This window comes from Hymenobacter psychrophilus (genome assembly GCF_900107135.1).
Taxonomy (GTDB): Bacteria; Bacteroidota; Bacteroidia; order Cytophagales; family Hymenobacteraceae; genus Hymenobacter; species Hymenobacter psychrophilus.
This window is the reverse complement of record NZ_FNOV01000013.1, coordinates 1-56,901: the sequence shown is the minus strand read 5'-3', so window position 1 is coordinate 56,901 and position 56,901 is coordinate 1. Positions and strand designations below refer to the sequence as shown.

Annotated in this window: 49 protein-coding genes and 1 tRNA gene (1 of these 50 only partly in view); 20 read left to right on the top strand and 30 right to left on the bottom strand. The window is 61.3% G+C overall.

Features of this window, described 5'->3' with window-relative positions:
* From BLW21_RS17715 to BLW21_RS17680, 8 genes are all read right to left on the bottom strand, one after another.
* Positions 1 to 844: the 5' portion of a DUF6089 family protein gene (locus BLW21_RS17715; protein WP_092742805.1), read on the bottom strand. Its footprint begins 56 nt before the window's first position; only the first 844 of its 900 coding nucleotides appear in the window; its start codon is at positions 842 to 844; the stop codon falls past the left edge of the window.
* 125 nt (positions 845 to 969) lie between these two features.
* The gene (locus BLW21_RS17710) at positions 970 to 1,863 is read right to left on the bottom strand and encodes an NAD kinase (protein ID WP_092742802.1); all 894 of its coding nucleotides are present in this window, start codon (positions 1,861 to 1,863) and stop codon (positions 970 to 972) included.
* Positions 1,864 to 1,900: 37 nt separating this feature from the next.
* Positions 1,901 to 3,289, bottom strand: a complete 1,389-nt coding sequence (locus BLW21_RS17705) for a POTRA domain-containing protein (protein ID WP_092742798.1) — start codon at positions 3,287 to 3,289, stop codon at positions 1,901 to 1,903.
* A gap of 113 nt (positions 3,290 to 3,402) precedes the next feature.
* On the bottom strand, positions 3,403 to 4,089 hold the full coding sequence (locus BLW21_RS17700) for a CBS domain-containing protein (RefSeq protein WP_092742795.1): 687 nt from the start codon (positions 4,087 to 4,089) through the stop codon (positions 3,403 to 3,405).
* 170 nt (positions 4,090 to 4,259) lie between these two features.
* Positions 4,260 to 5,033, bottom strand: a complete 774-nt coding sequence (locus BLW21_RS17695) for an alpha/beta fold hydrolase (RefSeq protein WP_092742792.1) — start codon at positions 5,031 to 5,033, stop codon at positions 4,260 to 4,262.
* A gap of 5 nt (positions 5,034 to 5,038) precedes the next feature.
* Positions 5,039 to 5,653: an anthranilate synthase component II gene (locus BLW21_RS17690; RefSeq protein WP_092742789.1), complete on the bottom strand. Its 615-nt coding sequence runs from the start codon at positions 5,651 to 5,653 to the stop codon at positions 5,039 to 5,041.
* 109 nt (positions 5,654 to 5,762) lie between these two features.
* The gene (locus BLW21_RS17685) at positions 5,763 to 6,284 is read right to left on the bottom strand and encodes a CvpA family protein (protein WP_092742786.1); all 522 of its coding nucleotides are present in this window, start codon (positions 6,282 to 6,284) and stop codon (positions 5,763 to 5,765) included.
* A gap of 148 nt (positions 6,285 to 6,432) precedes the next feature.
* Complete coding sequence (locus BLW21_RS17680; RefSeq protein ID WP_092742783.1) at positions 6,433 to 6,897, bottom strand: GatB/YqeY domain-containing protein; 465 nt, start codon at positions 6,895 to 6,897, stop codon at positions 6,433 to 6,435.
* A gap of 142 nt (positions 6,898 to 7,039) precedes the next feature.
* Here BLW21_RS17680 and BLW21_RS17675 point away from each other — a divergent pair, with 142 nt between their 5' ends.
* The 7 genes from BLW21_RS17675 to BLW21_RS17645 all read left to right on the top strand — a co-directional run bounded on the left by BLW21_RS17675 (position 7,040) and on the right by BLW21_RS17645 (position 14,439).
* Positions 7,040 to 7,765: a pyridoxine 5'-phosphate synthase gene (locus BLW21_RS17675; protein WP_092742780.1), complete on the top strand. Its 726-nt coding sequence runs from the start codon at positions 7,040 to 7,042 to the stop codon at positions 7,763 to 7,765.
* Between the two features lie 105 nt (positions 7,766 to 7,870).
* Positions 7,871 to 8,902, top strand: a complete 1,032-nt coding sequence (mnmH, locus tag BLW21_RS17670; RefSeq protein ID WP_092742777.1) for a tRNA 2-selenouridine(34) synthase MnmH — start codon at positions 7,871 to 7,873, stop codon at positions 8,900 to 8,902.
* Positions 8,903 to 8,947: 45 nt separating this feature from the next.
* Entirely contained in the window at positions 8,948 to 9,994 is a 1,047-nt protein-coding gene (gene selD, locus BLW21_RS17665; RefSeq protein ID WP_092742946.1) for a selenide, water dikinase SelD, read from the top strand.
* Between the two features lie 116 nt (positions 9,995 to 10,110).
* The gene (locus BLW21_RS17660) at positions 10,111 to 10,704 is read left to right on the top strand and encodes a PH domain-containing protein (protein ID WP_092742774.1); all 594 of its coding nucleotides are present in this window, start codon (positions 10,111 to 10,113) and stop codon (positions 10,702 to 10,704) included.
* 250 nt (positions 10,705 to 10,954) lie between these two features.
* Positions 10,955 to 12,871, top strand: a complete 1,917-nt coding sequence (locus BLW21_RS17655; protein WP_092742771.1) for an ATP-binding protein — start codon at positions 10,955 to 10,957, stop codon at positions 12,869 to 12,871.
* Positions 12,872 to 12,919: 48 nt separating this feature from the next.
* On the top strand, positions 12,920 to 13,699 hold the full coding sequence (locus BLW21_RS17650; RefSeq protein WP_092742768.1) for an alpha/beta fold hydrolase: 780 nt from the start codon (positions 12,920 to 12,922) through the stop codon (positions 13,697 to 13,699).
* 32 nt (positions 13,700 to 13,731) lie between these two features.
* Positions 13,732 to 14,439, top strand: coding sequence for an SAM-dependent methyltransferase (locus tag BLW21_RS17645; RefSeq protein WP_092742765.1), 708 nt, complete (start codon positions 13,732 to 13,734; stop codon positions 14,437 to 14,439).
* A 48-nt stretch (positions 14,440 to 14,487) separates the two neighbouring features.
* Here the strand turns inward: BLW21_RS17645 and feoB are convergent, their stop codons facing one another.
* Entirely contained in the window at positions 14,488 to 16,674 is a 2,187-nt protein-coding gene (feoB, locus tag BLW21_RS17640; RefSeq protein ID WP_092742762.1) for a ferrous iron transport protein B, read from the bottom strand.
* Between the two features lie 10 nt (positions 16,675 to 16,684).
* A complete protein-coding gene (locus BLW21_RS17635) occupies positions 16,685 to 16,951 on the bottom strand; it encodes a FeoA family protein (RefSeq protein WP_245711950.1) in 267 nt (88 codons plus the stop codon).
* A 254-nt stretch (positions 16,952 to 17,205) separates the two neighbouring features.
* Between BLW21_RS17635 and BLW21_RS17630 the strand changes: the two genes are divergently transcribed.
* On the top strand, positions 17,206 to 18,069 hold the full coding sequence (locus BLW21_RS17630; protein ID WP_175471031.1) for a carboxypeptidase-like regulatory domain-containing protein: 864 nt from the start codon (positions 17,206 to 17,208) through the stop codon (positions 18,067 to 18,069).
* A 172-nt stretch (positions 18,070 to 18,241) separates the two neighbouring features.
* Here the strand turns inward: BLW21_RS17630 and BLW21_RS17625 are convergent, their stop codons facing one another.
* From BLW21_RS17625 to BLW21_RS17600, 6 genes are all read right to left on the bottom strand, one after another.
* A complete protein-coding gene (locus BLW21_RS17625) occupies positions 18,242 to 18,874 on the bottom strand; it encodes an OmpA family protein (RefSeq protein ID WP_092742755.1) in 633 nt (210 codons plus the stop codon).
* Positions 18,875 to 18,946: 72 nt separating this feature from the next.
* Entirely contained in the window at positions 18,947 to 19,186 is a 240-nt protein-coding gene (locus BLW21_RS17620) for a hypothetical protein (protein ID WP_092742752.1), read from the bottom strand.
* Between the two features lie 34 nt (positions 19,187 to 19,220).
* Entirely contained in the window at positions 19,221 to 19,871 is a 651-nt protein-coding gene (locus tag BLW21_RS17615) for an alpha/beta hydrolase family protein (RefSeq protein ID WP_092742749.1), read from the bottom strand.
* Positions 19,872 to 19,889: 18 nt separating this feature from the next.
* Positions 19,890 to 20,249, bottom strand: coding sequence for a hypothetical protein (locus tag BLW21_RS17610; RefSeq protein ID WP_092742746.1), 360 nt, complete (start codon positions 20,247 to 20,249; stop codon positions 19,890 to 19,892).
* Between the two features lie 53 nt (positions 20,250 to 20,302).
* On the bottom strand, positions 20,303 to 21,103 hold the full coding sequence (locus BLW21_RS17605) for a TonB-dependent receptor domain-containing protein (protein WP_092742744.1): 801 nt from the start codon (positions 21,101 to 21,103) through the stop codon (positions 20,303 to 20,305).
* 222 nt (positions 21,104 to 21,325) lie between these two features.
* Entirely contained in the window at positions 21,326 to 23,827 is a 2,502-nt protein-coding gene (locus BLW21_RS17600) for a bifunctional UDP-N-acetylmuramoyl-tripeptide:D-alanyl-D-alanine ligase/alanine racemase (protein WP_092742741.1), read from the bottom strand.
* Positions 23,828 to 24,117: 290 nt separating this feature from the next.
* On the opposite strand from BLW21_RS17600, the gene BLW21_RS17595 reads away from it, so the two are divergent.
* Both BLW21_RS17595 and BLW21_RS17590 read left to right on the top strand, forming a co-directional pair.
* Positions 24,118 to 26,736, top strand: a complete 2,619-nt coding sequence (locus BLW21_RS17595; protein WP_092742738.1) for a YfhO family protein — start codon at positions 24,118 to 24,120, stop codon at positions 26,734 to 26,736.
* 122 nt (positions 26,737 to 26,858) lie between these two features.
* Positions 26,859 to 27,764: a 1-aminocyclopropane-1-carboxylate deaminase/D-cysteine desulfhydrase gene (locus BLW21_RS17590; protein WP_092742735.1), complete on the top strand. Its 906-nt coding sequence runs from the start codon at positions 26,859 to 26,861 to the stop codon at positions 27,762 to 27,764.
* A 9-nt stretch (positions 27,765 to 27,773) separates the two neighbouring features.
* Here the strand turns inward: BLW21_RS17590 and BLW21_RS17585 are convergent, their stop codons facing one another.
* Entirely contained in the window at positions 27,774 to 28,979 is a 1,206-nt protein-coding gene (locus BLW21_RS17585; protein WP_092742732.1) for a hypothetical protein, read from the bottom strand.
* Positions 28,980 to 29,108: 129 nt separating this feature from the next.
* On the opposite strand from BLW21_RS17585, the gene BLW21_RS17580 reads away from it, so the two are divergent.
* Positions 29,109 to 29,738 carry a DUF4230 domain-containing protein gene (locus BLW21_RS17580; protein WP_092742728.1) on the top strand — a complete coding sequence of 210 codons (630 nt, stop codon included), beginning with the start codon at positions 29,109 to 29,111 and terminating at the stop codon, positions 29,736 to 29,738.
* Between the two features lie 41 nt (positions 29,739 to 29,779).
* Here the strand turns inward: BLW21_RS17580 and BLW21_RS17575 are convergent, their stop codons facing one another.
* On the bottom strand, positions 29,780 to 30,283 hold the full coding sequence (locus BLW21_RS17575; protein WP_092742725.1) for a regulatory protein RecX: 504 nt from the start codon (positions 30,281 to 30,283) through the stop codon (positions 29,780 to 29,782).
* Positions 30,284 to 30,477: 194 nt separating this feature from the next.
* Between BLW21_RS17575 and BLW21_RS17570 the strand changes: the two genes are divergently transcribed.
* Positions 30,478 to 33,117 (top strand): DUF5686 and carboxypeptidase regulatory-like domain-containing protein, encoded by a 2,640-nt coding sequence (locus BLW21_RS17570; protein WP_092742722.1) that lies wholly within the window; start codon positions 30,478 to 30,480, stop codon positions 33,115 to 33,117.
* A gap of 138 nt (positions 33,118 to 33,255) precedes the next feature.
* Here the strand turns inward: BLW21_RS17570 and BLW21_RS17565 are convergent, their stop codons facing one another.
* Together BLW21_RS17565 and BLW21_RS17560 are read right to left on the bottom strand one after the other, a co-directional pair.
* The gene (locus BLW21_RS17565; protein WP_092742719.1) at positions 33,256 to 33,537 is read right to left on the bottom strand and encodes a DUF4834 family protein; all 282 of its coding nucleotides are present in this window, start codon (positions 33,535 to 33,537) and stop codon (positions 33,256 to 33,258) included.
* Positions 33,538 to 33,563: 26 nt separating this feature from the next.
* Entirely contained in the window at positions 33,564 to 34,316 is a 753-nt protein-coding gene (locus BLW21_RS17560) for an FkbM family methyltransferase (RefSeq protein ID WP_092742716.1), read from the bottom strand.
* 134 nt (positions 34,317 to 34,450) lie between these two features.
* Here BLW21_RS17560 and BLW21_RS17555 point away from each other — a divergent pair.
* Positions 34,451 to 34,526, top strand: a tRNA-Thr gene (locus tag BLW21_RS17555).
* 713 nt (positions 34,527 to 35,239) lie between these two features.
* Complete coding sequence (locus BLW21_RS21280; RefSeq protein WP_139255293.1) at positions 35,240 to 35,698, top strand: peroxiredoxin family protein; 459 nt, start codon at positions 35,240 to 35,242, stop codon at positions 35,696 to 35,698.
* Between the two features lie 74 nt (positions 35,699 to 35,772).
* Here BLW21_RS21280 and lpdA read toward each other — a convergent pair whose 3' ends face one another.
* Positions 35,773 to 37,179 carry a dihydrolipoyl dehydrogenase gene (gene lpdA / locus BLW21_RS17550; protein ID WP_092742713.1) on the bottom strand — a complete coding sequence of 469 codons (1,407 nt, stop codon included), beginning with the start codon at positions 37,177 to 37,179 and terminating at the stop codon, positions 35,773 to 35,775.
* A gap of 303 nt (positions 37,180 to 37,482) precedes the next feature.
* Entirely contained in the window at positions 37,483 to 39,162 is a 1,680-nt protein-coding gene (locus BLW21_RS17545; RefSeq protein WP_245711949.1) for a M1 family metallopeptidase, read from the bottom strand.
* A 117-nt stretch (positions 39,163 to 39,279) separates the two neighbouring features.
* Here BLW21_RS17545 and BLW21_RS17540 point away from each other — a divergent pair, with 117 nt between their 5' ends.
* Together BLW21_RS17540 and BLW21_RS17535 are read left to right on the top strand one after the other, a co-directional pair.
* Entirely contained in the window at positions 39,280 to 40,218 is a 939-nt protein-coding gene (locus tag BLW21_RS17540) for an EamA family transporter (RefSeq protein WP_092742710.1), read from the top strand.
* A gap of 225 nt (positions 40,219 to 40,443) precedes the next feature.
* Entirely contained in the window at positions 40,444 to 40,833 is a 390-nt protein-coding gene (locus tag BLW21_RS17535) for a group III truncated hemoglobin (RefSeq protein WP_092742707.1), read from the top strand.
* Between the two features lie 176 nt (positions 40,834 to 41,009).
* Here the strand turns inward: BLW21_RS17535 and odhB are convergent, their stop codons facing one another.
* From odhB to BLW21_RS17515, 4 genes are all read right to left on the bottom strand, one after another.
* Positions 41,010 to 42,665, bottom strand: coding sequence for a 2-oxoglutarate dehydrogenase complex dihydrolipoyllysine-residue succinyltransferase (gene odhB, locus BLW21_RS17530; RefSeq protein WP_092742703.1), 1,656 nt, complete (start codon positions 42,663 to 42,665; stop codon positions 41,010 to 41,012).
* Between the two features lie 103 nt (positions 42,666 to 42,768).
* Entirely contained in the window at positions 42,769 to 45,618 is a 2,850-nt protein-coding gene (locus BLW21_RS17525) for a 2-oxoglutarate dehydrogenase E1 component (protein WP_092742700.1), read from the bottom strand.
* Positions 45,619 to 45,893: 275 nt separating this feature from the next.
* Positions 45,894 to 47,129, bottom strand: coding sequence for a chromate efflux transporter (chrA, locus tag BLW21_RS17520; RefSeq protein WP_092742697.1), 1,236 nt, complete (start codon positions 47,127 to 47,129; stop codon positions 45,894 to 45,896).
* 186 nt (positions 47,130 to 47,315) lie between these two features.
* Positions 47,316 to 48,293, bottom strand: coding sequence for an isopenicillin N synthase family dioxygenase (locus BLW21_RS17515; RefSeq protein ID WP_092742694.1), 978 nt, complete (start codon positions 48,291 to 48,293; stop codon positions 47,316 to 47,318).
* A 421-nt stretch (positions 48,294 to 48,714) separates the two neighbouring features.
* On the opposite strand from BLW21_RS17515, the gene BLW21_RS17510 reads away from it, so the two are divergent.
* Positions 48,715 to 50,760 carry an OmpA family protein gene (locus tag BLW21_RS17510; protein WP_092742691.1) on the top strand — a complete coding sequence of 682 codons (2,046 nt, stop codon included), beginning with the start codon at positions 48,715 to 48,717 and terminating at the stop codon, positions 50,758 to 50,760.
* A gap of 183 nt (positions 50,761 to 50,943) precedes the next feature.
* Here BLW21_RS17510 and floA read toward each other — a convergent pair whose 3' ends face one another.
* Positions 50,944 to 51,948, bottom strand: a complete 1,005-nt coding sequence (gene floA / locus BLW21_RS17505) for a flotillin-like protein FloA (RefSeq protein ID WP_092742685.1) — start codon at positions 51,946 to 51,948, stop codon at positions 50,944 to 50,946.
* Between the two features lie 71 nt (positions 51,949 to 52,019).
* The gene (locus BLW21_RS17500) at positions 52,020 to 52,487 is read right to left on the bottom strand and encodes an NfeD family protein (RefSeq protein ID WP_175471030.1); all 468 of its coding nucleotides are present in this window, start codon (positions 52,485 to 52,487) and stop codon (positions 52,020 to 52,022) included.
* 103 nt (positions 52,488 to 52,590) lie between these two features.
* Here BLW21_RS17500 and BLW21_RS17495 point away from each other — a divergent pair, with 103 nt between their 5' ends.
* A complete protein-coding gene (locus tag BLW21_RS17495; protein WP_092742683.1) occupies positions 52,591 to 53,103 on the top strand; it encodes a GreA/GreB family elongation factor in 513 nt (170 codons plus the stop codon).
* 128 nt (positions 53,104 to 53,231) lie between these two features.
* Here BLW21_RS17495 and proS read toward each other — a convergent pair whose 3' ends face one another.
* Positions 53,232 to 54,707 carry a proline--tRNA ligase gene (gene proS / locus BLW21_RS17490; RefSeq protein WP_092742679.1) on the bottom strand — a complete coding sequence of 492 codons (1,476 nt, stop codon included), beginning with the start codon at positions 54,705 to 54,707 and terminating at the stop codon, positions 53,232 to 53,234.
* Positions 54,708 to 54,897: 190 nt separating this feature from the next.
* Here proS and BLW21_RS17485 point away from each other — a divergent pair, with 190 nt between their 5' ends.
* Positions 54,898 to 56,244, top strand: a complete 1,347-nt coding sequence (locus BLW21_RS17485; RefSeq protein WP_092742678.1) for a hypothetical protein — start codon at positions 54,898 to 54,900, stop codon at positions 56,242 to 56,244.
* Between the two features lie 101 nt (positions 56,245 to 56,345).
* On the top strand, positions 56,346 to 56,654 hold the full coding sequence (locus BLW21_RS21275) for a hypothetical protein (RefSeq protein WP_139255291.1): 309 nt from the start codon (positions 56,346 to 56,348) through the stop codon (positions 56,652 to 56,654).
* Here the strand turns inward: BLW21_RS21275 and BLW21_RS17480 are convergent.
* The coding region (locus tag BLW21_RS17480; RefSeq protein WP_175470827.1) for a transposase at positions 56,591 to 56,901 on the bottom strand (311 nt) is incomplete at its 5' end. The genes BLW21_RS21275 and BLW21_RS17480 overlap by 64 nt on opposite strands.

Genomic DNA, 56,901 nt, shown 5'->3' with positions numbered 1-56,901 from the left:
CTAACGTGGTGTACCAGTCTTTCTCATTGCTCTTACCACGCTGTCCTCCACCCTGTTGAGCTTCAGTATATGTACCCTGAAGTTCCTTGGTTGCATACCAACCGAAGTACTGAGCATTGGACCCGTTGAGCTGATTTACATTCGCGACGTAGTTCGTACTTACATCGTCGAGGTAGTCAGTGAACGTTTTCCGGAAGCCCAGTTCCAAACCAATATCGAAGCTCTTGTTAAGCTTGTAACGAGCACCGGCACCAAATGGAATAACAAACTGAGTCAAGGCATACCCACTAGACTGACCCTCCGTTTTTAGCGGTTGCAAGGCTACGATAGCGCCTGCGTTAGGATTGCTAGAATCTGTGATTTCACCTTTCGGGTTATGGTGAATAACACCCACCCCACCGAACAGATAAGGAACAAAATCAGGGCGTTTGATATAGTTGTTGCGATTCTCTACTAAGTCAAAAATACCTACAGCCGCGAACTCCAAGATATCATTTCGGAAGTTCATGTTCCGGTTATAACGATATTTGGCATCTTGGTCGTTTTGATCAGCCGCCTTTTCATCGCTGCCTGTAATGCGACCGTACGAGAGCGAAGCGCGAGCCGAAACCCGGGGCAGAAAACGGCGGGTGAAAGTAAGCCCGATGTTGGGGCGGGTTGCGCCGGCACGGAAGCTAGGAATGCTAGGCTTTGGCGTAATATCGCCAAAGTAGTTCATGGCATTCAGTGATACACCAACCGAATTGTACTGCTTGCGCTTGCTGAATTGCTGCGCATCAGCCTCCGACGCCAGTAGCGTAAGGGCCAACAGCGGGGCGGCGGTAAGGGCGAAAAACTGCTTCATACTCAGGCGTTATTTAAAAATAGCGGTTCCGGGGAGAGAGCTGAAAACTGTATAAATCACAGTCTTAGCCGAAGACAAAAGTAGGGCTTCGTAGGAACTAAAAAAAGAAATGTTCAAAAAAAGGCTTAAACTGATAGTTCGACAGGATTTCTCCGATCCAGACCCCAGTTCAATTTGCTACGCAAGGTACTCAGGAAGTTAACCTGATTGAGTTTCACTAGCCGAACGTTGAAGTTTTCCCGGCGAACGGCAACCTGAATACCGGCTTCCACGGTGCGGGAGCGAGAATCGAGCGACAACAAAAAGTTGTTGCTCCTTCCCTCAATTTCGAATGAAATCACACTCCGATCAGGCACAATCAAAGGCCGTACGTTCAGATTGTGAGGGCATACGGGAGCAATAACAAAATTGTTCGTCTGGGGTAGCATTACCGGTCCGCCACAGCTAAGTGAGTAGCCTGTTGAGCCAGTAGGAGTAGCAACAATCAGACCATCGGCCCAGTAGGAGTTCAGATATTCGCCATCGATGTAGGTATGCACGACAATCATCGACGAGGTATCACGCTTCAGAATGCTGAATTCGTTAAGGCCAAAATTGATGTCGCCAAACGTGTCGGGGTCGGTATCGACCCGGATGAGGCTCCGGTCTTCGATGACAAAGTGCCCCTTAAACAGGGCGTCAATGGCCGGCAATATGGTTTCGGGTGAGATGGTAGCCAGAAAACCCAACCGGCCGGTGTTGATACCCAAAATTGGAATTTGCAGTGCTCCCACATAGGTAACGGTATCGAGCAGCGTACCGTCGCCACCGATGCTGAGCACGAAGCGGCAGCCGGCCAGCGAATCGACACGACCAAAACGGCTGATGCCTTCGGGTATGGTTACATGCTGGCCGAGGTAATCATAGAAGCTGTGCTCGATGCGAACTTCGGCCTGCCGACGTACCAAGTCGTCGAGCAGGGCCTGCAGAACGGGAGCCTGCTGCTCAGCAAACGGCTTGCCCAGAATGGCTATTTTCATACTTACAAGGTAACGTGAGCAGTTTCAACCACTGTCATCAGATGGGAAACTGGGTGCGAAAGAAAACCCCGCCCCGCTGCTCGCGGGTGCGGGCATACTCGAGCGTGAATACCCAGTCGTAATAGGTAACCAAGTGCAGCCCGATGCCGGCTGAAGCCAGCAGGCGGTTGGGCAGTTGGTTGCTGGCCAGCACGGACCGTTGTCCGACGTAGCCCACATCGGTAAAGGTATTTAAATAAAATGCCAGCGGAATATTGTTGAAACGGCTGCTGGGCACCCCATTGAGCCGAACCCGCCCCAGGTCGAGCAGGCGGAGCGACAGGCCCTGCTGCAGCAAACCCAGCTGGCGGCCTTCTACTGCGTACGCATCATAGCCCCGTACAAGCAGGTCGTAGCCCAAGGCGCGGTTGTCGGGATAAGCCAGGGCCCGGGCCACCCGCAGCTGGCCGGTGGCACCCACAGCATAATAGAAAGGACCGCCCAGGGCCACATAACGGGCGTAGCGGCCGCGTACAGTAAGGCTGCCGGGCGTATGGCCGTCCAGGAATGCACGGTAGCCAATCTGCAGTTGGCCATATTGGCCGCTGAGCGGGTAGGCGAAGGTGTTGCGGCGGTTGAGTGTGGTGGTGAGGTTGAACTCGAGGTACTCGCGCCGGGGGCCGTTGAGAAAATAGCGGGGATTGTAATAGAGAACCGAGTCGGAAACTCGCTCGCGGTGGTAGGAGACATCGAGGGAAGCCAGCAGTTGTACGGTGCGCCGCCAGCGTAGGCCTACGGTAGCATACTGGCGCTCGATCGGGAAATCTACATTCTGGCGCAGGTTGCGCAGCCGGTCGCCGGTAGTGGCGTAGTCGAGGGCGTGGCTGCGGTAGTAGGAGTAGCCGGCCCCGAAGCCTACCCGGCGGCGGCGGCCGTAGCCGGGCGCCTCATAGAACAGTTCGTATTTGCGATTGAAGCCCAGTTGCAGGTTGCCCAACAGCTGCTCGTTGCGCCCCCGGAAGTTGCGGCGTACCAAGTGAACCCCGTAATCAACCCGCCGCCAACGGTCGGGCCGCTCGCGCCACGAGGCAAAGTTGCGGTCGGCGAGCGAGAAAATGGGGATTGGGAACAGATACCAGCGCTCCTGAAAACTGTAGAGTACAGTCAGGTTGCCCTCTCGGCACACCGCCTGCACCAGCACCTGATGAAATAACTGCAGATTGAAAAGCCGGCGCCGATTGAGCTCGAGGCGGCGGGCCAGAGTGGCGGCACTCAGTGTGTCGCCCTCGACAAAGTCAAGCTCGGCCCGCAACACCACTTCTTTGGTTACCTGATTGCCCACGAAAAGCACCTGGCCCACCCGCAACTGGGCGTAGCCCGGGCATTGGGCCTGCACAAGGCTGTCGGGGCCCGCACGGCGCAATGTATCGGGGAACGGGATGGCCATGAGAAGCCGCCGGGCGACCGGAACAGAACCTATTTGAACGCCTGGGGCCGCCGGGCTGGGCAACCAGTTCAGGACTAACAGCAGTAGCGTAACCAGCACCCGTATCAGTTGACTCAAACGTTCAGGTAGCGCAACAGGGCATCGTAGCGCTGCTGTTCGTCCTCGTCGGGCTCCCCGGCTCCGCTGAACTGGGCCGTGATGGAATAGCTGAACCGCTCCAAAGTGGCCACGATACGCGCCAGATTGGGGGTATTGATTTTAAGCGTAAGTCGGATACGGTAGGGGTCGTGCTCGTCCTGGGCCACGTGGGCACTCAGGATTTTAGCATCGTTTTCTTCTACATAGCGGCTGATTTGGGTGAGCGAGTAGTCGCGCTCCTCCATCGAAAGCACCAGAATACCAATTTGCCCGCTCGACACCGGCACCTTGCCGAAAGCGGCCAGCGTGTCGCTGACGGTTACTACGCCCAGGTATTCGCGCTGGTCGTCGAGCACGGGCACGAGCTGGATATTGTTCTGCACGGCCAGCTCGATGATGTTATAAAAGTGCTGATCGTGCTGTACATGCACATCGGCGTACTGCAATTGCAGGGAACCCAACAGACGCTCCTCACCATCCTCGCTTTCCTGGTCAAGCAGGTCCGATTCGGTGACAAGGCCCCGGTAGAGGCGGTCGTCGAGCACCGGTAGCTGGCCCACGTGGAATTCCTCCAGCCAGCGGGCGGCCTTCTCCGTGGTGTCCGTCACCTTGAGCGGCGGCACCAGCGGGTTCAGTAGTTCTTCGGCGAGGATGGAGTTCATGAGCAGAGCAGAAAAGCAGGGCAGACGCCGGCGGCCGTATAAGTCCGGGGCCCGGCCGAAGGTTTGCGCGGCCTCGCCAGGGCTTACGCTAGATAAAACACTTCCTTATCAAAAACAAAAGAGCCGACTAGCCGCCAAGGGGTTGCATTACCCAACGGCCAGCTAAAAAGCTACGAAGCCAGGCTGGCGGTGGTTTGCAGAAAGTGCGTGAGCAGCCGGTTGAACTCGGCGGGGCGCTCCATCATGGGGGCATGGCCGCAATGGTCGAGGAAGCGCAGCGCGGAATTGGGCAGCAGTCGGTGAAACTCGTGGGCTACTACAGGAGGTGTAATGGTATCATTAAGGCCCCAGACGAGCAGTGTAGGCGCTTTTATGCGGCTCAACTCCTTGGACAGGTTGTGCCGCTGAGCCGAACGGGCAATGCTGATAATGCGCAGGCACTTGGCGTTGGAATTGGTCACGCTGAATACCTCATCGACCAATTCCTGTGTGGCCACGATGGGGTCGTAGAAGGTGTAGGCCACTTTTTCCTGCACGTAAGCGTAATTGCCGCGCTTAGGAAACGAGCCGCCCATGCCGTCTTCGAACAGGCCGCTGCTGCCGGTGAGCACCAACCGGGCCACGCGGGCCGGGTTTTGCAGCGCGTACACCAGCGCAATGTGGCCACCCAACGAGTTGCCTAGCACGGTACAGGGCTCCAGCAGGTTGATTTCGGCCAGAAACTCTTCCACAAAACTTACCAAGCCTGGCACGCCGGCTTTCAGCAGGGGCATATCGTAGATGGGCAGCAGCGGAATGACAACGCGGTAGCGGGTGCTGAACTCGGCAATAACTTCTTCCCAGTTGCTGAGTGCCCCGAACAGGCCATGCAACAGCAGCAGCACCTCGCCGGTGCCTTCATCTACGTACCGAAACTCGTTTTTCTCCTGAATCCGCAACGTCATCTTCGCTATCCAAATAAACCGGCCGGCGGGGCCGGGGCGGTAGTTGCAATAATACAACTCTGCACCCAATTGCCGAGCATTTCCAGCCCGTAGGTGGTGAGCAGGGCTTCGGGATGAAACTGTACGCCGTGCAAAGGTAAGCTACGATGACGGAGGGCCATGATTTCGGCGCTGTCGTCGGTGGTAACGGCCAGCGCCTCCAGCACCGGCGGCAGCCCGCGCACGGCCAGCGAATGGTAGCGCGTAACGGCCATGCGGGCGGGCAACCCCTCCCAAAGCACGTCGGGCACAGTCCAGGCAATGTCCGAAACCTTGCCGTGCATGGGCCGCGCGCCCCGAACCACTTCGCCCCCAAAGAACTGGCCCAGCGCCTGATGGCCCAGGCATACGCCCAGCATCGGCAGGCGCTGGTGAAACGCCTCGATAACGGCCAGCAGGTTGCCCGCCCCCGCCGGCGTGCCCGGCCCCGGCGACAGCACAACGGCCGCGGGCGCCAGGGCTAGCAACTCGGCCAGCGGCACATTATTGCGGCGCACCAGCACTTCGCATCCCAGCTGCTGAAAATAGTCGAGCAGGTTGTAGGTGAAGGAGTCGAAGTTATCCAGCAGCAGCAGGCGCATATGTTTAGTCAGAGCTTAGTGCTTGGCTTTGGGAGCTTAGTCAGATGATTTTCCGGGCGGGCTTTCTCGCACGACCTGAGCACTACCAACGAAGCACCAGGCGCTAAATCTAAAATACTTCCCGCAGGCGGCTGAGCAACGTGCTGGCAAAGGGCAGCACGAAACCCACTATTTGCAGGGCGACGGGCGTGGCCTCGCGCACGAAGGGCAGCACCTGCGAATCGGCGGCCAGCTGGGGCGAGATGAGCGGCAGGCCGGCCGACTCTACGCCATAGAGCAGCAAACTCAGGCCCAGCACCCACTTGAGCATCCCGCCCACAGCTCCGCCCACGTTATCGAGAAACCCCAACGGCGTGAGGTGTACGGCCGTTTTAAGCAAGCCGCTCAGCAGATGCACGCCCCAGCCGATGGCGGCAAACACGAGCACGAACGATACCAGCGGCAGCAGCCCAAACGCCTCGCCCACGTACTCCCGCACCAGCGGAATAGCATCGTTGAGCAGGGCCAGCCCGCCTACCAGCCCCAGGATCAAAGCCAGCAATGTGGCCACTTCCAGCACCAAACCGCGCCGGTAGCCCTGCACCGCCCCAATCCCCAGCGGAATCAGCAGGAAAATATCGAAGGTAGACATGGTTTGGGGCGTGGGATTCGGGGGCCCTGCTAATGGAACGGTGCAGGACACAGAGCTTGCCCCCGCCCGCCATTAAACGTTTCAATTACAGACCGTTCAACGGCGAGTGGGAGCCAGTCGCGTGCGCTGCACTATTCCTGCAAATTTGCTAGAAGTTGGTGTTGTTGAGCAGGTTGCTGACGGTTTGGGAGATAAGACGGCCATCGGCCAGGCCGGCCAGCTCGCGGGCAGCTACGCCCATTACCTTACCCAGGTCGGAGGGGCCAGTGGCGCCCACGCGCTGGATGATGTGCACCAGTTTCTCCACCAATTCGGCTTCCGAAAGCTGCTGGGGCAGGTACTCCTCGATGATGGCCAGCTCGTTGAGCTCGACTTCTTCCAGGTCGGAGCGGAACTGCTCGTTGTAAGTTTGCGCGGCCTCGCGGCGCTGCTTGGCCTGCTTGGTGAGCAGCTTCATTTCGGCATCAGAAGTGAGGGCCGCCCCGTGCTGGCCCTCGGCCGTTTCGGCCAGCAGTATCTGCGACTTGATGCTGCGCAGCGTCGTCAGGCGCAGCTTGTCTTTGGCCAGCATGGCTTTTTTGATGTCGGCGTCGATGGTTTCTTTCAGGGACATAGTTCAGGGGATAAGGAGGAGGTAAAATTACGGCTTAATCCTGGATGCGGGGCTACGGGTGCCGGCTTCAACCAAAACACGCCCGGGCTGTTGGGGCTACGTATCTTTACGGCCCTTACTTTTCCTTCAGCCTGCCCCCGGTATGACGAAGCTTAGCGTAAACATAAATAAAATAGCCACCCTGCGGAATGCCCGCGGCCATAACCGCCCCGATTTGCTGCAGGCAGCCCGCGACATGGAGCGGTTCGGAGCTGAAGGCATTACGGTGCACCCGCGCCCCGATGAGCGCCACGTTCGTTACCAGGATGTGCGCGACCTGAAGGCCGTAGTAAAAACCGAGCTGAACGTGGAGGGCAACCCGACGCCCGATTTCCTGGATTTGGTGCGCGAAGTGCGGCCCGAGCAGGTGACGCTGGTGCCCGATGCGCCCGATGCTATTACCTCCAACGCCGGTTGGAACACGATAGAGCATCAGGATTACCTGCGCGACATCGTGACTGAGCTGAAAGGCCTGGGCTGCCGGGTGAGCATCTTCCTCGACCCCGTGCCCGAGTTGGTGCGCGCCGCCGCTACCACCGGCACCGACCGCATCGAGCTCTATACCGAAGACTACGCCAGCCGCTACCACGCCGACCGCGAAGCTGCCCTAGCCCCCTACCGCGAAGCCGCCCAGCTGGCCCAGCAGCTCGGCCTAGGCCTCAACGCCGGTCACGACCTCGACCTCGACAACCTCGCTTACATGGCCCATAACCTGCCCGGCCTGGCCGAGGTAAGCATCGGCCACGCGTTGGTGTGCGATGCGCTGTACCTGGGGCTGGAAAACACGGTGCAGCTGTATAAGCGCTGCCTGACTTCAATTAAAAACTAAAAGCAAGAAATTGAAAATGGACGCTCTCCTGCGCACCTCGCTTGCGTTTTAGTTGTCCTGGAAACTCGTTTTTAACTTTTAATTCTCAATTCCTAATTCAAAGAAATGCCCCGTCTCACCCTGCCCGATTTTCTGCAAACTGACGCCAACGGGCCCATTCTGGATGTGCGGGCGCCGGTCGAGTACGCGCAGGGGCACATTCCGGGGGCCCTGAGCTTTCCGTTGTTTACCGACGACGAGCGGGCTCGCATCGGTACTACCTATAAGCAGCAGAGCCAAGACAAGGCCGTACTGCTGGGTCTCGATTTGTTCGGGCCCCGCATGAGCCAGTTGGTGAAGCAGGCCGGCAAGCTGGCCTCGAACAAACAGGTGCGCGTGCATTGCTGGCGCGGCGGCATGCGCTCGGGAGCTGTGCAGTGGCTGCTGGAGCTGGCCGGTTTTAAGGTGCAGCTACTCGATAAGGGCTACAAGGATTACCGCCACTGGGCGCTGGCCGAGTTCGAGCTGCCCCGGGCTATGTGGGTGCTGGGTGGCCTCACGGGCTCGGGCAAAACCGACGTGCTGCACGCGCTGGCCGCTCAACAGCAGCCCATGCTCGACCTCGAAGGGCTGGCGTCGCACAAGGGCTCAGCCTTCGGCAGCATTGGCCAGCCCGAGCAGCCTACGCAGGAGCAGTTCGAGAACGACCTGGCCGCCCGACTGGCCGCCTTGCCCGCCGAGGCCCCGTTTTGGGTCGAGGATGAAAGCCGCGGCATCGGGCGCGTTGCGGTGCCGGGTGGTCTGTTCGAGCAGTTGCGCATGGCCCCGCTGGTGGTGCTGGAAATTCCGCGCGAAGTGCGGGTGGCCAAGCTGGCCGAAGAGTACGGCCGCCAGGACCCAGCCGCGCTGGCCGCTTCCATCCTGCGCATCCGTAAGCGCCTGGGCGGACTGGCTACCAAGGAAGCCCTGTCGGCCATCGGCGAAAACGACATGCCCAAAATGGTGAGCCTCGTGCTCGACTACTACGACAAAACCTACTCGCACGGCCTCGACGGCCGCCCCTTCATCACCGTCCCCTCCGACACCTGCGACCCGGTGACAAACGCCGACCTAGTGCTACGGGCGGCACAACAAGCCTTTTCTACGATGGCGCGCTAAACAGGTATGCGCCCCGCCGGGGCAAACCCAATTACAACGAACGACATGACTGAAACCGATAAAATCCGCCTGACCCAATACAGCCACGGTGCGGGATGCGGCTGCAAAATTGCGCCCAAGGTGCTCGACCAGATTCTGCACACCAGCCTGCCCCAGCCCACCCACGATAAGCTACTGGTGGGCAATGCCTCGCGCGACGATGCGGCCGTGTACGACATCGGGGGTGGGCAGGCCGTTATCAGCACCACCGACTTCTTTATGCCCATCGTCGATGACGCCTACGATTTCGGGCGCATTGCCTCGGCCAACGCTATTTCGGACGTGTACGCCATGGGCGGGCGGCCCATTATGGCCATTGCCGTGCTGGGTTGGCCCATTGATAAGCTGCCGCCCGAAGTGGCCCGCCGCGTAATCGAGGGCAGCCGCAGCATCTGTGCCGAGGCTGGCATTCCGCTGGCCGGCGGCCACAGCATCGACTCGCCGGAGCCCATTTTCGGGCTGGCCGTAACGGGACTGCTCGACATCAAAAACCTCAAGCAAAACGACACGGCCACCGCCGGCTGCGAGCTGTACCTGACCAAGCCGCTGGGCGTGGGCATGCTGACGACGGCCCAGAAAAAAGGTATTCTGCGGCCCGAGGACGAGCAACTGGCTCCGCAGAGCATGATGATGCTCAATAAAATTGGGGCCGATTTGGGGCCGCTGGAAGCCGTGCGGGCCATGACCGACGTGACGGGTTTCGGGCTGCTGGGCCACCTGGCCGAAGTGTGCGAGGGCAGCAACCTGACCGCCGAAATCGAGTTTGATAAGGTGCCGCTGATTCCGGAGGCCGCCGCCTATTATGCCCAGAAGTCGATTCCGGGCGGAACGGTGCGCAACTGGGACTCTTACGGCCACAAAGTAGGCGACGTAACCGACGAGCAGCGCGCCTGGCTCTGCGACCCGCAGACATCGGGTGGCCTGCTCGTGTGCGTAGACCCGGCCGGTCGTGATACCGTGCGGGCCGTATTCGAGCGGCACGGGCTGGCGCTGGAGCCGTTTGGCCGGCTGCGCGCCCATCAAGCCGAAGAGCCCTGGATTCTGGTGAGCTGATTTAGGTGCCTGGACGCAGGATAAGGGGCGGGAGGTAAAATAATGCTCGTGCAGTTCTTGCCCTTTATCCTGCGTTCCTGGCTCCTGCCGCCTTCACCTTTCAGCCACCTCTTTGCATGAAGCTCCTTTCCTTTCTGCGGCCGCTGCTGGAGGCCGCCGCCCTGGTAGCCGCGCTGGTGCTGGCGCTACGGCTGCTTACGGGCATTTTCAGCCGCAAAAGCTACGTTTACCAACTTAGTTACGGGCGGCAACTGCGGCTGCTGTTCTGGCCGCTGCTGTGTCTGGGCGTGGGGCTGCCATTTCTGGGGGCGTTTTTTTATGCCGATACCCTGGCTCCGCACGAGTGGGTGCTACTGCTGTTTATGATGGTGGTAGTGCTGGGCTTCGCGGGGCCGGCGTTGCTGCTACACACGCAGTATTACGCTCATAACCTGAACACCACGCTGGTTTTCGAGCCCAAGCAGAACCAGTTGGAAGTGTACGAGGACTCCACCCGGGTTCCGTTTGAAAAACACGACTTGTTACGGGTGGAGCGGGTTATCTGCCGCTCGCGCCGCCCCTTCTGGAGTCCCTACGACTACCTGCGCTTGCACCTGCAGAATGGGCAGACCATCACCCTGACTTCGGTGCTGACTGATTTGCGGCCACTAACCGAGTTTCTGCGCAATACGCCGCTTGAGCAACGCCAGGCCTGGATTTGCTGGCTGTGAAAATCCTCCCATTTCGAACCCTGCGCTGCGGACCGCCGGGGCATATTCAGGTTCATTTCTCCTCACAGCTTAGTGGGGCTACTGCCGGGCAGCCAACCCATTGCCAACACGTTGCGTTAGCAGCAGCAATGAAATAAGTCGGTGGGCCACGCGTTGGTTGGCAGCAACAAAATAGTACATTTAACTATTGGGGTCGGGACTGGGCCAAGCTGTGCCAGCATAAGCAATATTTCTCCCTTATCTGTTGCCGATGCGCTGCCTTTTCCTCGTTGCCTTGCTGCTCAGCAGCCTGTGGGGACAGGCTGCTTCGGTGCCCGCGCTGCAGCGGCAGCTACGGACCCAACCGGCCGACACGGGCCGCGTCCGCCTCCTGAATGAGCTGTGCTACGCTCTGCACGACAACGAACCCACTCTGGCGCTACCTTACGGTGAACGGGGCGTAATTCTGGCCCGGCAACTCTCCGACCGCCCCGGCCTGATGCGCGGGCTGCTGGCGCTGGCCAGTTGCTACGCCAACCTGGCCGATGGCCCGCATGCGCTGGAGTTGCAGCAGGAAGCCCTGCTGCTGGCCCGGCAATTACGCTCCAACGATGGGCTGGTGCGCAGCTTCACGGGGATGGGCAGCGTGTATCACGAGCGCAACGATACGGCGGCCGCGCTGCGTAACTACCGCCGGGCCTTGCGCTACGCCTACGATCCGGGCGTGCAGGTAAGCTCGCAGCTGATGCTGTTCGGCAACCTGGGCAACCTGTATTTTACTATGCGTTATCGCTCGCGGGGCATGCTTTTCACCCGCCGGGCGCTGGCGCTGGCCCGCCGCAACGGCGACCGGGCCGGCGAGTCGTTGTACCTGGCCAATATGGGCACCTATTATTTGCAGATGGAACGCCTGGGTACGGCCGAAGGACTGCTGCGCAAAGCCGTGAGCCTGCTGGAACCACTGCCCAACCAGCGCTTCGAAGCCGGCCATCTGGAGCTGCTGGCCACGGTGCTGCTGCTCAATGATGAGCTGGAGGAGGCCGACGAGCTCACGCACCGGGCTTTGGTGCTGGCCCGCCGCCTTGGCTACCAGGAGCGGGTGCTCGATGCCTACAGCCTGCTGGCCGACATCAGTGCCGCCCGCAGCCAATACGACCAGGCGTATGAATGGCAGCGGCGGTTTCGCAGCCTCAACGACAGCCTGAACAGCCGCTCGCGCCTGCAAACGCTTATGGCGCTGCAAACCCGCTACGAAACGGCCGACAAAGAACGCCTCATTCAGCAGCTCACCGACCGCGAAAACGTAATGCAGCAGCGCAACCGGGCTCAGGTGGGCGCCATAGTGGCCCTGCTGCTGGGCCTCGGCGGGGCCGGGTTGCTTTATACCAAGCTGCGCCGTAGCCGCGCCGCGCTTTCGGCCAACAACCAGGCGTTGGAACAGACCTCGGCCGAGTTGCGCCAGGTGGCCGCTTCCAAAGACCGCCTTTATGCCATTGTAGCCCACGACCTGCGCGGCCCCGTCACGTCGTTTGCCAGCGTTACCGAACTGATTGACTTCTATCTGCGCCAGGGCGACGAGGCCGGTCTGCGCCGCCTGCCCGAGCTGGTGCGCCAATCAGCCCAGCAGCTCAACCACCTGCTCGATAACCTTCTCAACTGGGCGGTCAACCAGACGGGCGAGCTGGCTTTCCGGCCGCGGGTGCTGGCCGTGGCCGAGCTTTTCGAAGACACGCGCCGCTTATACAGCAACGCCCTGGAAGCCAAGCAAATCACCCTGCACCTCGAAGCCGGGCCGGAGCTGCTGCTGTGGGCCGATGCACACATGACCCAGACCATTTTGCGCAACCTGGTGGGCAATTCCCTCAAATTTACCCCCTCCGGCGGGCAAATCCGGCTGGTGGCGACACCCGGCCCGCCCGGGCAGATGGCGTTGCGGGTCGAGGATACGGGTTCGGGTATATCGCCCGAGCAGTTGGCCGCTTTGCACCGCTCCGAGGCACTGGCCCCGCCCTTGCAGGGCCCGCGCTCGGGTACGGGGCTGGGGCTGCTGCTGTGCCGGGCCTTCGCCAGCCGGCAGGCCGGTTCGTTGCGCATCGAAAGCACGCCCGGCCAAGGCACTACGGTACACATTATGCTGCCGGCGGCCCCCGCCGAAGAGCAGGCGAAAGGCAGCGGCGCGGGGAAGTAAGAAACCAACACCGTATCTCCCAAACCCATTTCGCTATTTTTGCAGCCTATGCTGCAACTTCACTACCGCGAAATGGGGCAGGGCACCCCGCTGGTTATCCTGCACGGCCTGTTTGGCACCCTTGATAACTGGCAGACGCTGGCCCGTCGCTGGGCCGAAGCCGGCCACCGGGTTATTTCAGCCGATTTGCGCAACCACGGCCGCTCCCCCCATTCGCCCGAGCACACCTACCCGGCCATGGCCGCCGATGTGCTGGGCCTGTTCGACCAGTTGGGCCTGGGGCCCGAAACCACGCTGCTTGGCCATAGCATGGGCGGCAAGGCAGCCATGCGCTTCGCCCTCGACTACCCCGACCGCCTGGGCAAGCTTATTGTGGTGGATATTGCCCCTCGGGCCTCCGATATGCGCCATCAGGATGCCATTCTGGCCGGTTTGAACTCGGTTGATTTCACGCAGTGCACCAGCCGCCAGGCCGCCGACGAGGCGCTGGCCCGCCACATTTCCAGTTTCGGCGTGCGGCAGTTCCTGCTCAAAAACCTGTACCGCCAAGACGATAACTCGTTTGCCTGGCGCGTCAATCTGCCCGTGCTCACGGCCGAAATGGCCGCCATCGGAACCGAAATTACGGGCGCGCAGCCTTTCCTCAAGCCGGCCCTGTTCATTAATGGCGGCACTTCCGATTACATCGACGCCGAAGACAAGCTGCATGGCATTCCGGCCCTGTTTCCCAACTCGCAGGTAGCTACTGTGCTCGATGCCGGCCACTGGGTGCATTCCGAAAAGCCCGACGAGGTATTCGGGCTGGTGCAGGCCTTTATAGGTTCATAAGTAAGCTGTCATCCATCTATTTACCCACCGCTATGCCCGGCACGCTTTATCTGATTCCTACCATTCTGGCCGACGATACGGAGGCGCAGGTGCTGCCGCCGCAGGTATCGGCGCAGGTGGCGGCGCTGTCGTGCTTTCTGGTGGAAAACGCCCGCACGGCCCGCCGCTTTATCAAGCGCGTGGCCCCCGAGCACGTCATCGAGCAGCTACGCATCAGCGTGATTGACAAAGACAGCACCGACGCGCAGGTGCAGGCCGCCTTGCAACCGGTACTGCAGGGCCAGGATGCAGGCGTGATTTCAGAGGCTGGCTGCCCTGGCATTGCCGATCCGGGGGCCGAGCTGGCCCGCCGCGCCCACCAGTTGGGCATTCGGGTGGTCTCGCTGGTAGGGCCCAGCAGTCTGCTACTGGCCCTGATGGCTTCGGGGATGAGCGGGCAGAGCTTCACGTTTCACGGCTACCTGCCCATTGAGCGGGGCCCGCGGCTGGCGGCCATCAAGAAACTGGAGCAGCAGGCCCTGCAGCTCCACCAGACCCAGTTGTTCATCGAAACGCCCTACCGCAACCTGCCACTGCTGGATGATTTGCTTGCTGGCTTGCACCCCGGCACCCGGCTCTGCGTGGCCGCCAGCCTCACGGCCCCCAACGAGTTCATCGTCACCGATACCGTGGCCGGCTGGCGAAAGCGTCCTAAACCGGATATCCACAAGCAGCCGGCGGTGTTTTTAGTAGGGGCATAGGGGTAGCAGGGGTTCAGAAGAAAGAACGTTCTTCTCAACCCCTGCTCCTCAGCTCATTAGGCTATACACCAGCCACGAGGCCACGTAGGCCAGGCCGGTCATGTACACGAGCTGCAGCATGGGCCATTTCCAGCCCTTGGTTTCGCGGTAGGTGGCGGCCAGCGTGCTCATGCACTGCATGGCGAATACGTAGAACACGAGCAGCGAAAACGAGCGGGCCGGCGTGAAGAAGGGCTGGCCGTAAATGTCCTTTTCGGCGGCCAGTTTCTGCTGCACCGTCAACTCGTTGGCATCCTGGCCCACGCTGTAAATCGTGCTCATGGTGCCCACAAATACCTCGCGGGCGGCAAAGGAGGTTATGAGCGAAATTCCAATTTTCCAGTCGAAGCCCAGCGGGCGGATGGCCGGTTCCAGCACGTGGCCGAAGATGCCGGCGTAGGAGTTTTCGAGCCGCTCAGAGGCTACGCGGGCTTCGGTTTCGTCGGGCGTCAGGCGTTGGGTGGCCGCGGTGGTGCGGGCCTGGGTTTCTACTTGCTCCAGGCGGCCGGGCGGGCCATAGGTGGCCAGCACCCACAGGATGATGGAGATGGCCAGAATCACCTTACCAGCCTGGAAAACAAAGGTTTTCACCTTTTCCAGAATGGTGATGCCCACATTTTTCCAACGCGGCCAGCGGTACACCGGAAACTCCATAATGAAGTAGCTCCGCTCGGTGGTGCGCATGAGCAGCTTCATGGCCCAGGCCGAGAAAATGGCTGCAAAAAAGCCCAGCAGGTACAGCCCCATCAGGGCAAAGCCCCGCAGGTTGAAGATGCCCAGCACGGCCTCATCGGGCACCACCAGCCCGATGAGCACGGTGTACACCGGAATGCGGGCCGAGCACGACATGAGCGGCGTGACGAAGATGGTGATGAGCCGGTCTTTGCGGTTTTCGATGGTGCGGGCGCTCATGATGGCCGGCACGGCGCAGGCCACGCCCGAAATCAGCGGCACGATGCTCTTGCCGTTCAGCCCGAAGCGCCGCATGATGCGGTCCATCATGAACGTCACGCGGGCCATGTAGCCGGTTTCTTCCAGCACCGCAATAAAGGCGAAGAGCAGGGCAATCTGCGGAATAAAAATCAGCACGCCGCCCAAGCCCGCCAGCACGCCCTCGGTCAGCAGACTGATAAGCGGGCCATCGAAATTGGTTTGGATGAGGCCGTTGATGCCGGCCACGCCCTGGTCAATCAGCTCCATGGGGTAGCTGGCCCAGGCAAATACGGCCTGGAACATCAGAAACAGCACCCCAAAGAAAATAGCGTAACCCCAGACCCGATGCGTGAGCACTTTGTCGAGGCGGTTGCTGTAGGGCTCGTTCTGCTCGGTACGCGTCACGGTCACGCAATTCAGCAGAATCTCGTTGACGCGGGCGTAACGGGCAATGGTTTCCTGGGCCTGCCGGACGGTGGGCTTGAAGTCGTACTGCGTCGTCAGCTCCTCCAGGTACGTCCGCTCGTCGGGGCTTAGGAAGGCGAGGTGGCGGTACTGGTGGGCGTAATGCAGCGCCAGGTAATCGTTGTGCAGGTTGAAGTAGTAGCGAATCTGCCGCACCATGGGCACCAAGTCCTCCTCGGGCTCGTAGAAACGCTCGGTCGGCGCGCCGAGCGTCTGGCTCATCAGGATTTTGAGGGCCGCAATGCCCACGCCTTTGCGGGCGTTCAGCGGCACCACGGGCACGCCTAGCTCCTGCTGCAGCGCCGCAATATCCACCTGGATGCCGTGCTGCTCGGCCGTATCCATCATGTTGAGCGCCAGAATGGCGGGCAAACCCAGATCGGCCAGCTGCGTGAACAGCAGCAGGTTGCGGCGCAGGTTGCTGGCATCCACCGTCACCACCACAAAATCGGGGTACTGGGGACTGGTATGGTCGTAAAACAGGCTGGTAATTACCTTCTCATCGAGGCTCTTGGGGTAGAGCGAGTAGGTACCCGGCAGGTCGATGATTTCGGCTCGCAGCTGGGGCGTGAGCTGACTGATACCGGTTTTTCGGTCGACGGTGACGCCGGGGAAATTGCCAACTTTTTGGTTGAGGCCGGTGAGTTGGTTGAACAGCGACGATTTGCCCGAGTTGGGGTTGCCCACCAGCGCAATGCGGGTTAGCAGGCCGCCCGCCCGCCCGGCAGCCGCCTCCAGGCGCTCCACCGACCCGGCAACGCCAGCCGGGTTCGTGGTTATATCTTCCCCGCTTGTCATCCGGGACCCGTTATTTCAGCAGAATAGTGGCCGCCTCACTTACCCTGAGCGACAACGTGTAGTCGCACTGCTCACCTACCACCAGCGTAATGGGGCAGCCCAGCGGCGCCCGGCTGTTCAGGCGGACCTGGGTGCCGGGAATGCAGCCCATTTCGAGCAGCTTAAGGGCCATTTCGGGGTCCTCGAGGCAGCAAATCGTTGCCGATTCGCCTAGCTTGAGGTCTTTCACGCTACGGCGCGTAGTCGGGGCAGGGACGATGGCAGAACGGTCGGACACGGCAGGAGGCTATTTAGATTCTCTTCAAACAAAGATACCACCCTTTTATGTTTCGGCCAAAAGCCACCCGTATCCTGCTATCAGGACAAAGGCCGCACTAAGTAGCTGGCTTATAACTATTCCGAAATGAAATTGCATTAGTATAAATATTCTTTGAAGTATTGCGTGTAGTGCCTATTTTCATTGTAGTTTTGGCATATATCTTAGTCCGGTTACTCATGATCAAACGCTTACTTGCTCTGTTGTGCCTCTTTTTGGCACTTCCCCTACTAGGTTTTTCCCAAGAGGCGAAAATTACTGGCCGCATCGTTGATGAGGCTAGTAAAGAACCTATTCCGTTCGCCTCCATCGGCCTGAAAGAGGAACAAACCGGTGCCCTGACCAACGAGTACGGCTTTTTCCAGATGAGCATGCCCCAGAAAAATCCCCAGGATTCGCTGGTTGTAGTAGCCTTGGGCTACCGGCGCAAATCGGTCCTCATCAAGCCTGGCCAGAAGGTACAGGACATGATTATCGAGGTAACCAAGCTGGCCATTAAGCTGGAAAACGTTAACGTCGTCAGCAGTGCCAAAATCAAGAACCTGGCGCTGGGTTCGCGCTCCAATACGCCCGGCGAGGGCATGATTCAGGGCATGCCGGGCAGCCAGTACGCCTTCTTCGTGAAGAACGAGAAGGGCAAGTCGCTGGGCAACGTGCGGACTGTATCGTTCTACATCGGCGAAAACGGCTTCCCCCGCGAACCGTTCCGCGTGCGCCTTTACAAGGCCGACGGCAACTACAACTCGCCCAACACCGACCTGCTCACCGAGAACATCGTGGTGTCGGCGCCTAAGGGCGGCGAGTGGTACACCGTCGACCTGACCGAGTACAACATCGAGGCACCCAAGGAAGGATTCTTTGTGGCCATGGAGTGGATTGTCAGCGGCGACAACTTCTACACCGTCAACTTCATGGACAACTACACGCCCTACGGCCAGATTTTGCGGCCCACCTTCGAGTACAAGGAGGCCCTGACCTGGAACTACACCATGGGCCGCGGCTGGAGCCTCATCACGCTGGCCAACGACGGCAAGCGCTACAACGCCATGATCCGCGCCGAAGTCGACCAGATTAAATAAATCATAGATGTTGCAGATGAAAAAGATGACGCTGATGCAGGCGTCATTCCTCTACACTTGGTAACGTTCAAAAAAAAGCCTGCTCGAGAGCAGGCTTTTTTGTTTATTGATGCGTCCTGAAAAAAGGATGACTGCATCAGTGTCATCTTTTTCATCTGCAACATCTGCGGTCCTATTTGAGCACGGCAATTTCAACACGGCGGTTTTGCTGGCGGCCGGCGGCGGTAGCGTTGGTGGCTACGGGGTTTTTCTCACCCATCGACTCCAGGCTGACCATATCGGCTTTCATCATACCTTTGGTTACGAGCCACTCTTTTACAGCGGCAGCACGCTCCCGGGCTAGGTCTATGTTGTAATCCTTGGAGCCACGCGAGTCGGCGAAGCCCAGTACGCGTACCTGCTTACCTTGGTAGCGGCGGTTGATAGAGGCCCCTATTTCGGAAAGGGCCCGGGTAGCAGTGGGCTTGATAACTGCCTTATCGGTGTCGAAGAGCACTTCCTCATCAAGGCCATAGAGGTTGAGGCGGTCGTTTTCGCGCACTCTAATTTCGGGCAGGTCGATTTCCTCCATTTTAGCGTCGCGCATTTCGGCATCATTTACCGTAAATACGTCTTCGACGGCGTTTTCAGTGGCATTGGCGGCTGAGTTGACCATACCCTCGGCCGTGCGGCCATTATCGAATACGACGGCCGTATCGGCGGTGGCTTCGGAGGCCTCGTTTACTTCCGACGGATTTTTGAGGTCGGAACAGGCAGAAGTGAACAGGGCAGCAGCGGCTAGGGCTGGGAGGAATATCTTTTTCATTGGGAAAGAAATGTATAGGTGAACAGAAAGAGTGTAGCCTGTTCTACGCAAATCGGACCCTTACGTTTCCGTTCAGGGTTTGGGCAGCTCCATCACCCAGGCCCGAATGAGCTCCTGCGCCTCGGGCGAGAAGGTAGGCCGGGGCGCTCCGTTTACCATGACCCAGCTACTGGCCGGGCCCTGCAACAGGTGGTTTACATCGGGCAGCTTGCGGCTGACAACGGTGCGGTTGGCCCTGAGGGCCTTGTTAAGAGGCGGGAGGTTGGTTTCGGGGTTTACGCTTAGGTCGGCGGTACCGGCCAGCAGTAGCACCGGGCATTTCACGCCATCGAGGCCGGCCAGCGGGTTAAAGGCCAGGTAGTCGCGGTAGCGGCGGGTGGTGAGCTAGGTGGGCCCGGGCCGCAAGCGAATCCATGTCGGCGTTGCTTTGGCGCAACATACTGGCCACAATGGCCCGCGTCTGGCCGGGGTTGGGGGTCTGCTGAATTACATCGACCATGGCCTGCTCGCGCTTGGCCAGCGCCACCACAAAGGCCGGTGGCAGGGCCTGCGCGGCCGTGAGCAGGGCGGCGTTACCACCCAGCCCATGCCCAATTACGCCCAGGCGGTTAAGGTCTACTTCGGGGCGGGTGCGCAGGTAGCTCAAGGCAGCCTGCACGTCGGTTACGGTTTCTGCTACGGTAGTCAGCTGGCCGCCGGTTACGCTGGCCCCGCGGGCATCGAAGCGCAGCACGGCAATACCGCGCCGAGTCAGGTAGTCACCCAGAATAAACAGTAGCGGATGGTTGTCCACGGCCCCTTCGCGGTCGTACACGCCCTGGTCGGGCACCAGCACCACCGTCGGGAACGGCCCCTCACCGGGTGGCATGCTCAGCAGGCAGCCGAAGCGCATCTCGGCCTTGAGGTTTACGTACTGCACCTCCTCTTCGCGATAGGGCAGCGTGAGGCGGGCCTTGGGCGCGGCACTGATGGGCGGGGCCGAATACGTCAGCGTCATGGGCACCGAGTAGCCCGGCTACTGCCAGGTGCCAATTACCTGCCTGCCATCGGCTGCGAGGTGGCCCTGGAACTGGCTGCCCACGTCTTCGGCCTCGAAGCGCACCGAGTCGCCGGCGGCTACAACGGCCACGGGCAACCGGCTGATGCGCTGCTTGGGCACATCGAGCGTGGCAAAGTAGGCCCCGTTGGTCAGGCTCACGAGCCGGAATACCCCTTTCATTTCGCCGCCGGGCATTTTCAACTGGCCTTTCCAGAAGCCATCGAGCCCGGAGCCCGTGGCCCCCTGCACCGCCGGGACCAGCAGCGTCAGGAGCAAAAGCAGCACCAACCCGCCCCGCAAGGGGCGGGTCGGCCGCAAATTCAGCTTATCGCGCATGGCAATGAAGTGAGGTGAGAACACAGAGAAGACGTACCGGTGCAAACAGGCAACTACTTGGCGCCCCCCAGCGAATACGCCGCTTTCAAATAGAAGTAGCGGCCCGCCAGGGGCATTTGCTGCGCCTGGTAAGGGAGAATATCGTAATCGTAGGGGAGATTGATTGTCTTCCCTACGTTCTGAGACTGGTAATAGCTGGTATACTCCTCAAGCGAGGCAAAACCATCAGGGGCACGGCCCGAGCGGGCGGGGCGGCTGATATTGTCGGGGTAGATATTGAACAGGTTGTTGCCGCCGGCCGTGAGTTGCAGGCGCTTGGCGGGGCGGTAGCTGGCCGTCAGGTCGGTGCTGGTTTTGCCGTGGAAGACCATGTAACTACTGCCTTCGGGCAGGGCATTGAGGTTGAAGTCGTAGCTTTCCACCTTGCCGGAATAGAAATTACGCATCAGCAGGCTGAGCTTGCCGATGTCGTACCTCGTGCTCAGAATCAGCTTCTGGCGCGGGTTGCCCGTCCGGATAAGGGGCAGTTGGCGCTGGTCGATGTAGTCGTTGCCGGGCAGGCCATCCTTCTGCAAGTCCTGGAATGCTTCCGGTACGCGCAGTTGCGTGATGGTGGTGCGGCTGTCGTTGGCTGCCAACGACACGTTGCACGAGCCCCGGCCCAGCGGCCGGCGGTAAGTGGCCACGAAACCGAGGCCCTGGGTGCGGGTATCGGCCGCGGCGGCTACTTCGCTCTGGTTGTTGGAAATGCCGCTGTATCTGGGTTCCGACGAGGTAGGCAGCAGCGTAATCTGGCGATACTGCACCTGTTGCAGAGCCGGAGCCCGGAAGCCCGTGTTGTAACCAGCTCGCATGGCCACGGCCTTGCTTAGCTTGAGCCACGAAGCTGCTTTGTAGGTGAAGGCCGAACCGAAGGGGCTATACCGTTGGCAATGAGCATATTAAAATCATACCTTACACTACCCACGCCCCAGACAGGTATAATGCCGTAGCATAGCGAACCAACTCGACAGCAACACAGCTTCTCGTGCAGGACGTCTATTAGAATAATTTATTATTTAAATAATTCTAAATTACTACTCTGCTACAAACACGCGCTTCACCCGCTCACTCACGCTGGTGAGCAACTCGTAGGCAATGGTACCAATGCGGGCGGCCAGCGCGGCCAGCGGCAGGCCCTCACCGAACACTACGGCCTCGTCGCCGGCCCGCACACCGATAATGGCCGTCACGTCGACCATGCACATATCCATGCACACGCTGCCCACCACGGCCGCACGCTGCCCGCGGATGAGCACCTCCCCTACTCCGCTGCCGAAGCGCCGGTCGTAGCCGTCGGCGTAGCCGATGGCCAGCGTGGCAATGCGCCGCTCGTGGGCGGTGGCCTCGCCGCGGCGGCCGTAGCCCACGGTGTAGCCGGCGGGCAGGGTTTTCACCTGCGAAACCGTGGTGCACAGCGTGCTCACGGGGCGCAGGGCCTCGGGCTGCTGGCCGCTGGCCTCCACGCCGTACAGGCCGATACCCAGGCGCACCATATCGAACTGGGCCTCGGGGAAGCGCAGGATGCCGGCCGAGTTGAGGGCGTGCTTGAGCACCGGGTAGCCAATGATGCGCTCCAGCTCGGGCGTGAGGCGGGCAAAGGCGGCCAGCTGGCCCCGCGAGAAAGCGTCGTGGCCAGCCTCGTCGGCGCTGGCCAGGTGGGTGAGGGCGCTGGCTACGGTTACCAGCGTGGCGTTGGCATGCAGCAGCGCGCCCAGCTCGGCCACATCCTCTTCGCCGAAGCCCAGGCGCCGCATACCGGTATCAAGCTTGAGGTGGATGGGTGGCAGCGGGGCCTGGTGGGCGGCGTCGAGGTAGCCCTGCAGCAGCTCGAAGGAGTAGATTTCGGGCTCCAGGTGGTACTGGCGTAGCAACTCGAACGAGTCGGGGGCCGGGTTCATCACCATAATGGGCAGGCTGATGCCCTGGCGGCGCAGCTCCACGCCCTCGTCGGCGTAGGCCACGGCCAGGTAGTCGGCGCGGTGGAACTGGAGCAGGTTGGCCACTTCCATCGAGCCGCTGCCGTAGGCGAAGGCCTTCACCATCACCATCAGCTTCACGTCGGGGCGCAGCTGGCGGCGGTAGAAGTTGAGGTTGTGCACCAGCGCATCGAGGTTGACCTCCAGCACGGTGCCGTGCAGCTTCTGCTGGAGCGCGGCCACTACCCGCTCGAAACCGTAGCGCCGGGCGCCCTTCACCAGCAGCAGCTCCTGCCGGAAATCATCGGCCCGGAAATCGGCTAGCAGCGCGGCGGTATCGGGGTAGAAGCAGGTTTGCAGGCCGGCGAAGGCCGCTTGGTGCCGGCTGAGGCCGGGGCCGACGCCGATGAGGCGCCCTACGCCCGAGGTGGGCAGCAGGGCCGCCACGCGGGCGTACAGCTCGGCGCCTTCGAGGCCCGATTCGAGCACATCGGAGAGGATGAGCGTGCGGGGCAGGCGGCGGGGCTGGCGGCTGAGCGCATCGAGGGCTAGGCGCAGGCCGGCCAGGTCGTTGTTGTAGGTGTCGTCGAGCACGTAGCAGCCATTGAGAGCCTGCTTCATCTCCAGGCGCATGGCCACGGGCTGCAGGCGCTCCAGCCGCCGCTGGATTTCATCAGTCGCCACGTTGCGGTGCAGCAGAACCACGAGGCCGTGCAGGGCGTTTTCCAGGGAGGGCTCATCGGCAAAGGGCAGCGTGAAGGTGTGCGCGTCGGCGCCGGCCTGCCTGATGCGCAGCACGGTGCGGTCGGCCAGGTTTTCTTTCACGCTCACCAGCCAACGGGCCTCGCCGGCCTCGTACACGGCCCGCTGGTGCGTCCAGGCGGCCAGGGCTTCGGGCGGCAGCTGGTGGCGGGCGGCGGCGTGCACCAGCGGATGGTCGGCGCAGTAGAACAGGGTTTCAATCGTAGCAAACAGCGCCATCTTCTCGGTCACTTTTTCTTCCCAGCTGGCAAAACCGGCGTCGTGGGCGGTGCCCAGGTTGGTGAAGATGCCCAACGTGGGCTGGATAACGCGGGCCAGCCGGGCCATTTCGCCGGGCTCGGAAATGCCGGCCTCGAAGATGCCCAGCGTGTGCCGGGCATTCAGTTCCCACACGCTCAGCGGCACGCCCACCTGCGAGTTGTAGGAGCGCGGACTCTTGCACACCAGCTCCTCGGGGCTCAGCAGCTGGGCCAGCCATTCCTTCACGATGGTTTTGCCATTCGAGCCCGTGATGCCGAACACAGGCAGCGCGAACTGCCGCCGGTGCCAGGCCGCCAGCGCCTGCAGCGCCGCCAGCACGTCGTCCACGGCCAGCATACCAGCTTCGGGGTAAGCCTGCGGGCCGCCGGGCAACTTCACGCCGGCTTCCACCACAAACTGCCGCACACCAGCCCGATACAGCTCGGGCAGGTAGCCGTGGCCATCGTGCTGGGGGCCACGCAACGCAAAAAACAGGCTGTCGGCGGGCGTTTCAACGCGGCGGCTGTCGAGCAGCAGCCGCTGCACCGGGGCCGGGGCGGCAGGCTGCTGGAGCAGGGTGCCGCCGAGTAGCGCGGGCAGGTCGGAGAACTGGAGCATGGGCGCAAAAGTAGCGGGTGAGCGGTGGGAAGTTGGTGGGGTGGTGACGAAGGATGGCGGGAAAATAAAGAACGGGTCATGCTGAGCGCAGCCGAAGCATCTCTACTGCAATGGTAAACGCTGGCGTCAGGATTAGCACTGCGGTAGAGATGCTTCGGCTGCGTTCAGCATGACCCGTTCTTTTACTCTCCTGTTCTTTTCTTTCCGCAGCCCTGCAAACCTTCCGCTACTTCCGCCCCGCGAACATATAGTACCTTCGGGCTTCCGATTCCGACTTCTTTTCAAGCCGAATGACTACTCCTCTTCGCCCTACGCCCGCGCCGCTGTGGCGCCGGGTGCTGCCGCACCTGCTGGCCGTATTGTTTTTCCTGGCGCTGGCCAGCGTGTACTTCGCCCCGATTCTATTCGAGGATAAAACCCTGGCCCAGCACGACATTGTGCAGTTCAACGGGGGTGCCCGCGAGGCGGCCCAGTTCCGCGAGGCCACCGGCGAGGAGGCGCTCTGGACCAACTCCATGTTTTCGGGCATGCCCACCTACCTCATCAGCACCCGCTTCCCGGGCGATTTGAGCCTGTACCTGCACAAGCTGTTCACGCTCGATTTGCCGGCCGTGGTGGCCAACCTGTTTCTGGCCCTGGTGTGCGGCTACGCGCTGGGACTGGCGCTGGGCCTCTCGCCGCTGCTGAGCGTGGTGGGCGCGGTGGCGCTGGGCTTCACGAGCTACAACCTTATTATTCTGGCCGCCGGCCACAACACCAAGAGCTTGGCGCTGGCCTACGCGCCGCTGGTGCTGGCGGGCTTGCTCGTCACGTTCCGGCGCAATAAGTGGCTGGGCATGGCGCTGTTCACGCTGGGGCTGGCCATGAACATCCGCTCCAACCACCTCCAGATAACCTACTACCTGCTGCTGCTGGTGCTGGTGTTTGGGGTGGTGGAGCTGATTTTTGCATTCAGGGAGAAGCGCCTGCCCGCGTTTTTCACGCGCACGGCCCTGCTGGCCGTGGGGGCGTTGCTGGCAGCGGGCGTGAGTTTCGGCCGCCTGTATACCACGCTCGAATACGGCCAGTACAGCATCCGGGGCCGCTCGGAGCTGACTACGCCACCACCCGCCACGCCCGGCCAGCCGGCCTCGCCGGAGCCGGTGGACGGCGGCTCCGGCCTCAGCCGCGAGTATGCCTTCAGCTACAGCTACGGCATCGGCGAAACGGCTACCCTGCTGATTCCCAACTTCTACGGCGGCGCTTCGCAGATGAAGCTGAGCGAGAATTCGGCCACCGGCAAGGCCCTGGTGGCGGCCGGCGTGCCGCCCGCGCAGCTGAACGACTACCTGGCCCAGATGCCGACCTACTGGGGCGACCAGCCCATCACGAGCGGGCCGGTGTATGTGGGCGCGGTGGTGTTTTTCCTGTTTGTGCTGGGCCTGATGGTGGCCGACCGCCGCACCCGCATCTGGCTGCTGGTGGGCACACTGTTATCCATTGTGCTGGCCTGGGGCAAGAACTTCGAGACGTTTAACTACCTGATGTTCGACCTGTTTCCGGGCTATAACAAGTTCCGGGCCGTGAGCATGGCACTGGTAATTGCCCAACTGGCCATGCCGGTGCTGGCGGTGCTGGCACTGGCGCGGGTGCTGCGGGGCCGCGCTGGCTTCGCGCCGGCCGCTTCGGCCGCGCCCATCAGCAGCCACCCCAGCCTGGCCGCGCTGGCCGGCCGGCCCCTCGACGATGCCGACACAGCGTACCTGAAAAAGCACGTGCTGCGGGCGCTGGCTATTACGGCCGGCCTATGCGTGCTGGCTTTGCTGGTGGGTCTGGTTTCCGATTTTTCGGCTCCCATTGATGCCCAGCTCCAGCAGGGCGGCTTTCCGCTCGAAGCCATCCGGGCCGACCGTTCTTCCATGCTGAATAACGACGTGTTCCGCTCGCTGCTATTTATGGCGCTGGCGGCCGGGGTGCTGTGGTTTTTCCTGCAGCGTAAGCTGTCGGTTGGCATGGCGGCGGCCTTGGTGGGCCTGCTCACGCTGGTTGATTTGTGGGGCGTGGATAAGCGCTACCTCAACGACGACAACTTCCAGCGCGAAACTGTGGCCGAACAGTTCGTCCCCTCAGCCGTGGACGAGCAGATTCTGCAGGACAAGGACCTGAGCTACCGGGTGCTGAACATGGCCAACCCGTTCAACGACGCCCAGACCTCCTACTACCACAAGAGCATCGGGGGCTACCACGGCGCCAAGCTGCGCCGCTACCAGGATTTGATTGAGCGGCAGATTTCGCCCCAGCTCCAGCGCATCTACACCGAGAACCGGCCCGACGCGGCCCCGGTGCTCAACATGCTCAACACGCGCTACCTCATCACGCCCGCCGCAGAGAAGCAGCCCGCCCAGGCCATCCGCAACCCCGGCGCGCTGGGCAATGCCTGGTACGTGAGCCAGGTGCAAACCGTGCAGAACCCCGACCAGGAAATTCAGGCCCTGACCACCCTCGACCCCGCCACCACGGCCGTCGTGGATGCCAGCAAGTTCCCCGGCCTCAAAGCCAGCTACGCCGCCGCGGGCTCCACCATTGCCCTCACCAAGTACACCCCCAACGCCCTCACCTACCGCACCACCGCCGTGCAGGATGGCCTGGTGGTGTTCTCGGAAATCTACTATGCCGACGGCTGGCAGGCTTACCTCGACGGCAAGCCCGTACCGCACCTGCGCGCCGATTATGTGCTACGGGCCCTGCCAGTACCGGCCGGCACCCACACCATCGAGTTCAAGTTCGAGCCCACCGCCTACGCCCTGGGCAACACCGTGTCGCTGGTATCGTCGGTGCTCCTGATTCTGCTGCTTCTGTGGGCCACCTACTACGCCTTCTGGGGTGCGCCGGCCGCCGAGCAGCCGGAGGGCGAGTTGGTGACAGGATAAGCGGGTGAAATCTACTCTCATCCTGCGCTTGCGAAGGATTGTATCACTGAAAAACAAGTTGCGCCTTCGGTGATGAGGTCCTTAGCAAGCGCAGGATGAGAGTAGATTGGCCGATTCCAAGCATGAACTCACCAACTCACCAGCTCACCATCTCACCGCTGGGCGAGTACCACGGCGTGCAATTCCTGCTGGCCCGTGATGAGCTGACGCACCCCGAGCTGCCGGGCAACAAGTGGCGCAAGCTGAAGCATAACCTGCAGGAAGCCGACCGGCTGGGGCTGAACACGCTGCTGACGTTCGGTGGGGCCTACTCCAACCACTTGGCGGCCGTGGCTGCCGCCGGCCGTCTGCTGGGCCGCCGCACCGTGGGCTTTGTGCGCGGCGACGAGCTGGCCACCCGCCTCCTCAACCCCACGCTGGCCCGCGCCCGCGCCGATGGCATGGAGCTGCGCTTTCTCGACCGCGAAACCTACCGCCGCAAGCACGAGCCGGAGTTTTTAGCCGCTCTGCTGCATGATACCGGGCCGGCCTACGTGCTGCCCGAGGGCGGTTCCAACGCGCTGGCCCTGCCCGGCTGCGCCGAACTGGCCCGGGAGCTGCTAACCCGCACCAATTTCGATGTGCTGGCCGTAGCCTGCGGCACCGGCGGCACGCTGGCCGGCCTGCTCACCGGCCTGGATGGCCAGCGCCGGGCCCTGGGCCTAGCCGCCCTCAAAGGCGCCGGTTTCCTGCGCGCCGATATCAACCAGCTCACCCAGCAGGCCACCGGCCGCACCTACACCAACTGGGAGCTGAACACCGACTACCACGGCGGCGGCTACGCCCGCCTCGGGCCGGAGCTGCGGCAGTTCATCGTTGATTTTCGGCAGCGCCACGGCATCCTGCTCGACCCGATTTACACCGGCAAGCTGCTGTGTGGGCTGCTGAATTTGGCGGCAAAGGGCCATTTTGAGCGCGGCAGCACGGTGTTGGCTATCCATACCGGTGGCTTGCAGGCCTGGGTGGGGTTTGGTGGCGAGCCCGGCTGACAGGCGGTGCTAACGGCTGATAGCGGCCTGCCCTTCCTCGGCTGACCACCGGGCAATGGCCAGGCCAGCCAGCGCAAAGACGCAGGGCAGTAGCGGCACGATAAACCGCACATCCCAATCGTCGATAGTCATCATCACCATCATTGTTTGCAGGCCCATGACGGCTACCAGAAACGTGCGGGCCGGCAGCCAGGCTGCGCTACGCAGGCCTTTCCACGCCAGCCAATAGCTGGGATAGATGAAAAGAATAATCAGTAAAATATGCGACCAGGAGTAATAGCTCTTGATGTAGAAGAATAGGGTAAGCCCTTTTAGCACCGCCAGCTTGCCGAAATACCAAGGGTTAGCGGCCATAAAATACACCAGTCGTAGCACTGGCGCCAAATTGGTGGGCGGAAACCGGAGCGGCTCAGTTGGTTCCAGTAGCCAGTGGTTGTACCCGCCGATTACATTGCCCTGCATGTAGGTTTCAATCAGCGTGAAGGTAAACAGCAGTTTGTTCAGTACCCACCAGCTCAGCGGGGCCAGCAAGGCGAGACCCGCCAGCGCCCAGCGGAAAGCCCGCCGACCGGGCCGCGCCCATAAGTAAGCCATACCAGCGGCGGCGGCGGCGGCCGTTGCAATAAATCCATTGGGCCGGATAATACCCACCAGTACCAGTGCGCCACCCAGCAACAACCAGCGGCCGACCGAGGCATGCCGCATCCGTACCAGCGCCCAGAACGAAAAAATCAGCAGACTGATGAAGAGTGACTCGGTGAGCAGGTACCAGTTGAACCGCTGCACATCGGGCCAGCCCACGAGGGCCACTGTGGCCAGGGCGGCGGGCCGCCAGTCGGCCGGCGAGGGGGCAAGGCGGCGCACAGTGGCGTAGAAAGCCCAGGCTGCCAGTCCACTGAGCGCCACCTGCGCCAGTGCTATTCCCCACCAGCCCGTGCCCAGCTTTAGCCAAAGCGCCATGAATAGCGGATAACCCACATAACGCAGGTTGTGGCCGCCGGCAAACTGCCAGCCGTCGGCGATTTGCTGGGCGGAGTACAGGTAGCGGGCACTGTCGTGCATATGGCGCGGACCTTGATTTTGCACCAGTTGCAGCAGCTGTTGCAGCGCCCACAGGCCCGCCAGCAGCCAGCCGTGCCAGCGGCGCAGCCACGCCCAAAACGGGGAGACAGTGGCCCGGTGTACCAGGGCTAACAGGCGGGCAGTTGGCGGCATCGGGACAAAGTACGGGAGAACGGGCCAAAGCGAACTATGCTTTTTGCCGCACAGCGAACTGACCTGTTTTGTCCTTGGGGCCGCTTTCTGCGTATCCAAGCCCAAGCTCCTTCTTCACTTCCTCCCACGATGCCCCAACTCCTGCGCCGCCTGCTGCCCCTGCTGTTTCTGGCGGGCCTGGGCTGGTTTCTCTGGACCAAAGTGCGCCCCGCGCTATCCGACTTCGAGAACCCGCTCAATCCCGCGCCCCGCGTGACCATCACCCACAACACCGTACTGCAGAAGGTGGAGGCGCTGGGCCGCATGGAACTGGTACGCTACGAATTCCGCGATGTGGTGGAGTACAAAAAGAGCACCTACCGCTTCCTGCCCGACGCCAAGGTGGCCCTCATTGTGGCCGGTAACGCCATCGGCTGCCTCGATTTGCGCAAGCTACGGCCCCAGGATGTGGTGTTGGAGGGCGACTCTATAGTGCGCGTGGCGTTGCCGGCGCCCGAACTGTGCGTCTGGCAGATTGACCACAGCAAAAGCAAGGTCTACAGCATCGAAAACGGCTTTTTCCAGGATGCCGAGCTGGTGGATGCCGGCTACAAATACGCCGAGCAGAACGTGCGCCGCGCCGCCCTCAACTCCGGCATTCTGGCCCAGACCGAGCAGAATGCCCAGCAAATCCTGCGGCCCATGCTCGAAACCATGACCGGCCGCCGCGTTATTCTGAGCCGGCAGATGCAGAACCCGACGGTGCCAGCGAAACGGTAAGAACGACGTAGGGGCGGGGCTTGCCCCGCCCCTACGTCGTCTTATTCGTCGTCATCCTCAGCCTCCTTACCCAAATCGTCCAGGGCCATTTTGATGAGGTCCTGCTCGTAGCCTTTGCCCATCAGATACACCTGGATTTTCTGGCGGCGCTTGCCGGGGTGGCGCTCCTTTTCCTGGCGGTCCTTTTTTTCGAGCAGATCTACCAGGTTCTGGTAGTACACATCACCGTCGATTTCCTTCATGCCCGACTTGATGCAGTAGTCGGAAATGCCTTTCTGCTTGAGCTCCTGCAGGATGCGGCGGCGGCCCCACTTTTTGCTGCTGTAATGGCCCCGCACGTAGGCCTGGGCGAAACGCTCCTCGTCGAGCAGCTTTTCGCGGCTCAGGCGGATGATGATTTCGCCCGCTTCGTCCTCATTCAGGCCGTAGCTGCGCAGCTTGGCTTCCACCTCTTTCTGGTAGCGCTCCTGGTAGGCGCAGAACTCGGCAATTTTGCGCAGGGCTTCGGTGGGCGTGTAGAACTTGGGCGCGGCGGGCTTAAACATGATGGGCTGGAGAAAACGTGGGCTGGAAACAAGGTACCTCTCCCAACGCGAATCAGAAGGAAATAGCTCACTGATGCGCCACGACGCGGTACCAGGCGCGACTGCCGAACGGTTTCTTTTCATAAAAAGCCCGGGTGAGGCAACTGTAAACCAACGGATTTGCTCTTACTTGCATCCCGGATTATTCGCTTTGTATGCCCCTGCTTTATTCGCGCCCCGCGCTGCTTGTTTTACTACTGTTGCTGCTGACTGGCCCGGCCTGGAGCGGCGTAGTACGGGGGCGCCTTGCTGACCCCCAAGGAGCGGGACTGGCCTTTGCCAATGTGGCCGTGCGTGGCACGACCACCAGCACCGCCGCCAACGAGCAGGGCGACTACCAGCTGCGGCTGGCGGCTGGCACCTACGAGCTGGTGTTTCAGTACGTGGGCTACCGGCCCAGCCAGCAAACCGTGCGCGTGGCCGGCGGCGACACGGCCACGGTACTCAACGTAACGCTGCTGCCCGAAAACTACCAGCTGCGCGAAGTAGTGGTGCGCGGCTCCGACAAAGACCCCGCCTACGCCATCATTCAGCAGGCCATGCAGTGGCGGCGCTACCACGAGCGCGAGGTGGCCGCTTTCCGGGCCCGTACCTACGTGAAAACACTGGCCCGCTTCTCCGACGTGCCGGGTAAGATTCTGGGCCTCGTGAAGGTGGGTCCCGACTTCAAGCCGGGCATTTTTTACCTGTCTGAATCGGTATCGGAGCTGAGTTTCCGGCAGCCCAACGTGGTGCAGGAGCGCATGATTTCCTCGCGGGTGAGCGGCGACGCCAAGGGCCTGAGCTTCAACCGGGCCAGCGCCGGGCGGGGGCTTAATTTCTACCAGAACCTGCTGAAAAGCGGTTTTTCGGAGCGCGGCTTCGTCTCGCCCATTGCCAGCAACGCCTTCCTGTTCTACCGCTACGAGCTGGAGGGCAGCAGCCAGCGCGACGGCCTGCTGATTCATAAAATCAAGGTGACGCCGCGCCGCGCTTCCGACCCCGTGTTTGCGGGCCACATTTACGTGGTCGATGGCACCTGGCGGCTGCAGTCGGTGTCGCTGGACCTGACCCGGGGGGCGCAAATCGACTACGTGGACGGCCTGCATATCGAGCAGCTATTCGTGCCCGCGCCGGGGCCGTCGGATGTGTGGGTGATGCAGTCGCAGCGGATTACTGTGAGCTTCACGGCCTTTGGCTTCAAGGGCAGCGGTTACACGACGGCCGTGCTCTCCAACTACCGCGTTACGCCCACCTTCCCCAACCGCCCCGCCCCCACTGCGGCCCCCGCTCCTACTCTGGCCGACGATGCGCCGGTAGGCCGCGAAACCGTGGCCGAGGTGAGGCGCCAGCGGCCCGACCTGAGCGGGCTGAGCCGGGCCGTGCGCCGCCAGGCCAAAAAGGCCGAGCAGGCCAGCGCCCGCGACACCAGCGGCGTGGGCAAGCTGCGCAAGGGCGAAATTATGCTGGTGGAAAAAGCGGCCAACGAGCGCGACACCACCTACTGGGCCACCATCCGCCCCACGCCGCTCACCGATGAGGAGCAGCTCGATTACCGCGTGAAGGACAGCACCGAAGTTATCCGTAAGTCGCGGCCCTACCAGGATTCGCTGGACCGCAAGCGCAACGAGCTGGGCCTGGGCAAGGTGCTACTGACGGGCTATACCTACAGCCGCACCTTCGCCAAGCAGAGCTGGACGGTGCAGCCAGTGTTCAACATCCTCAACTACAATACCGTCGAGGGCGTGGTGCTCAACCCCGAGGCCACCTTCACCCAGCGCACCGACGACCGGCGCACCTGGTCGGTTACGCCAAGCCTGCGCTATGGCTTCAGCAACGAGCTGCTGAGCCCCAGCGTGTCGGGCAGCTGGCAGCTGCACCCCGTGCGGCTGGGCCGTTTGGTGGCGCGCGTGGGCCGCACCATTGAGAATTTTGACCGCAGCAGCCAGCTCACGCCCTTCATCAACAGCTACTACACGCTACTCGAAAACCGCAATTACGCCAAGCTCTACCGCCGCGACGGCGCCGCGCTGGGCTACCAGTGGGAGCCGCTCAACGGCCTCACGCTGCTGGCCCGCACCAGCTACGACGTGCGCCACCAGCTGCAGAACACCACCACCAGGCTGCTGCGCGACGTGCCGGGTCGGGCCTTTACGCCCAACGACCCGGTGGCCGCGGAGCTGCCCGGCGGCACGGGTTTCGGCCGTAGCCGCGCCCTGAGCACCGAGCTGTCGGCCACCTTCCAGCCCGGCCAGCGCTACATTACACGGCCCAACGGCAAGTTCAACCTGGGCTCGAAGTACCCCACCCTGTCCGTCATCTGGCGGCAGGGCCTCGGCGCGCTGGGCTCGGAGGTACGCTACACGCTGCTGGAGGCCGGCGTGCGGCAATCGGTATCGTTTGGGTTGCTGGGCACGAGCAACTACCGGGTGGCGGCCGGCTTCTTTCCCGGCTCGCCCCGGCTGGCGTTCATGGATTTGCGCCACTTCAGCGGCAACCGCACCTACCTGGCCGCCGATTTCAGCCAGTTCCAACTGCTCGACTACTACCGCTTCAGCACCGCCGACCAGTTCGTGGAGGCCCACTACAACCATCACTTCAACGGCTTCCTGCTGAACAAAATCCCGCTGCTGCGCCGCCTGAAATGGCAGGAAGTGGCCTCGCTCAACTACCTCACCACCCCCGCCGCCGGCCACTACCTGGAGCTGGGCGCCGGTATCGAGCATATCTTCAAAGTCATGCGGGTTGATTTTTACACCAGCCTGCAGTCGGGCACTCGCGCTGGCACCGGTATCCGGGTAGGCATCGGCATTTAGGTTGATGAGCGGTTAGCGAAGCACGCCGTAGGGGCAGAGCTTGCCCCCTCCCGCCGCTGAACGACCACATCGGATTCCGTTCAATGGCGGGCGGGGGCAAGCCCCGCCCCTACGGCGTACTTAGCTGACAGCGTAAGACTATTTCACTTCCTCAAAATCGATGTACTCGCCGCCTTTAAACCCCTTGGCCTCGGCTTTTTCCTGGGGTGGCACATAATCGACGTGGACCTCGCCGGGGGCGCTGCCGGAGCGGCTGGCCGACGGGCGGGGCGGCTGGGTGAACGGGTTTTGGCCGAACTGCTGGCCGAACTTTTGCGCCTGCTTCTTCACCAGCGCCCCCACTACCAGCCGCAGCACCACGGGCAGAATGTAGCGGCTCACGAGCCAGATGACGAGCAGGATGATCAGGAATTTTACCATTGCAACGAAGCCGGAAAAAGGAAGGCTCAGGAAACAGGTTGAAAGTAGAAATCGGCCGTAACGGCGCTGTTGAGCTGCTCTTCGGAACAGGCTACGAGTTCAGAACGCGGCGAGAGTACAAATGGTTTGTAGCCAAGCCCGGCCAGCAGCGCCACCACCTGCCGACGGTTTTCGAGGCCGTTGAGCTCCGTCTGAATCAGGGGGCGGCAACGGCGTAGGGTGGCCTGCATATGGGCAAACACCACCGACTCGAAGCCTTCCACGTCGCACTTCACGAAATCGAGGCGGGGCAGGTCGACCAGCAGCTCGTCGGGCACGCGCATGGGCACTTCGTAGGTGCGGGCGTAGGTTTCGGTGGGGCTGCTGGCCGCCACCTTGGTCATGCCGTGGTGCAGCAGGCCGGCGCGCTCGGGCGTGCCCATCTGCACGGTGGTGTTTTCGCTGCCCAGCGCGTAGGGCAGCAGCGTGAGGTTCTGGTGGCCGCTGAGGCGCACGTTGTCGTGCCAGATGGCCTGGAAATCGGGTATGGGCTCCACGGCCAGCACCCGGCCCGTGGGGCCCACCAGCCGCGAGAGGGCCACCGAATAGTAGCCCAGGTTGGCCCCGATATCGAGGCATACGAAACCGGGGCGCACAATCTTCTCCAGGAAAAACAGCTCGGGATACTTCGCCCGGCCCCAGCCCGCGCCCACCAGCCGCAGGTACACCCGGCTTACCAGGCGAATGTAACGCTCGAAGCCAAGCGTGCGGACGAGGAGTTTGCGAATCGTTTTTACCATGCTACCCGCAAAGATGCCGGAAAGCCCCGGAACTGCCTGCAGCCGATGGACGAAAAAAAACTACCCCGACCTTGCGCGTTGTGGGCCGGGGTTTCTATATTTGCAGCCCCGGCGGGTCCGCTGCCGGGCAAAGTGCCTCTTTAGCTCAGCTGGTAGAGCAGCTCATTCGTAATGAGCAGGTCGTTGGTTCGAGTCCAATAAGAGGCTCCATCGTTCAAGAAACCGTTTCTCCTTCCGGAGAAGCGGTTTTTTCGTTTCCGGGCAATGGTGGGCACTTTCCAGCAGTTGCCGACGCCCCCGATATTTCCGGCCAACACGGGCCACGCTGCCACCATCTGTGACTCCGTGCCCTACGCCCCCCGCTTCCGCCTCCGCGAGCTACGTGAGGTGCTCAGGTAACGGGCCGCCACAAGTTGCTGGCCGACGTGGACGCCGGGCAAACCGTCGCCCAAGTAACGCGGCTGACGACCTGCAAGGCCGGCATCAGCGCCCATCAGGACCCGCTGCCGGCCTAACCCGCCCCCGCTACGCAAAGAAACTGCCCGCCACTGTTGTGGCGGGTGGTTTTTTATTGGATATTGTCGCAAAATCAGGACTTACTACTATAGAAGTTTCTTGATTGATGCACGCAGGTTATAGTGTAGAAACGCGTTTTTAATGTCTGGCTATGTGCTCAATGGAAAGGCACAAATTTACACCTCTGGAACTTAGGTAGACACCTAAGCTAATATATATTTATCATCGAAACATATTTTTCATTCACACAATAATACAAGCGCGTGACTTACGGCAGACTATGCTTACTGATTGTTTTTATTGCATCATCATGTTCGTTTCAAAAAGAAAATACTTTCGAAGAGAATCTTTCACTATGTAGAAAAATAAGTATAAACAGTGACACTACTGATTACCCCACAGACTGTATGAAAGGCTCAATTGGGCCTGTTTTCACAACAATGACCAATCGAGGTAACAGCGTGAGCACTAGACCAGAGCGAGGGAAAGCCATGGTTTTATATTTTTGGGCTGCAACGGACAAATTCACACCACCTGACTTTGTTCGTTCAGATGCTGAAGACGCAGCCGCTATAAGTGAATTGTATAATACTTTTCATGAACAAGCAGATTTCATTGGATTTCCTTTTAATGATTCCATTACCACTAACAGATATTTAAAAACTCACTATCTGCCTTTTCCGCAAGCAGTAGGTGCAAGAGCCTTTGAGAGAGTAGAACAAATTACTCAATTCAAATATCCCTTCGTCATGTTTATCAGTCCTAATGGGAGAGTGGCTGGTATAAGTGTGGGGAGTCTTCGCAGGAAAAATCTGATAATGAAGCGGTATATTCCAATTATGCAGGCTTGCCTAAAAACTGAGTAGAGTTTCTTAAAACAAAAGCGGCCGAAGCTCCCAGGAGCTTCGGCCGCTTTCGTTGCTGCCGGAAGGCAGTCGCCTTACATGTGGATGGCGCGGTTCTCGGTAGCGGCCAAACACGCTTCCTTCATGGCTTCGGCGTAGGTGGGGTGGGCGTGGCTCATACGGGCCACGTCTTCGGCCGAGGCGCGGAACTCCATGGCCGTCACGGCTTCGGCAATGAGGTCGGCGATGCGGGGGCCCACCATGTGCACGCCCAGAATTTCGTCGGTCGTTTTGTCGGCCAGCACCTTCACGAAACCGTCGAGGTCGCCGGAGGCGCGGGCGCGGCCCGAGGCGCGGAAGGGGAAGTTACCGGTTTTGTAGGCCCGGCCTTCCTGCTTGAGCTGCTCTTCGGTGTAGCCCACCCCGGCCGCTTCGGGCCAGGTGTACACCACGCCCGGAATGAGCAGATAGTTGATGTGGGGCTTCTGGCCCACGATGGTTTCGGCCACGAATACGCCCTCTTCCTCGGCCTTGTGGGCCAGCATGGCGCCGCGCACTACGTCGCCGATGGCGTAGATGCCGGGCACGTTGGTTTGCAGGTGGGCATCGACCTTGATGCGGCCGCGCTCCTCCATCTCAATGCCGGCGGCTTCCAGGTTCAGGCCCGCCGTGTAGGGCGAACGGCCCACGGCTACCAGGCAGTAGTCGCCCTCTACCTTCACCTCCTCGCCCTTGGGGCTGGTGGCGGTTACCGTCACCACATCGCCGGCGCGGGTGGCGCCGGTTACCTTGTGGCCCAGCATGAACTTGATGCCGATTTTGCCCAGCACGCGCTTGAGCTCCTTGCCGACGCTGGAGTCCATGGTAGGCACCAGCGCGTCGGTGTACTCAATAACGGTTACCTCCGAGCCCAGACGGGCGTAGATGGAGGCCATTTCGAGGCCGATAACGCCGCCGCCAATCACGACGAAGCTCTTGGGTACCTCACGGATGTTGAGGGCCTCGGTGCTCGTGATGATGCGCTCCTGATCTTGGCTGATGAAGGGCAGCACCGTGGGCTTCGAGCCGGTGGCGATGATGACGTTCTTGGTCTCAATCTGCTGCTCCTCGCCGCCGTTGGTGGGCACGATTTTGATGTGCGTTTTATCGACGAACGAGCCCAGGCCGTGGATGACGTCGATTTTATTCTTCTTCATCAGGTACACGATGCCGTCGGTGTTGGCTTTCACCACGCCGTTCTTGCGGTCGTTCATCTGAGGCATGTTCACCCGCAAATCACTCAGCTCAATGCCGTGCTCCTTGAAAGTGCTGTGGGCGTTGTGGTAGTGCTCAGTGCTATCGAGCAGGGCCTTGCTCGGGATGCAGCCCACGTTGAGGCAGGTGCCGCCCAGCGTGTCGTACTTCTCGATAAGCGCCGTTTTGAGGCCCAATTGCGCGCAGCGGATAGCGGCCACATAGCCGCCCGGCCCCGAACCGATAACGGTAACGTCGTACTGATTCATAGTCAGGAAATGTCGGTGGAAATCAACTACGGGCAAAGGTAGCGGTTGCGGCGGGGAAGTGAGTGAATGCGTGAGTTGGTGAATGAGTGAGGGGAAGCCATCAGGTAGCCCCGGAGGGGCGGCATATCGGTAGCAGCCAATACCCACCCACGGATAAAGCCCCGGCGGGGCGACACCAACCGTTAAACTGGCTGTGTCGCCCCGCCGGGGCTTTATCCGTGGGTGGGTATTGGCTGCTACCGATATGCCGCCCCTCCGGGGCTACCTGACGGCTCCTTCTCTTCACGCATTCACTCACTTCCCCTACTCCACCAGCACCCCGATGTAGCAGTTCGTGGTGTCCACTTCCAGGCTCTCGCGGGTCAGGCCCGGCAGGTTTACCGGCTGGAAGGTGGTCGTGAGCGGCAACGCCACGAAATCGGCATTACCCTGCACCCGCAGGCGGGCGGGCAGCGCAAAACCGGGCGCCTCGGCCACCCAACGGGCCAGGGGCGGGCCGGTAGTCGGGAAGCGGACTTCCAGCACCGGCAGGCCGGCATGGCGCAGGTACTGGTCGAAAACGGGCGTCAGGTTCTGGCCGGTTTGCTGGTTGAAGTAGTCGGTTACCTGCTGGGTCGTTACGGTTTGGTGGTAGAAGGTGCGGCCCAGGCCCCGCAGCAGCGCGCGCCACTTCGCATCGTCGGGCACGTAGCTGGTGCGGAGCAGGTGGAGCAGGTTGGCGCCCTTGTCATACATATCCGACGAGCCCTCCTGATTGACGCCGTAGGGCCCGATGATGGGGCCGTCGTTGCGGATGTTGCGGCGCTGGCCGTGGATGTACTGGCGGGCGGCATCTTTGCCGAACTGGGTTTCCACAAACAGGGCCTCCGAGTAAGTGGTGAAGGCCTCGTGCACCCACATATCGGCAATGTCTTTGGTGGTGATGTTGTTGCCGAACCACTCGTGGCCGCTTTCGTGGATGATGATGAAGTCCCACTTCAGGCCCCAGCCGGTGCCCGAGCGGTCGAGGCCCCGGTAGCCGTTCTTATACTCGTTGCCGTAGGCCACGGCGCTCTGGTGCTCCATGCCCAAATGGGGCGTTTCCACCAGCTTGTAGCCGTCTTCGTAAAACGGATAGGGTCCGAACCAGTACTCCATGCTTTTGAGCATGGGCTTCACGTTCTCGCCGAACTGCTTTTTGGCCTTGGCCAGGTTCTCGGGCAGCACCCAGTAGTCGAGGCTGAGCGCACCCTTCTCGCCGGCGTAAGTGTCCTGGAAGTGGGCGTAGTTGGCCACGTTCAAAGCCACATCGTAGTTGTTGATGGGGTTGCCCACGAACCAGTCGAAGCGGGTGGCACCGCCCTTGAGCCTGGTAGTGCGGCGCAGGCGGCCGTTCGACACGTTGGTCAGGCCCCGGGGCACCGTCACGCTGATAAGCATGGAATCGGGCTCGTCGGCCTGCTGGTCTTTGCAGGGCCACCAGATGCTGGCGCCCACACCCTGGCAGGCCGTGGCCACCCAGGGCTGGCCCGCGCCGTGCTCGGCAAACACCATCCCGCCATCCCAGGGCGCGTTTTTGGCGACAGTCGGCTGCCCGCCATAGTACACCGTGAAGCTCGCCTGCTGGCCCTGCCGGATGGGCGCCGGGAAGGTGATGAACACGGCGTTGAACTCGCGGGTAAATGGCAGCTCCCGGCCCTGGTACTCCACTTTTTCTACGGCCAGGTTGGCAAACAAATCGAACTGCAGCCGCTGCAGGTTGCGGGTAGCCGTGAAGTGAAAAGCGTTGGAGCCCCGGATGGCCCGGCCGGCCACATCGAGGCGCACATCGAGGTGGTAATAGTTGATGTCGTAACAGCTCCGCAACGGCGCGTTGTAGTTGCCCCGCAGCGAATCGGCACGGCTGAAACCAGCGGGCGTATCGCCCTGCAGCAGCTGGGCCCGGGCAGCCGGCGGCGCAGCGCAGCACAGCAGAAGAGTCAATAGAAACAGCAGACGCGGCATAGGGCAGAAAGGTAAGGTGAGCGGGATGAGCAGGGTGCAAAATACAACGGCTACGCTGCGCCAAACGCCCGGCCCAATGAAAAGGCCCGTACGTTTGCGCACCTTTTCCGCTGTTCTATGCTGGCTCCTGCGCCTACTGCTGCTCCCCGTTCCCTTATTGTACTGGCGCTGCTGGCCCTGTACCTCATCTGGGGTTCCACTTACCTGGCCACCAAAATTGCGCTCGACGTCTGGCCGCCGTTTCTACTCTCATCCATGCGCTATCTGGTCGCGGGCACCGTGCTCTACGGGGCTATGCGGCTGAGCGGCGCGGCGGCCCCCTCGCGGCAGGACTGGGGCCGGGCGGCCGTGGTGGGCCTGTGTTTGCCGGTGTTCGGCAACGGCGGCACCACCTTCGCGCAGCAGTACATTCCATCGGGCACCACGGCGCTGCTCGTGGCCACGGTACCCATGTACCTGGCGCTGCTGGGTTGGGCTTCGGGCCTCAGCCGCCGGCCCAACGCAAAGGTGCTGCTGGGCCTGGTGCTGGGCATTGGGGGGCTGCTGCTGCTGATGAGAACGTCCAGCACGGCCTCGGTGTTGCTGCCCGGCCATTCGCTGCTGGGCATTGGCGCGGTGCTCGTGGCCTCGTTTATGTGGGCGGTCGGCTCGCTGTATTCGCGCCAGAAACCCGTGAGCGGCTCGCCCTTCGTGGGCGTGGGTATGCAGATGCTGTGCGGCGGCGGCTATCTGCTGATCATCGGGCTGCTGCACGGCGAGGCCGCCACCTTCCATGTAGCGGAGGTGCCGCTCAAAATCTGGGGCGCGCTGGCCTACCTGATTACCTTCGGCTCAATCGTGGCCTTCTCGGCCTACATCTGGCTGCTGCGGGTAGTCGAGCCGGCGCTGGCCGGTACGTATGCCTTCGTGAACCCGGTGGTGGCAGTGCTGCTGGGCTGGCTGTTTGCCGGTGAGCGCCTGAACACCGGCATGGTGGGCGGCGCGGCCCTGATTGTGGCGGCCGTGGCGCTGGTAGTGCTGGGCGGCAAGCAGCCGCAGCCCCGCAAACTCTCCTGAAGCCGGCTGCGGTCGGCCCGGCTCCGGGCCCTGCCAGCCAGGTGCTTATAGGTGGCGGCGTAGGATTATCGGGCCCTCGAATGCCCTGGCACGGCGCACGGCTGCTGCCCGGTAACATTAAAAAAGGAAAGAAGAAGTAAGCGCCTGTTTTAATGGCGAATACCGGGCAACCTGCGTAAATTCGCTGCGTACAGTGAAGCCCCACCTACTTCTACTTTCTGGCCTATGAAACTGTCTGCTACCCGCCCCGACATTTGTACCGAAGGCGACATCAAAACGCTGGTTGATTCGCTCTGCCAGAAAGCTACGCAAGACACGCTGCTGGGTGCCAGTTTCGCGGCGGCGGCCCGCATTCACTGGCCCCACTACCTTACCTCGCAGTACCGCTACTGGAGCTGCTCGCTGCTGGGCGCCGGCACGCCCGAGGGCGAGGCCCTACCCGAACAGGTGGCCCTGCCGCGCGGCGGCGCCCACATCGAGCACTGGCTGCAGCTGTTTTCGTCTACCGTCGAGGAGTATTTTGCCGGTTCCAAAGCCGAGCAGGCCAAGCAGCTCGCCGGCCAGATGGTTACCCGCCTCAAGGCCGTGCGCAGCCGCGAACTGCCCGTCGACTAAAGGATCACGAATTAGCGCGGATTTAAACGGATTTCACGGGTTTTATAAACCATCAAAAAAGCCACCTCGCAAGAGGTGGCTTTTTCTTTTTGGAGTTGCAGCAAACTACAAACGACTATAACCGGACCAGCTATAAAATCCGTGAAATCCGCTAAAATCCGCGCTAATCCGTGATTCTAGACACCCAGCAGCAGACGAGTCGGGTCTTCGAGCAGCTCCTTCACGCGCACCAGGAACGACACCGACTCGCGGCCGTCGATGATGCGGTGGTCGTAGCTCAGGGCCAGGTACATCATGGGGCGGATAACCACCTGCCCGTTCTCGGCGATGGGGCGCTGGATGATGTTGTGCATGCCCAAAATGGCCGACTGCGGGGCGTTGATGATGGGCGTACTCATCATCGAGCCGAACACGCCGCCGTTGGTGAGCGTGAACGTGCCACCAGTCATCTGCTCCAGCGTGAGCTTGTTGTCGCGGGCCAGCGTAGCCAGCCGCACCACTTCCTTCTCGATGCCTTCGAAGCTCAGCAACTCGGCATTGCGGATAACCGGCACCACCAGCCCCTTGGGGGCCGATACGGCAATGCTGATGTCGCAGAAGTCGTTGTACACGATGTCGGTGCCGTCAATCTGCGCGTTCACGCTCGGCCACTCCTGCAGGGCCACGCACACGGCCTTGGTGAAGAACGACATGAAGCCGAGGCCCACACCGTTTTTCTCCTTGAACTTGTCCTTGAACTTGGTGCGCAGGTCCATGATGGGCTGCATGTTCACCTCGTTGAAGGTGGTGAGCATGGCCGTCTCGTTCTTCACCGTTACCAGGCGGCGGGCCACCGTTTTGCGCAGGTTGCTCATCCGCTCGCGGCGCTGGTTTCTTTCTGAGCTGTTAGCTGTTAGCGGTTGGCTGTTAGCTTCGTTTTTGGCTGAAGCCGGGGCAGCCTTCGGAGCGGCCGGGGCGGCGGCAGGCTTGGCCGAGGCATTTTGCGCGTCCTCCTTCGTTATGCGGCCGTCGCGGCCGCTGCCGGCTACGTCGGCAGGGCTGATGCCCTTTTCGCCCAGGATTTTGCCGGCCGCCGGCGAAGGCGTGCCCGTGGCGTAAGAGTTGCTGCCGGTACCGGCGGCGGCGTTGCCAGCCGGAGCGGCGGCGGCGGCCGCTTTCGGGGCATCGGCTTTTGGAGCGGCGCTGGCGCCGCTGCCGCCCTCAATGCGGGCGATGGTGGCCCCGATGCTGATGGTTTCGCCTTCCTTGGCGGCGTGGCGCAGCGTGCCGGCGGCCTCAGCGGGCAGCTCAAACGTAGCCTTGTCCGACTCCAGCTCGGCAATAATTTCATCGCGCTCCACGGTGTCGCCATCGGCCTTCAGCCATTTGGCCACGGTCACCTCGGTAATAGACTCGCCCACGGTCGGAATGGTCATCTCGACCGTTGCGCCGCCACCGCTCTGGCTGCCGTTGCCGGCTGCCGCACCTCCTTCGGGCTGGCCGCCGTAGCCAGCCTGGTCGCTGGCCCGGGGGTTTTCTTCGCCTTTGGCGATGGGGTCGGTGGCGCTGGCGGCTGGGGCTGCCGCAGCGGCCGGGGCCGCCTGCGGGGCTGCGGTACCAGCGCCGTCGATTTCGGCAATGGTGGTACCGATATCGATGGTTTCGCCCTCCGCTACCTTGATGCGCAGAGTGCCGGCCGTCTCGGCGGGCAACTCAAACGTAGCCTTGTCCGATTCGAGCTCGGCAATAATTTCGTCGCGCTCAACCGTGTCGCCATCGGCCTTCAGCCACTTGGCAATGGTTACTTCGGTGATGGATTCGCCAACGGCGGGGATTTTAATTTCCAGACCCATAGGTGGGAGTTTTGAGAGGTTTCGGGAGTGAATAGGTAAGCAAAGCAGCAGCTTTTGAAAGGAAGCTAACAGCTACCAGCCATCAGCTAAAGGCTCAAAACAGCTAGTCCTGCTTTTTGGCAATGGCGTTGGTTGCTTCAATTACGTCGTCGGCCACGGCCTCGGCGGGCTTGTCGAAGGCACGGGCAACCAGGTCTTTCTGCTCCTTGACGTGTACTTTGTTGTAGCCGGTAGCCGGCGAAGCCGAGGGCTTGCGCGAGATGACGTCGTGCAGCTCGCGGCGCATAAAGCGCAGCAGGTAGTTCCAGTAGCCCATGTTTTCGGGCTCTTCCTGCACCCAGTACACCTTGGCCTTGGGGTATTTGGCCAGCTCGGCATTCAGCTGCTGCTGCGGGAATGGGTGCAGCTGCTCCAGGCGCACAATGGCCACGTCGCGGCGCTCCGACTGCTGCTGCTCGTCGAGCAGATCGAAGTACACTTTGCCCGAGCACAGCAGCACGCGCTTCACTTTCTTGGCCTCGGCGTAGTCGTCGCCGAGCACCTCGCGGAAGCGGCCGCTCACGAATTCCTCCACCGGCGACACGCACAGCGGGTTGCGCAACATCGACTTGGGCGACATCACGATGAGCGGCTTGCGGAACTCCCAGGTCAGCTGCCGGCGCAGGGCGTGGAAGAAGTTGGCCGGCGTGGTCATGTTGGCCACGATGATGTTGTTTTCGGCTGCCAGCTGCAAAAACCGCTCGGGGCGGGCGTTGGAGTGCTCCGGGCCCTGGCCCTCGTAGCCGTGGGGCAGCAGCATCACGAGGCCGTTCATGCGCTGCCACTTGCTTTCCGAGCTCACGATGAACTGGTCAATCATGGTCTGGGCACCGTTGGCGAAGTCGCCGAACTGGGCCTCCCACACCACCAGGGCCGTGGGGTTGGCCATGGCGTAGCCGAATTCGAAGCCCAGCACCGCGTACTCGCTCAGCAGCGAGTTGTAGATGCGCAGCGTCTGCTGGCCCTCGGCAATGTGGTTGAGCGAGTTGTAGGGCGCCGACGTTTCGGCGTCGTGCAGTACGGCGTGGCGGTGCGAGAACGTGCCGCGCTGCACGTCCTGGCCGCTTACGCGCACAATGTGCTTGTCGAGCAGCAGCGAACCGTAGGCCAGCAGCTCGCCGGCCGCCCAGTTCAGCATCCGCGTCTCGAAGAACATCTTGCGGCGCTCCTCCATCAGCTTCTCAATCTGCTTGAGGGGCCGGAAGCCCTCGGGCAGCGTGGTCAGGGCGCGGCCCACCTGCTCCAGGGCCTGCTCGCTGATACCGGTTTCGGGGCTCTGCTCGAAGTCGGCCGAGGTGCTGCGGCGCAGGCTGCGCCACTCGTTTTCCAGGGGCTGGTACTGGTAGGGCAGCGCCTGCTGCTTCACCAAATCCAGGCGGGCCTGCAGCGTGTCGCGGAACTCCTTATCGAGCTCGTCGGCCAGCTCGGCATCCACGTCGCCGCGCTTTACCAGCGTGGCGTTGTACACCTCGCGCGGGTTCTGGTGCTTGCTGATGAGGTTGTAGAGCACCGGCTGGGTGAACTTGGGCTCGTCGGACTCGTTGTGGCCGTGGCGGCGGTAGCACACCATATCAATGAAGATATCGGCGTGAAACTCCTGGCGGTACTCGGTGGCCAGCTGCACGGCAAACACTACGGCCTCGGGGTCGTCGCCGTTTACGTGCAGCACTGGCGCGTCGATAATCTTGGCCAGGTCGGTGCTGTAAATCGACGAGCGGCCGTCCTCGAAATCAGTGGTAAAGCCTACCTGGTTGTTGATGACGAAATGGATGGTGCCGCCGGCCTTGTAGCCCTCCAGCTGCGACATCTGCGTCACTTCGTAGCCAATGCCCTGGCCCGAAATGGCGGCGTCGCCGTGGATGAGGATGGGCAGCACCTTGGTCAGGTCGTTGTTGTAGCCGTGGTCGATTTTGGCGCGCACGAAGCCCTCCACTACCGGGTTCACGGCCTCGAGGTGCGAGGGGTTGGGGGCCAGCTTCAGGTTCACCGATTTGCCGTCGACATCTACCTGGCTGCTGAAGCCCATGTGGTACTTCACGTCGCCGTCGCCCATGGTCAGGTCGGGTACGGCGGTGCCCTGGAACTCCGAGAAAATCTGCTCGTAGGTTTTGCCCATGATGTTGGCCAGCACGTTCAGCCGGCCGCGGTGGGCCATGCCAATCATCACTTCCTCAACGCCCAGCTCGGCCCCCTTGCGGATGATGGCATCAAGAGCCGGAATGGTGGTTTCGCCGCCTTCGAGCGAGAAGCGCTTCTGCCCCAGAAACTTGGTGTGCAGGAAGTTCTCGAACACCACAGCCTCATTGAGCTTGCTCAGAATCCGCTTCTTGTACTCCTTGCTGGGCTTGAAGCTCAGCGACTCGCGCTCCACCTTGTCGCGGAACCAGTCGAGTACTTTCGGGTCGCGGATGTAGGTGTACTCGAAGCCGATGCTGCGGGTGTAAATCTTCTGCAGCGCGTCCAGAATCTGGCGCAGCGTGGCGTCGTCGGCCAGGCCCACCACCACGTTGCCACTGCGGAACACAGTGTCCAGGTCGGCCTCGCCCAGCCCGAAATCGGCCAGTTGCAGGTGGGCCTGGCGGTCTTTCCGGTCGCGCACCGGGTTGGTCTGGGCCACGAGGTGGCCGCGGCTGCGGTAGGCGTATATCAGGTTGCGCACCTGGGTTTCCTTGTCGCCCGACTCGCGGTCGACCGAGCGGATGCGGGGGGCGTTGTTGGTGCTGGCCGACGTTACCAGGGCGCCTTCGCCGTCGGCCTGGGGCAGCTCGCCGTCGGGGAACTGCTGCGAGAAATCGAAGCCCTCAAAAAACTTCTGCCAGCCGAAATCAACCGATTCAGGGTCGTTTTTATACGATTGATATAGCTGGTCGATGAACTCGCCGTTGGCATTGGCGATGTAGGAATACTGGTCCATGCGGTGGGAAATGGTGGAATCAGGAAGTAAAGGTATAGCTCTTTCTTAAAAGGCTAAAACCTATATGTGCATATGCAAATACATCTGATGGTTAAGACCATAAAAAAACACCCCGAAAATTCGGGGAGTCGTGTAGCTAAAGCTATTGAAATAAATACGGCCGGCACCTTTATATGTTAACATTCGGGCTCCGGCGCGGCGGCTCCGGCTGGCCGGCCCGTACAAGTGGCCCCCGTATGGCGCAGCAGGGCTTTGCGGCACCACAAGCGGGGCCGCTAGAAGACCAGCCCCGCCGCCAGGGCCACGCCGACAATGATATAGGAGGGCACCTTGTCCCAGAGCAGCAGCAGAAACGTGGCCCCCACCAGCACCAGGTTGGCGGGCGTATCGGGCAGGGGGTGGTAGAGCAGGAAGGTGGCGGCCCACACGAAGCCCGCCGACACGGCGTTGATGCCCTCCAGCGAGGCCTGCACCACCCGGTAGCGCTTGAGCTGGTCCCAGAACCGGATCAGAAAGAAGATGAGCAGGGCGCCGGGCATGAAGATGCCCACCGTGCCCACCAGGGCGCCCAGCAGCTGCCCGCTCAGGCCGCTGCCGTCGCCGCGCATGGCCAGCGCCCCAATGTAGGAGGCAAACGAGAAATTGGGCCCCGGCAGCGCCTGCACCAGCCCCAGGCCCGACAGAAACTCCTCCGACGTGAGGTAATGCTTGAACTCGACGAACTCGGTGTAGAGCAGCGGCGCCAGCACCTGCCCGCCCCCAAACACCAGGCTGCCATTGCGGTAGAAGTTCTCGAACAGGCGCACCGGCAGCAGCTGGGTGTACTGGCCCAGCACGGCGGCCCCAATCAGAATGCCCAGCCAGAGCACGAAGTTGGCCCACTCGATTTGCAGGGGCTGCTTTTCCTGGCGGGGCATTTTGCGGTAGCGGAAGGTGGTAATCAGGCCGCCGGCCAGCAGCAGCAGCGGCATCAGCCAGGGCACCTGCACGGCGTACACCAGCAGGGCTGCCAGCACCAGCAGGGCCACGGCCGTTTTGGTATGGATGACTTTCTGGGCAATTTTATAGGCTGAGTACGCCACGAAGCCCACCGCCACCGGCTGCACGTACTGCACCAGCCGCATCACCAGGTCCTTATCTAAATAGCTCACCGACAGGCCCGCCACCGTCATGATGCACACGGCCGGCAGCATCCAGACCAGCAGCGTGAGGTAGGCCAGGTTGGGGCCGCCGAGCCGGTAGCCGATGGCCGTAATGGTTTGGGTAGAGGTCGGGCCGGGCAGAATCTGGCACAGCGCCATCAGCTCCAGCAGCTCGGGCGCCGTCAGGTAGCGGCGCTTGTCCACGAGCAGGCGCAGCATCATGGCCACGTGGGCCTGCGGGCCGCCGAAAGCGGTGAGGCCCAGGGCCGCCACATCCTTCAGAAACAACAGGTTGCGCCCCCGTTTCACCCGCGGGCGGCGGCCGGTCGGCGGGGCCAGCGTACTATCGTCGGGAGCGGGCGCAGTCAAGGCAAAAGGGCGCGGGGCAATGGTAAAGGCTGACCAAGATAGAAATTGGTTGCTACATAGCCGGGAAAAAGCCCACCGCCGCCCCTGCTAACGCAAAAAGGACCTACCCGGAAGCTATTGTCTGATAGCAGCTTCCGGATGGGTCCTTCTTGCATCAGCATGACTGACGGCGGGCTATTTTTGAACCTACTTTTTCTTCAGGCCCAACTCAATCAGTCGCTCGTTGAGGAACTCGCCGGCCGTGATGTCGGCCTCTTTTTTGGGGTTTTCGGCCGTTACGCAGCTTTCGAGGGCGGCCAGGCTCATTTCCGAGCGCGGGTGCATAAAGAAAGGCACGCTGTAGCGCGAGGAGTTCATCTTCTCGCGGGGCGGGTTCACTACGCGGTGAATGGTGCTCGTGAGTACGCCGTTGGTCAGGCGCTGGAGCATGTCGCCCACGTTCACCACAATCTGGTCGGGCAAAGCCGTAATGGAAATCCACTTGCCGTCGCGGCGCTTCACCTGCAGGCCGTCGGCCGAGGCGCCCATGAGCAGCGTAATCAGGTTGATGTCGCCGTGCTCGGCGGCGCGCACGGCATCGGCCGGCACCTCATCGGGGTTTTCGATGGGGTAGTAATGAATGGGGCGCAGGATGGAATTGCCGTTGCGCACCTTGTCGTCGAAGTAGTTCTCGGGCAGCTCCAGGTACAGGGCAATAGCGCGCAGCACGTCTTTGCCGGCGGCTTCCAGGGTGCGGTAGGTCAGCAGCGAGGTATCGGCGAAGCTATTCACCTCAGAAGGCCAGATGTTATCCGGGTACTCGGCCCCGATGGGGTCAGAGGCGTCGTCGACTTCCTGGCCCACGTGGTAGAACTCCTTCAGGTCGCCGGTGTTGCGGCCTTTGGCGTGCTCCTTGCCCTTGCTCACGTAGCCGCGCTGGCCGGCCAGCTCGGGCTTCTCGTACTGCTGCTTCACGTCGTCGGGCAACGAGAAGAAGGCTTTCACGTCGGAATAGAGCTTGTCGGTCTGCTCGTTGCTGAGACCGTGGTTTTTAAGGGCGACAAAGCCGATGCTCTGGTAGGCCTGGCCGAGCTGTTGAACAAAACGGGCCTTGCGCTCGGGGTTGCCGGAGCGGAAATCGGCCAGATCGAGGGAGGGTATTTCGTTGGGCAGTTGCGCTTCCATGCGAGTAAGACTGATTGAAAGTGGGAACAATGAATAGGGCCGCAAGTTACTCAAAACCGCCTGCTATTACCGCGCGCAAGCCGTCCCCGACAGCAACCCAACTGGCTGGCCGTGGCGGGCGCCGCGGCCGAGCGGCCCGGCACCAGGCCCCTTTGCTGGCTTGGACAAACTACGCCTACAGCAGGATAAAAGAGGTGTTGACCTACGGAAAGCGGTAAAATTGACCTGTGTTTTGCATTTTTAGAGGTCTGACCCAGCTTGCGGGTCAGGATGGAGTATCTTTGGCCCCGTTTACGGACCCGGACGAAACTTCCGGTGGCCTTCTGGCGTCTTGTAAAAATCCTGAATTCAACCAGCCGCTCATGGCCAGCTATCCGCGGCCGCACTCCGTGGGCCGGCTCCGATTTGACTTGCACGCAATATGAACAGTAAGAAAATACTACTTCTGGCAGGCTTGCTGATAGGAGGTGGCGAACTGGCCCAGGCTCAGCATGCAGTATGGGCAGCGAAGGTAGTAGAGGTTTCTTCGCAGAAAGCGGAGGGCAAAGAAGCCTTCTCGCCCGAAAAAGTACTGGGTGAGCCCAACGCCACGCCCTTGGGCCAGGCCAGCAACGAGGCCTGGATTCCGAAAAAAACAGGTAACAGCGAGTCGATAGAAGTGCGCTTCAGCAAGTCGGTTATTGCCCGGCAGGTATCGGTGGTAGAAAATTTCAACCCCGGTTCCATCACCAAAATCGAGCTGGTGGACACGCGCGGCGGCAAGCATGAGGTGTATAAGAACGATACACCCGGCCCCATCCCGGAACAGTTCCGTACGCTGCAGGCCACCTTTGCGGCAGCAAGCTACCGCACTATTGGCGTGGTGGTTACCATGAACACCAAGGCCGTAAACGGTGTCAACCAGATTGATGCCATCGGGGTGGCCGACGTGGTAGACACCATGGTAAAAAAGGAGTTCAAAAACGAAGAAAGCGCCATCAGCTTCGACTCGGCCATGGTGAACCTGGGGCCCAACGTAAACTCAAAGTACGTTGACACTCATCCGGTTATATCGCCCGATGGCCGAACGCTGTTTTTTGCCCGCCAGGAAAGCCCGCAGAACAGCGGTGGGGCCAGCGACGCGCAGGATGTGTGGTCGAGCAGCCTCGGCAACGCCGAGAAGAAAGCCTGGAACCCAGCTAAGAATATCGGTAGCCCCATCAACACCCCTCGCGACCCTAACGGGGTAGCCTCGGTGTCGGCCAACGGCCAGCAGTTGCTGGTAATTGGCGTGTACGAGCCCGATGGTACTATTGTGCCCAAGGGCCCGAGCCTGAGCCGGCGCACGGCCACGGGTTGGAGTGCGCCTGTGAAGGTGGAGATTGAGGATTATTACAACGACGACGCCGAGAATGTCGACTTCTTCCTGGCCACTTCGGGCAAGGTGATGCTGATGGCCGTGGACCGCAAAGACGGGCAGGGCGAGCAGGATTTGTACGTGAGCTTCCTCAACAAAGATGGCAAAACCTGGAGCCGCCCGCGCAATCTGGGCCCCAGCGTGAACACGAAAAAGGCCGATTTTGCGCCCTTCCTGGCTGCCGATGGCAAAACACTGTACTTTGCCTCAGAGGGCCGCGGCGGCTACGGCAAGAGCGACATTTTCTACTCCAAACGCCTCGACGACTCCTGGACCAACTGGACTAAGCCCCGCAACTTGGGCGCCACCGTCAACTCGCCCGATTTCGATGCCTACTACACGGTGTCGGCGGCCGGTGAGGATGCCTACCTGGTATCAGCCCGCAACGGCACCGGGGGCTCGAAGGACATTTTCCGCATCTCGCTCAAGCCCACCTTCCGGCCCGAAGTAGTGACGCTGGTGCGGGGCCGGGTGCTCGATGCCAGTTCCAAGAAGCCGGTAGCGGCCACCATTCGCTACGAAAACCTGCTTACGGGCGAAGAAATAGGGGTAGCCGAAACCAGCCCCATCGACGGCTCTTACACCATCGTGCTGCCCTCGGGCACCCAGTACGGCTACCGTGCCGAGGCCAAGGACTATCTGGCCGAGTCGGACAACCTCGACGTAACCGACCGCCAGAAGTACTCGGAGGTAAATCAAGACCTGTTTCTGGTGCCCTTCGCCGTGGGCCAGACCATCAAGCTCAACAACATCTTCTTCACCCAGAGCAAGTACTACCTGCGCGAAAACTCCTACCCCGAGTTGCTGCGCCTGGTGGCTATTCTGAAGGAATACCCACAGATTGAAATCCGGCTCGAAGGCCACACCGACAACCAGGGCGACCCGCAGCTGAACGTAAAGCTGAGCCTCGACCGGGTGAATGAGGTGAAAAAGTACCTGGGCCAGAAAGGCATCAATGGCAGCCGCATCAGCACCGAAGGTTTTGGTGGCAGCAAGCCCGTAGCCAGCAACGACCAGGAAGACACCCGCAAACTCAACCGCCGCGTCGAGTTCCGGATTACGAAGAAGTGATTCTGTTTTGAGCTGTTAGCTGAGAGCTTATAGCTGTTAGCCTGACCGCCCATTAACCTTGTGGCGTAACGTGAAAGGACCTTACCAAACCCGAACGATTTGTTCAGGCTGAGTAAGGTCCTTTCTTCATCAGCATATTGACCGGAAAAGCTGTTAGCTCTCAGCTAACAGCTTAAAATCAGCCTAGCTCAGCCGGGTTTCGTCGCGGCTGGATTTACCGCTGTTGCCACTATTGCCAGGGTTGGCAATGGAGTCGCGCATATCGGTGTCCGACTGAATGTTACGCATCTTGTAGTAGTCCATGATGCCCAGGTTGCCCGAGCGAAACGCTTCGGCCATAGCCTTGGGTATTTCGGCTTCAGCATCTACTACGCGGGCCTTGGCCTCCTGGGTTTTAGCGCGGTTTTCCTGCTCCACGGCTACGGCCATGGCACGGCGCTCCTCGGCCTTGGCTTCGGCAACTTTGAGGTCGGCCGTAGCCTGGTCAATTTGCAGCTTGGCGCCGATGTTCTCCCCTATGTCGATATCGGCAATATCGATAGACAGGATTTCGAAGGCCGTACCCGCGTCGAGGCCCTTGCTGAGCACAAGCTTGGAAATTTTGTCGGGGTTTTCGAGCACTTCCTTATGCGAGCGGGAGGAGCCGATGCTGGTCACAATACCCTCCCCCACGCGGGCCAGAATGGTTTCCTCGCCGGCCCCACCCACAAGCTGGGCAATGTTGGCGCGCACCGTTACGCGGGCCTTGGCGATGAGCTGAATGCCATCCTGCGCCACGGCAGCCACATTGGGCGTGTTAATTACCTTGGGATTTACGCTGGTCGTCACGGCCGCAAACACGTCGCGGCCGGCCAGGTCGATGGCGGTGGCCTGCTTGAAAGTCAGCGGAATATTCGCCTTGTCGGCCGAAATGAGGGCCTTGATGACGCTGGGCACGTTGCCGCCGGCCAGGTAGTGCGTCTCCAGGTCGTTGGCCGTAAGGGCCAGGCCGGCCTTAGTGGAGGTAATCATCGAGTTGACGATCAGGGATGGTGGCACCTTGCGCACCCGCATGAACGCGAGTTGCAAAAGGCTCACCCGCACGCCCGAAAACAGCGCCGTAATCCAGAGGCTGACCGGAAAGAAGTACAGGAACACCAGCAGGATGATGCCGCCCACAATGAGCGGAATGAGGGGAAATTCATTCATAAGGAATAGGGAGTTGGTGGAATCGGGTGTTAGGGCGTAGAAGAAAGGTGAAGGTTTCTAAGCCCTAAAAATCAGGCGACCTGCTGAACGACGATGCGGTTGTGCTCGATACCGACGACCAGTACTTCGGAGCCGGCGGCCACGAACTCGCCGCGGGTGGTTACCTCCCGGCGGTCGTCGGCGAAGAGGGCCGTGCCGGCGGGGCGCAGGGCCGACAGCGTGCGACCCACCGCGCCGGGGGCCACATCGGCCTGGCGCACATCGAGCACATGCCCGTGGTTTTGTTGCGTGAGGGCTACTTTATCGAGGTTGCGGGGTCGCAGCCCAACATATACCATCACGCCCACGAACACCGCCGAGGCCGAGAGCAGGATATGGCCGGTGGTGCTGCCGAAGTCGCGGTAGCTGAACCAGATGCCTACTGCCAGCAGCGCGAAGCCCACCAGCCCCACTACCGTAGTGCCAGGGATGAGGATGACTTCGACAACCAAAAAGGCGAGGCCGAAAAACAGAAGTAGCGCAATTGTTAGCCAATCCATAAACAGGCAGAGTAGTTTAGTGGGGAAAAGATACGCAGAAACCCCACAGTAACTGCCGCATCTATATTGGCAACCCCCACCGCAGCGCCGCGTTAAACCGGGTATGAGCCGCGCATTTACCAAGGAAGACGATTCTCTCGAAGCCCCCATCATTCCGCCCCGGCCGGCCCTGCCGCCGGGCTCGGCCAATTACGTGACACCTACGGGCCTGGAGCAGCTGCGCCAGGAACTGACGGAGCTCGAAGCGGCCCGCACCGCAGCCGAGGCCAACCACGACAACGACGCCGACCGCACCCGCCGCCTGACACTGCTTAACGGCCAGCTTGCCGCCCTCAACGACCGCCTGGCCAGCGCCAAGCTTGTCGACCCCGCCACCCAGCCCGCTGGCGAAGTCCGTTTTGGTGCCCGCGTAACGTTGCGCTCCACCACTGGTAAAGCGCCCGAGCGCCAATTCACCATAGTAGGCGTGGATGAGGCCAATGTGGCCGAGGGAAAAATTGCCTTCGTTGCCCCTATTGCCCGCGCCGTGCAAGGCGCCAAGCTCGGCCAGCGCGTAGCGTTGCAGCTGGGCCCAAAGCAGGAGGAAGTGGAGGTTATTGCGGTTGAGTACAGGTGAGCGTTGAAAACGAGAAGCCAAGCTTCTGAATCCTGCCTAACCAAAAACAAGGACAGGCCCGCCGATTGGCGGGCCTGTCCTTGTTCAATTATTCGTGAAATCTGGTAAAATCTGGGCTGATCCGTGGTCTAGTAGGCCCGGGCAAAATACGCCCGGCGCACCGAAGGCTTGCCGGTTAGCATGCAGACGCCGTCCTCGTCGGGCTCGTTGAGGGCCAGGCAGCGGATGGTGGCTTTGGTTTCCTCCTTGATGCGCTCCTCCGTTTCGGAGGTGCCATCGTAGTGGGCCAGCACGAAGCCGGCCGTGGTATCGAGCACCTGTTTGAACTCCTCGTAGCTCTCGACGCGGGTGGTGTGGGTTTCGCGAAAGCGCAGGGCCCGCTGGTAAATGTTCTGCTGAATGTCAGCCAGCAGCGAGTCGACGCTGTTGACAATGTCGGCCAACGGCAGGGTCATTTTCTCCTTGGTGTCGCGCCGGGCCACCTCCACGGTGCCGGCCTCCAGGTCGCGCAGGCCCACGGCCAGGCGCACGGGCACACCTTTCAGCTCCCACTCAGCAAACTTAAAGCCCGGCCGCTCGGTGTCGCGGTCGTCCACTTTTACCGAGATGCCGCGCGCAATCAGGCCCATCTGCATGGGCCGGATACGCTCCATTACCTCCTCGAGCTGGCCGGTTTTGTAAATGGGCACAATCACCACCTGAATCGGGGCCAGCTTGGGCGGCAGCACCAGACCCTCGTCGTCGGAGTGGGCCATAACCAGCGCCCCCATCAGGCGGGTGCTCACGCCCCAGCTCGTACCCCACACGTACTCCAGGCCGCCTTCCTTGGTCTGGAACTGCACGTCGAAGGCCTTGGCGAAGTTCTGGCCCAGGAAGTGCGAGGTACCGGCCTGCAGGGCCTTGCCGTCCTGCATCAGCCCCTCAATACAATAGGTATCCACGGCGCCGGCAAACCGCTCGTTCTCCGTTTTCACACCCTTTACAACGGGCAGCGCCATCCACTCTTCGGCGAACTGGGCGTACACATCCAGCATCTGGCGGGTTTCGGCTACGGCTTCGCCCTCGGTGGCGTGGGCCGTGTGGCCTTCCTGCCACAGAAACTCGGCGGTGCGCAGAAACAGCCGGGTGCGCATCTCCCAGCGCACCACGTTGGCCCATTGGTTGATGAGTAGCGGCAGGTCGCGGTAGCTTTGAATCCAGCCTTTGTAGGTGCTCCAGATGATGGCCTCGGAGGTGGGGCGAACAATGAGCTCCTCTTCGAGTTTGGCATTGGGGTCGACGCGCAGCTTGCCGGGCCGGTCGGGGTCGTTCTGGAGGCGGTAGTGGGTTACCACGGCGCACTCTTTGGCGAAGCCCTCGGCGTTTTTCTCCTCGGCCTCGAACAGGCTTTTGGGCACGAAAAGCGGGAAATAGGCGTTTTCATGGCCGGTACGCTTGAACATGTCGTCGAGCGTGCGCTGCATCTTCTCCCAGATGGCGTAGCCGTAGGGCTTGATGACCATGCAACCGCGTACGGCCGAATTCTCGGCCAGGCCGGCCCGCTTCACTAGTTCGTTGTACCAGAGCGAATAATCTTCGCTACGCTTGGGCAAACTTTTGCTCATAATCGGAGTATCTTGAAGAAAAGGATGAAAAAGTTCCGTTTTCTGGTACAAGATTTGTCCTAGGAAAATGGCACCGTTTCGGGGCGAAATTACGTTATAATATCCGGAGGAATTGGGCTTTGGCGGTCCGTTAGCCTCTGGCCCTCCTCTTTCCTCCACCCGCCTGATCCAAACTTTACGCGCAAGTATCATGAAAAAGCACCTTCCCTCCTTCTTACCCGCCCTGGCCCTGCTGACGCTGGGAGGGTGCGCCACCACGTCTAACTTAGCGACCACCGAAAACGACGGCATGTACTACTCGGCCGCCGATAAGGTAACGGCAATGCCGGTTGCCCAGTCGGCCCCGGTTGGCGACCCCGGCGACGTAGTTAACCCCGACTACAACGGCAGCAGTGCCCGCGGCGGCGAAAGCGAGTATTATGACGATGACTATTACGCCTCCTCGCCGCAGCGCAATAACTACCGCAACAACTACCGCGGCGGCAGCCTGGGCTACTATAGCTTCCCCTATGCCGATCCGTTCTTCTATGGCTATGGCGCGCCCATTATCGGCTACTCCCCCTATTCGCCCTTCGGCTATTCCCCCTACGGTTTCTACGACCCCTTCTACCGGCCTCACTACGGCTACGGTGGGCTGACCATCAATATCGGTTTCGGCTGGGGCAACCCCTGGGGCTTCAACCGTTTTGGCGGTTGGGGTAATCCATGGGCCTATAATGGCTTCGGGGGATGGGGCGGTGGCCTTTACGGAGGTGGATATTACGGCAACGGGTATTATAACAACGGCGGTTATTACGGCAACAATGGCTACTACGGAGTGGGTGCCGACCGCCCGGCTCGTAACGTAACCTACGGGCCGCGTCGTTCGCGCACCGGCAACGGTGCCGGCCTGGCCGATGTACCGAATGGTTCGGCCAGCGCGGCCAGCCCCGGCCGCAGCCGGGTAGTACAGGAAGGCCGTTTTGTTACGCCTGGCAATGGCAGCGTTAATACGCCCGCCGGCCAGTACAACGGCCGTGGCCGGGTACGCGACGTAACCGCTGGCAACGGCAGCAGCTCGGCCAGCGGTCAGCCAGCCAGCGCAACCGAATCCGGCTCCCGCACCAGCCGTTTCCGCGATACTCAATCGATGCCCGGCGCCGCTACGGCCAGCCAGCCAGCCGACGACACCCGCCGCTGGCGCGTACTCGACAACTCGGCGGCCAACAACGGCGCGCCAGCCTCCAGCGGGCGCATGGTAGACCGTCCGGCCGCCGACCAGCCCCAGTCGGGGCGCGGCCGTCGCGCAACCTACTACAGCGGCGACAACAACAGCAACTCGGGCACGGCCCAACCCCAGCGGCAGCGCACTACCGAACGCCGCTCGTACTCGGAGCCTACCCGCTCCTACTCCGAGCCTGCGCAGTCATACTCGCAGCCTTCCCAGCCTTCGCGCTCCTACTCGGAGCCAAGCCGCTCGTCTTCTCCTTCGTCCTCCTCGCCGGGCAACAGCGGTTCCTCGGGTGGAAATAGCGGTGGCCGCGGACGGGTACGCTAAACTGCTGCTGGTTAGGCTATCGGCTTTCTTTATTTATCTGCCTGTAAGAAGCGGTCCGGCTTAGGGTCGGGCCGCGTTGGGCTACTCCTTTCCTTCTTCTTATGAAAACCCTGAAATACGGGCTTGCCGTTGCCCTGATGGGTACGGCCAGCCACGCCTTTGCCCAATATCAGGCAGATGCCCTGCGCTTTTCCCAGTCGCAGCCGGTGGGTACGGCCCGCACCCTGGGCCTGGGCGGGGCCACCGCCGCCGTGGGCGGCGACTACGGCTCGGTACTCGTGAACCCGGCCGGACTGGGCATGTTCCAACGCTCCGAGTTCAGCTTTTCGCCGGGCTTTAGAGCCTGTTATGGACTGGTGGCCCGGAAAACGCCTTTTGCCAGCAGGAGCGTGACAAAGGCCAGGAAGTGAAATTGCTGCATGGTCAGGGCCAGGCGTTCGTAGTCACGAGCCAAGCGTCGGAAGCGGGCGGCCCAGCCGAAGCTGCGTTCGACGACCCAGCGGCGGGGCAGCAGCACAAAGCCGGTTTGGCCTTCGGGCTTGGCAATAACCTGTAAGTCAATATCGTGCACGGCGGCAGCATACGCGGCGTTTTCGCCCGTGTAGCCCTGGTCGACATAGGCCACCTGCACTTTTTGGCCCGTGACCTGCTGCACCC

Excerpts from the sequence above, each read along its gene's own strand:
- BLW21_RS17710 (WP_092742802.1), bottom strand. The coding sequence starts at position 1,863 with ATGAAAATAGCCATTCTGGGCAAGCCGTTTGCTGAGCAGCAGGCTCCC.
- BLW21_RS17705 (WP_092742798.1), bottom strand. The coding sequence starts at position 3,289 with ATGGCCATCCCGTTCCCCGATACATTGCGCCGTGCGGGCCCCGACAGC.
- BLW21_RS17700 (WP_092742795.1), bottom strand. The coding sequence starts at position 4,089 with ATGAACTCCATCCTCGCCGAAGAACTACTGAACCCGCTGGTGCCGCCG.
- BLW21_RS17695 (WP_092742792.1), bottom strand. The coding sequence starts at position 5,033 with ATGACGTTGCGGATTCAGGAGAAAAACGAGTTTCGGTACGTAGATGAA.
- BLW21_RS17690 (WP_092742789.1), bottom strand. The coding sequence starts at position 5,653 with ATGCGCCTGCTGCTGCTGGATAACTTCGACTCCTTCACCTACAACCTG.
- BLW21_RS17685 (WP_092742786.1), bottom strand. The coding sequence starts at position 6,284 with ATGTCTACCTTCGATATTTTCCTGCTGATTCCGCTGGGGATTGGGGCG.
- BLW21_RS17680 (WP_092742783.1), bottom strand. The coding sequence starts at position 6,897 with ATGTCCCTGAAAGAAACCATCGACGCCGACATCAAAAAAGCCATGCTG.
- BLW21_RS17675 (WP_092742780.1), top strand. The coding sequence starts at position 7,040 with ATGACGAAGCTTAGCGTAAACATAAATAAAATAGCCACCCTGCGGAAT.
- mnmH (WP_092742777.1), top strand. The coding sequence starts at position 7,871 with ATGCCCCGTCTCACCCTGCCCGATTTTCTGCAAACTGACGCCAACGGG.
- selD (WP_092742946.1), top strand. The coding sequence starts at position 8,948 with ATGACTGAAACCGATAAAATCCGCCTGACCCAATACAGCCACGGTGCG.
- BLW21_RS17660 (WP_092742774.1), top strand. The coding sequence starts at position 10,111 with ATGAAGCTCCTTTCCTTTCTGCGGCCGCTGCTGGAGGCCGCCGCCCTG.
- BLW21_RS17655 (WP_092742771.1), top strand. The coding sequence starts at position 10,955 with ATGCGCTGCCTTTTCCTCGTTGCCTTGCTGCTCAGCAGCCTGTGGGGA.
- BLW21_RS17650 (WP_092742768.1), top strand. The coding sequence starts at position 12,920 with ATGCTGCAACTTCACTACCGCGAAATGGGGCAGGGCACCCCGCTGGTT.
- BLW21_RS17645 (WP_092742765.1), top strand. The coding sequence starts at position 13,732 with ATGCCCGGCACGCTTTATCTGATTCCTACCATTCTGGCCGACGATACG.
- feoB (WP_092742762.1), bottom strand. The coding sequence starts at position 16,674 with ATGACAAGCGGGGAAGATATAACCACGAACCCGGCTGGCGTTGCCGGG.
- BLW21_RS17625 (WP_092742755.1), bottom strand. The coding sequence starts at position 18,874 with ATGAAAAAGATATTCCTCCCAGCCCTAGCCGCTGCTGCCCTGTTCACT.
- BLW21_RS17615 (WP_092742749.1), bottom strand. The coding sequence starts at position 19,871 with ATGACGCTGACGTATTCGGCCCCGCCCATCAGTGCCGCGCCCAAGGCC.
- BLW21_RS17610 (WP_092742746.1), bottom strand. The coding sequence starts at position 20,249 with ATGCGCGATAAGCTGAATTTGCGGCCGACCCGCCCCTTGCGGGGCGGG.
- BLW21_RS17605 (WP_092742744.1), bottom strand. The coding sequence starts at position 21,103 with ATGCGAGCTGGTTACAACACGGGCTTCCGGGCTCCGGCTCTGCAACAG.
- BLW21_RS17600 (WP_092742741.1), bottom strand. The coding sequence starts at position 23,827 with ATGCTCCAGTTCTCCGACCTGCCCGCGCTACTCGGCGGCACCCTGCTC.
- BLW21_RS17595 (WP_092742738.1), top strand. The coding sequence starts at position 24,118 with ATGACTACTCCTCTTCGCCCTACGCCCGCGCCGCTGTGGCGCCGGGTG.
- BLW21_RS17590 (WP_092742735.1), top strand. The coding sequence starts at position 26,859 with ATGAACTCACCAACTCACCAGCTCACCATCTCACCGCTGGGCGAGTAC.
- BLW21_RS17585 (WP_092742732.1), bottom strand. The coding sequence starts at position 28,979 with ATGCCGCCAACTGCCCGCCTGTTAGCCCTGGTACACCGGGCCACTGTC.
- BLW21_RS17580 (WP_092742728.1), top strand. The coding sequence starts at position 29,109 with ATGCCCCAACTCCTGCGCCGCCTGCTGCCCCTGCTGTTTCTGGCGGGC.
- BLW21_RS17575 (WP_092742725.1), bottom strand. The coding sequence starts at position 30,283 with ATGTTTAAGCCCGCCGCGCCCAAGTTCTACACGCCCACCGAAGCCCTG.
- BLW21_RS17570 (WP_092742722.1), top strand. The coding sequence starts at position 30,478 with ATGCCCCTGCTTTATTCGCGCCCCGCGCTGCTTGTTTTACTACTGTTG.
- BLW21_RS17565 (WP_092742719.1), bottom strand. The coding sequence starts at position 33,537 with ATGGTAAAATTCCTGATCATCCTGCTCGTCATCTGGCTCGTGAGCCGC.
- BLW21_RS17560 (WP_092742716.1), bottom strand. The coding sequence starts at position 34,316 with ATGGTAAAAACGATTCGCAAACTCCTCGTCCGCACGCTTGGCTTCGAG.
- BLW21_RS21280 (WP_139255293.1), top strand. The coding sequence starts at position 35,240 with ATGAAAGGCTCAATTGGGCCTGTTTTCACAACAATGACCAATCGAGGT.
- lpdA (WP_092742713.1), bottom strand. The coding sequence starts at position 37,179 with ATGAATCAGTACGACGTTACCGTTATCGGTTCGGGGCCGGGCGGCTAT.
- BLW21_RS17545 (WP_245711949.1), bottom strand. The coding sequence starts at position 39,162 with ATGCCGCGTCTGCTGTTTCTATTGACTCTTCTGCTGTGCTGCGCTGCG.
- BLW21_RS17540 (WP_092742710.1), top strand. The coding sequence starts at position 39,280 with ATGCTGGCTCCTGCGCCTACTGCTGCTCCCCGTTCCCTTATTGTACTG.
- BLW21_RS17535 (WP_092742707.1), top strand. The coding sequence starts at position 40,444 with ATGAAACTGTCTGCTACCCGCCCCGACATTTGTACCGAAGGCGACATC.
- odhB (WP_092742703.1), bottom strand. The coding sequence starts at position 42,665 with ATGGGTCTGGAAATTAAAATCCCCGCCGTTGGCGAATCCATCACCGAA.
- BLW21_RS17525 (WP_092742700.1), bottom strand. The coding sequence starts at position 45,618 with ATGGACCAGTATTCCTACATCGCCAATGCCAACGGCGAGTTCATCGAC.
- BLW21_RS17515 (WP_092742694.1), bottom strand. The coding sequence starts at position 48,293 with ATGGAAGCGCAACTGCCCAACGAAATACCCTCCCTCGATCTGGCCGAT.
- BLW21_RS17510 (WP_092742691.1), top strand. The coding sequence starts at position 48,715 with ATGAACAGTAAGAAAATACTACTTCTGGCAGGCTTGCTGATAGGAGGT.
- floA (WP_092742685.1), bottom strand. The coding sequence starts at position 51,948 with ATGAATGAATTTCCCCTCATTCCGCTCATTGTGGGCGGCATCATCCTG.
- BLW21_RS17500 (WP_175471030.1), bottom strand. The coding sequence starts at position 52,487 with ATGGATTGGCTAACAATTGCGCTACTTCTGTTTTTCGGCCTCGCCTTT.
- BLW21_RS17495 (WP_092742683.1), top strand. The coding sequence starts at position 52,591 with ATGAGCCGCGCATTTACCAAGGAAGACGATTCTCTCGAAGCCCCCATC.
- proS (WP_092742679.1), bottom strand. The coding sequence starts at position 54,707 with ATGAGCAAAAGTTTGCCCAAGCGTAGCGAAGATTATTCGCTCTGGTAC.
- BLW21_RS17485 (WP_092742678.1), top strand. The coding sequence starts at position 54,898 with ATGAAAAAGCACCTTCCCTCCTTCTTACCCGCCCTGGCCCTGCTGACG.
- BLW21_RS21275 (WP_139255291.1), top strand. The coding sequence starts at position 56,346 with ATGAAAACCCTGAAATACGGGCTTGCCGTTGCCCTGATGGGTACGGCC.